Origin of the sequence: Alloacidobacterium sp. (assembly GCF_035631355.1) — a bacterium.
Taxonomy (GTDB): Bacteria; Acidobacteriota; Terriglobia; order Terriglobales; family Acidobacteriaceae; genus Alloacidobacterium.
In genome coordinates, this window is the sequence record NZ_DASQIX010000048.1 from 1 (window position 1) to 57,671 (window position 57,671).

At 55.7% G+C, this 57,671-nt stretch carries 49 protein-coding genes (1 of these 49 running past the window's edge); 28 read left to right on the forward strand and 21 right to left on the reverse strand.

What is annotated here, in order from left to right; genetic code table 11:
- The coding region (locus VEV40_RS08275) for a biotin/lipoyl-binding protein (protein ID WP_324831516.1) at positions 1 to 593 on the reverse strand (593 nt) is incomplete at its 3' end.
- Between the two features lie 5 nt (positions 594 to 598).
- A complete protein-coding gene (locus VEV40_RS08280) occupies positions 599 to 1,948 on the reverse strand; it encodes a TolC family protein (RefSeq protein WP_324831517.1) in 1,350 nt (449 codons plus the stop codon).
- Between the two features lie 168 nt (positions 1,949 to 2,116).
- Here VEV40_RS08280 and VEV40_RS08285 point away from each other — a divergent pair, with 168 nt between their 5' ends.
- The 3 genes from VEV40_RS08285 to VEV40_RS08295 are packed head-to-tail and all read left to right on the forward strand — an operon-like array spanning position 2,117 to position 4,987.
- Positions 2,117 to 3,277: a Re/Si-specific NAD(P)(+) transhydrogenase subunit alpha gene (locus VEV40_RS08285; RefSeq protein ID WP_324831519.1), complete on the forward strand. Its 1,161-nt coding sequence runs from the start codon at positions 2,117 to 2,119 to the stop codon at positions 3,275 to 3,277.
- Positions 3,278 to 3,302: 25 nt separating this feature from the next.
- The gene (locus VEV40_RS08290) at positions 3,303 to 3,599 is read left to right on the forward strand and encodes an NAD(P) transhydrogenase subunit alpha (protein WP_324831521.1); all 297 of its coding nucleotides are present in this window, start codon (positions 3,303 to 3,305) and stop codon (positions 3,597 to 3,599) included.
- Complete coding sequence (locus VEV40_RS08295) at positions 3,596 to 4,987, forward strand: NAD(P)(+) transhydrogenase (Re/Si-specific) subunit beta (RefSeq protein ID WP_324831523.1); 1,392 nt, start codon at positions 3,596 to 3,598, stop codon at positions 4,985 to 4,987. The genes VEV40_RS08290 and VEV40_RS08295 overlap by 4 nt, the downstream gene beginning before the upstream one ends.
- 117 nt (positions 4,988 to 5,104) lie before the next feature.
- Here VEV40_RS08295 and VEV40_RS08300 read toward each other — a convergent pair whose 3' ends face one another.
- The 3 genes from VEV40_RS08300 to VEV40_RS08310 form a co-directional block, all read right to left on the reverse strand.
- Positions 5,105 to 5,410 (reverse strand): GIY-YIG nuclease family protein, encoded by a 306-nt coding sequence (locus tag VEV40_RS08300; protein ID WP_324831525.1) that lies wholly within the window; start codon positions 5,408 to 5,410, stop codon positions 5,105 to 5,107.
- A 216-nt stretch (positions 5,411 to 5,626) separates the two neighbouring features.
- Complete coding sequence (locus tag VEV40_RS08305; RefSeq protein WP_324831527.1) at positions 5,627 to 6,589, reverse strand: sugar phosphate isomerase/epimerase family protein; 963 nt, start codon at positions 6,587 to 6,589, stop codon at positions 5,627 to 5,629.
- A 214-nt stretch (positions 6,590 to 6,803) separates the two neighbouring features.
- Entirely contained in the window at positions 6,804 to 10,301 is a 3,498-nt protein-coding gene (locus tag VEV40_RS08310) for a TonB-dependent receptor (protein ID WP_324831529.1), read from the reverse strand.
- Positions 10,302 to 10,575: 274 nt separating this feature from the next.
- Here VEV40_RS08310 and VEV40_RS08315 point away from each other — a divergent pair, with 274 nt between their 5' ends.
- From VEV40_RS08315 to VEV40_RS08330, 4 genes are all read left to right on the forward strand, one after another.
- Entirely contained in the window at positions 10,576 to 11,331 is a 756-nt protein-coding gene (locus VEV40_RS08315) for a FadR/GntR family transcriptional regulator (RefSeq protein ID WP_324831531.1), read from the forward strand.
- A gap of 205 nt (positions 11,332 to 11,536) precedes the next feature.
- Positions 11,537 to 13,414 (forward strand): glycoside hydrolase family 88 protein, encoded by a 1,878-nt coding sequence (locus tag VEV40_RS08320; RefSeq protein ID WP_324831533.1) that lies wholly within the window; start codon positions 11,537 to 11,539, stop codon positions 13,412 to 13,414.
- 40 nt (positions 13,415 to 13,454) lie between these two features.
- Positions 13,455 to 14,285 carry a 5-dehydro-4-deoxy-D-glucuronate isomerase gene (kduI, locus tag VEV40_RS08325; protein ID WP_324831534.1) on the forward strand — a complete coding sequence of 277 codons (831 nt, stop codon included), beginning with the start codon at positions 13,455 to 13,457 and terminating at the stop codon, positions 14,283 to 14,285.
- Positions 14,286 to 14,299: 14 nt separating this feature from the next.
- Positions 14,300 to 14,773, forward strand: a complete 474-nt coding sequence (locus VEV40_RS08330; RefSeq protein ID WP_324831536.1) for a hypothetical protein — start codon at positions 14,300 to 14,302, stop codon at positions 14,771 to 14,773.
- Between the two features lie 165 nt (positions 14,774 to 14,938).
- Here the strand turns inward: VEV40_RS08330 and VEV40_RS08335 are convergent, their stop codons facing one another.
- The 7 genes from VEV40_RS08335 to VEV40_RS08365 form a co-directional block, all read right to left on the reverse strand.
- Entirely contained in the window at positions 14,939 to 16,291 is a 1,353-nt protein-coding gene (locus VEV40_RS08335) for an alpha-L-fucosidase (protein ID WP_324831538.1), read from the reverse strand.
- Positions 16,292 to 16,314: 23 nt separating this feature from the next.
- Positions 16,315 to 17,172 (reverse strand): IclR family transcriptional regulator, encoded by an 858-nt coding sequence (locus tag VEV40_RS08340; RefSeq protein WP_324831540.1) that lies wholly within the window; start codon positions 17,170 to 17,172, stop codon positions 16,315 to 16,317.
- The gene (locus tag VEV40_RS08345) at positions 17,169 to 18,260 is read right to left on the reverse strand and encodes an alginate lyase family protein (RefSeq protein ID WP_324831542.1); all 1,092 of its coding nucleotides are present in this window, start codon (positions 18,258 to 18,260) and stop codon (positions 17,169 to 17,171) included. Before VEV40_RS08345 ends, VEV40_RS08340 begins: the two co-directional genes overlap by 4 nt.
- Positions 18,257 to 18,616 (reverse strand): cupin domain-containing protein, encoded by a 360-nt coding sequence (locus VEV40_RS08350; RefSeq protein ID WP_324831544.1) that lies wholly within the window; start codon positions 18,614 to 18,616, stop codon positions 18,257 to 18,259. Before VEV40_RS08350 ends, VEV40_RS08345 begins: the two co-directional genes overlap by 4 nt.
- Positions 18,617 to 18,625: 9 nt before the next feature.
- Positions 18,626 to 19,390, reverse strand: coding sequence for a 2-dehydro-3-deoxy-D-gluconate 5-dehydrogenase KduD (kduD, locus tag VEV40_RS08355; RefSeq protein ID WP_324831546.1), 765 nt, complete (start codon positions 19,388 to 19,390; stop codon positions 18,626 to 18,628).
- A gap of 148 nt (positions 19,391 to 19,538) precedes the next feature.
- Positions 19,539 to 20,183: a bifunctional 4-hydroxy-2-oxoglutarate aldolase/2-dehydro-3-deoxy-phosphogluconate aldolase gene (locus tag VEV40_RS08360; protein ID WP_324831547.1), complete on the reverse strand. Its 645-nt coding sequence runs from the start codon at positions 20,181 to 20,183 to the stop codon at positions 19,539 to 19,541.
- A 13-nt stretch (positions 20,184 to 20,196) separates the two neighbouring features.
- Positions 20,197 to 21,294, reverse strand: a complete 1,098-nt coding sequence (locus tag VEV40_RS08365; protein ID WP_324831548.1) for a sugar kinase — start codon at positions 21,292 to 21,294, stop codon at positions 20,197 to 20,199.
- Positions 21,295 to 21,545: 251 nt separating this feature from the next.
- On the opposite strand from VEV40_RS08365, the gene VEV40_RS08370 reads away from it, so the two are divergent.
- The 3 genes from VEV40_RS08370 to VEV40_RS08380 are packed head-to-tail and all read left to right on the forward strand — an operon-like array spanning position 21,546 to position 24,395.
- Positions 21,546 to 23,816 carry a hypothetical protein gene (locus VEV40_RS08370; RefSeq protein WP_324831549.1) on the forward strand — a complete coding sequence of 757 codons (2,271 nt, stop codon included), beginning with the start codon at positions 21,546 to 21,548 and terminating at the stop codon, positions 23,814 to 23,816.
- An 8-nt stretch (positions 23,817 to 23,824) separates the two neighbouring features.
- Complete coding sequence (locus VEV40_RS08375) at positions 23,825 to 24,139, forward strand: DUF1360 domain-containing protein (protein ID WP_324831551.1); 315 nt, start codon at positions 23,825 to 23,827, stop codon at positions 24,137 to 24,139.
- A 19-nt stretch (positions 24,140 to 24,158) separates the two neighbouring features.
- On the forward strand, positions 24,159 to 24,395 hold the full coding sequence (locus VEV40_RS08380) for a hypothetical protein (protein ID WP_324831553.1): 237 nt from the start codon (positions 24,159 to 24,161) through the stop codon (positions 24,393 to 24,395).
- 9 nt (positions 24,396 to 24,404) lie between these two features.
- Here VEV40_RS08380 and VEV40_RS08385 read toward each other — a convergent pair whose 3' ends face one another.
- A complete protein-coding gene (locus VEV40_RS08385; protein ID WP_324831555.1) occupies positions 24,405 to 26,498 on the reverse strand; it encodes a patatin-like phospholipase family protein in 2,094 nt (697 codons plus the stop codon).
- Between the two features lie 483 nt (positions 26,499 to 26,981).
- On the opposite strand from VEV40_RS08385, the gene rhaT reads away from it, so the two are divergent.
- Positions 26,982 to 28,181, forward strand: coding sequence for an L-rhamnose/proton symporter RhaT (rhaT, locus tag VEV40_RS08390; protein WP_324831556.1), 1,200 nt, complete (start codon positions 26,982 to 26,984; stop codon positions 28,179 to 28,181).
- Positions 28,178 to 30,697, forward strand: coding sequence for an alpha-L-rhamnosidase C-terminal domain-containing protein (locus tag VEV40_RS08395; protein WP_324831557.1), 2,520 nt, complete (start codon positions 28,178 to 28,180; stop codon positions 30,695 to 30,697). Before rhaT ends, VEV40_RS08395 begins: the two co-directional genes overlap by 4 nt.
- Positions 30,698 to 30,780: 83 nt before the next feature.
- Here the strand turns inward: VEV40_RS08395 and VEV40_RS08400 are convergent, their stop codons facing one another.
- Positions 30,781 to 31,968 (reverse strand): glycoside hydrolase family 18 protein, encoded by a 1,188-nt coding sequence (locus tag VEV40_RS08400; RefSeq protein WP_324831558.1) that lies wholly within the window; start codon positions 31,966 to 31,968, stop codon positions 30,781 to 30,783.
- Positions 31,969 to 32,085: 117 nt separating this feature from the next.
- On the opposite strand from VEV40_RS08400, the gene VEV40_RS20700 reads away from it, so the two are divergent.
- Entirely contained in the window at positions 32,086 to 32,280 is a 195-nt protein-coding gene (locus VEV40_RS20700) for a cellulase N-terminal Ig-like domain-containing protein (protein WP_414637831.1), read from the forward strand.
- A gap of 2 nt (positions 32,281 to 32,282) precedes the next feature.
- Positions 32,283 to 33,617, forward strand: coding sequence for an amidohydrolase family protein (locus VEV40_RS08405; RefSeq protein WP_324831560.1), 1,335 nt, complete (start codon positions 32,283 to 32,285; stop codon positions 33,615 to 33,617).
- A 60-nt stretch (positions 33,618 to 33,677) separates the two neighbouring features.
- On the opposite strand, the gene VEV40_RS08410 is transcribed toward VEV40_RS08405, so the two are convergent.
- On the reverse strand, positions 33,678 to 36,458 hold the full coding sequence (locus VEV40_RS08410; protein WP_324831561.1) for a pitrilysin family protein: 2,781 nt from the start codon (positions 36,456 to 36,458) through the stop codon (positions 33,678 to 33,680).
- 230 nt (positions 36,459 to 36,688) lie between these two features.
- On the opposite strand from VEV40_RS08410, the gene VEV40_RS08415 reads away from it, so the two are divergent.
- Both VEV40_RS08415 and VEV40_RS08420 read left to right on the forward strand, forming a co-directional pair.
- Complete coding sequence (locus tag VEV40_RS08415) at positions 36,689 to 37,969, forward strand: ectonucleotide pyrophosphatase/phosphodiesterase (protein WP_324831563.1); 1,281 nt, start codon at positions 36,689 to 36,691, stop codon at positions 37,967 to 37,969.
- Between the two features lie 16 nt (positions 37,970 to 37,985).
- Positions 37,986 to 38,900 (forward strand): N-acetylglucosamine kinase, encoded by a 915-nt coding sequence (locus VEV40_RS08420; protein WP_324831565.1) that lies wholly within the window; start codon positions 37,986 to 37,988, stop codon positions 38,898 to 38,900.
- On the opposite strand, the gene VEV40_RS08425 is transcribed toward VEV40_RS08420, so the two are convergent.
- Entirely contained in the window at positions 38,901 to 39,923 is a 1,023-nt protein-coding gene (locus tag VEV40_RS08425) for a hypothetical protein (RefSeq protein WP_324831566.1), read from the reverse strand.
- 58 nt (positions 39,924 to 39,981) lie between these two features.
- On the reverse strand, positions 39,982 to 41,139 hold the full coding sequence (nagA, locus tag VEV40_RS08430) for an N-acetylglucosamine-6-phosphate deacetylase (RefSeq protein ID WP_324831568.1): 1,158 nt from the start codon (positions 41,137 to 41,139) through the stop codon (positions 39,982 to 39,984).
- Between the two features lie 72 nt (positions 41,140 to 41,211).
- On the opposite strand from nagA, the gene VEV40_RS08435 reads away from it, so the two are divergent.
- From VEV40_RS08435 to guaA, 4 genes are read left to right on the forward strand one after another with little or no spacing between them, the layout of a single operon-like run.
- Complete coding sequence (locus VEV40_RS08435) at positions 41,212 to 42,099, forward strand: deoxyribonuclease IV (protein WP_324831570.1); 888 nt, start codon at positions 41,212 to 41,214, stop codon at positions 42,097 to 42,099.
- Between the two features lie 7 nt (positions 42,100 to 42,106).
- Positions 42,107 to 44,758 (forward strand): leucine--tRNA ligase, encoded by a 2,652-nt coding sequence (gene leuS, locus VEV40_RS08440; protein WP_324831572.1) that lies wholly within the window; start codon positions 42,107 to 42,109, stop codon positions 44,756 to 44,758.
- Positions 44,758 to 45,687, forward strand: coding sequence for a hypothetical protein (locus tag VEV40_RS08445; protein WP_324831573.1), 930 nt, complete (start codon positions 44,758 to 44,760; stop codon positions 45,685 to 45,687). The genes leuS and VEV40_RS08445 overlap by 1 nt, the downstream gene beginning before the upstream one ends.
- 8 nt (positions 45,688 to 45,695) lie before the next feature.
- On the forward strand, positions 45,696 to 47,246 hold the full coding sequence (gene guaA / locus VEV40_RS08450; RefSeq protein ID WP_324831574.1) for a glutamine-hydrolyzing GMP synthase: 1,551 nt from the start codon (positions 45,696 to 45,698) through the stop codon (positions 47,244 to 47,246).
- Positions 47,247 to 47,402: 156 nt separating this feature from the next.
- Here the strand turns inward: guaA and VEV40_RS08455 are convergent, their stop codons facing one another.
- Positions 47,403 to 48,764, reverse strand: a complete 1,362-nt coding sequence (locus tag VEV40_RS08455; protein ID WP_324831576.1) for a glycoside hydrolase family 27 protein — start codon at positions 48,762 to 48,764, stop codon at positions 47,403 to 47,405.
- Between the two features lie 114 nt (positions 48,765 to 48,878).
- On the opposite strand from VEV40_RS08455, the gene ispD reads away from it, so the two are divergent.
- The 4 genes from ispD (at position 48,879) to gltX (ending at position 52,164) form a co-directional block, all read left to right on the forward strand.
- Positions 48,879 to 49,604 carry a 2-C-methyl-D-erythritol 4-phosphate cytidylyltransferase gene (ispD, locus tag VEV40_RS08460; protein WP_324831578.1) on the forward strand — a complete coding sequence of 242 codons (726 nt, stop codon included), beginning with the start codon at positions 48,879 to 48,881 and terminating at the stop codon, positions 49,602 to 49,604.
- 20 nt (positions 49,605 to 49,624) lie between these two features.
- Complete coding sequence (ispF, locus tag VEV40_RS08465) at positions 49,625 to 50,236, forward strand: 2-C-methyl-D-erythritol 2,4-cyclodiphosphate synthase (RefSeq protein WP_324831580.1); 612 nt, start codon at positions 49,625 to 49,627, stop codon at positions 50,234 to 50,236.
- 188 nt (positions 50,237 to 50,424) lie between these two features.
- On the forward strand, positions 50,425 to 50,682 hold the full coding sequence (locus tag VEV40_RS08470; RefSeq protein WP_324831581.1) for a hypothetical protein: 258 nt from the start codon (positions 50,425 to 50,427) through the stop codon (positions 50,680 to 50,682).
- Between the two features lie 69 nt (positions 50,683 to 50,751).
- Entirely contained in the window at positions 50,752 to 52,164 is a 1,413-nt protein-coding gene (gltX, locus tag VEV40_RS08475; protein WP_324831583.1) for a glutamate--tRNA ligase, read from the forward strand.
- A 112-nt stretch (positions 52,165 to 52,276) separates the two neighbouring features.
- On the opposite strand, the gene VEV40_RS08480 is transcribed toward gltX, so the two are convergent.
- Together VEV40_RS08480 and VEV40_RS08485 are read right to left on the reverse strand one after the other, a co-directional pair.
- Complete coding sequence (locus tag VEV40_RS08480; protein WP_324831585.1) at positions 52,277 to 52,777, reverse strand: protein-disulfide reductase DsbD domain-containing protein; 501 nt, start codon at positions 52,775 to 52,777, stop codon at positions 52,277 to 52,279.
- Positions 52,777 to 53,430: a TlpA family protein disulfide reductase gene (locus VEV40_RS08485; protein WP_324831586.1), complete on the reverse strand. Its 654-nt coding sequence runs from the start codon at positions 53,428 to 53,430 to the stop codon at positions 52,777 to 52,779. Before VEV40_RS08485 ends, VEV40_RS08480 begins: the two co-directional genes overlap by 1 nt.
- A 121-nt stretch (positions 53,431 to 53,551) precedes the next feature.
- Between VEV40_RS08485 and VEV40_RS08490 the strand changes: the two genes are divergently transcribed.
- The 4 genes from VEV40_RS08490 to VEV40_RS08505 all read left to right on the forward strand — a co-directional run bounded on the left by VEV40_RS08490 (position 53,552) and on the right by VEV40_RS08505 (position 56,764).
- Positions 53,552 to 54,526: a KpsF/GutQ family sugar-phosphate isomerase gene (locus VEV40_RS08490; protein WP_324831588.1), complete on the forward strand. Its 975-nt coding sequence runs from the start codon at positions 53,552 to 53,554 to the stop codon at positions 54,524 to 54,526.
- Positions 54,527 to 54,529: 3 nt separating this feature from the next.
- Positions 54,530 to 55,081 (forward strand): peptide deformylase, encoded by a 552-nt coding sequence (gene def, locus VEV40_RS08495; RefSeq protein ID WP_324831589.1) that lies wholly within the window; start codon positions 54,530 to 54,532, stop codon positions 55,079 to 55,081.
- 47 nt (positions 55,082 to 55,128) lie between these two features.
- A complete protein-coding gene (locus tag VEV40_RS08500; RefSeq protein ID WP_324831591.1) occupies positions 55,129 to 55,692 on the forward strand; it encodes a hypothetical protein in 564 nt (187 codons plus the stop codon).
- Positions 55,693 to 55,987: 295 nt separating this feature from the next.
- Positions 55,988 to 56,764 (forward strand): GvpL/GvpF family gas vesicle protein, encoded by a 777-nt coding sequence (locus tag VEV40_RS08505; RefSeq protein WP_324831592.1) that lies wholly within the window; start codon positions 55,988 to 55,990, stop codon positions 56,762 to 56,764.
- A gap of 243 nt (positions 56,765 to 57,007) precedes the next feature.
- On the opposite strand, the gene VEV40_RS08510 is transcribed toward VEV40_RS08505, so the two are convergent.
- Positions 57,008 to 57,671, reverse strand: partial view of a GH39 family glycosyl hydrolase gene (locus tag VEV40_RS08510; RefSeq protein ID WP_324831594.1) — the end only. The gene runs 812 nt beyond the window's last position; 664 of the gene's 1,476 nt are visible here — the last part of the coding sequence; its start codon lies off the right edge, out of view — the gene reads right to left on this strand; its stop codon occupies positions 57,008 to 57,010.

The following is a 57,671-nucleotide window of genomic DNA, read 5'->3' on the forward strand; positions in this document are numbered from 1 at the left end:
TCTTTGAGCGCAGCCTCGTGGCTGACGGCCTTCATGGATTCGAGGTGCTTATTTGCCGTATCGAACGCGGCCTGGGCCTGCACCAATGCAGCCATCGCCGTATCGAGATCGCGGCCTGGGATCGCACCTTCCGCAAAAAGCTGCTTGCGGCTGTTTACAATGCTCTGATTGAGATCGAGGTTCGCTTTGGCCTGCGCGAAATCAAGCTCGGCCTTCTGATAATCTTCCGGGACTTGCGCGCGGGTTGATGTTTCGTAAGCCGCCTTTGCTGCTGTGTAGCTGCCTTCATTGTCGAGGGCGGCTGCGGCAAGGTCGCGGTTTTCGAGTGTTGCCAGCAATTCGCCAGCCTTTACATGCGCGCCGCGCTGCACATAGAACTTCGTGACCGGCGCAGTGATTTTCGGCGCGATGGCGGCCTGTGCCAGTGGAGACAGCACAGCATCAGCGGTGATGTGGGCGGCGATCGGCCCCTGCGTGGGATGCGCAGCCTGGACTTCGACCTGCACTTCGGGCGCGTTCTCTTTCTTTGAGCAGCCCATCGTGAGAACAAGCAATGCGATGGCGGCTCCGGTTCGATACTTTCTTTCCGTCATAGGTCTCACAATGTTCCCGTCAATGTCTGAAGATTGGCAAGCGCGGTTGCATAGCGCACGGCCCCGTCTTCGCGCGCGTTTTCTGCAAGAGTGAGGGAGTTCTGTGCATCCACCACTTCGAGCACGGTGGCCTCGCCGCCGGTGTATCGCAGCTTGGTGAGGCGCAGACTCTCGGCGGCTATCTGGGTGCTCTGGTCAAGCGATGCCAGTTGATCGTGCGCCGTTGTTGCCTCGCTATATGCTTCTTCAAGGTTGGCGATGAGCCTTCTCTGCGCAGCGGTAAGGGCCACGCGGATGGCGTCGCGGCGAATCTCGCTCTGCTTGACTTTGTGCTGGGTTGAGAGCCAGTCCCAGACAGGGATATCGAGCGTAACGCTCGCGGAGTAGCCCAGGTTCTTTACTCCGTCCGGCCCGTTCACCGCGAATTGCGGGGCGTCGATGCCGTAGGTGACATTCAGCCCCAGGTCGGGCAGATATGCGGCGCGCGCGGCGAGCACTTCGGCGTCGCTCTGCTTGAGGGCAGCGAGGGCGCTTCTCAGGTCAGGGTTGTTGCTGTTTGCGGCTGCTTCGACTGCGGTGCGCGTGGGAACTTCCGGAATGGTCTGGCTTGTCTGCAAAGTGTATGGAGTACGCGGATCGGGAAAGAGGAGCACAGCGAGTTCGAGCTTTGCTCTTTCAGCGGCGATAGTTGCGTCGCCCAGATCGCGATGGCGCTGCTGCTGCTCAAGCTGGGCTTTGATGACATCGGCATGCGCGGCTTCGCGGGCGGTTTCCCGCTTTTGCGTCAGATCGACGAATGCGTCGGCCTCCGCAGCGGCTCGTTTGGCAACGGCGAGTTTCCGGTCCGCCGCCAGTGCGCCATAGTAAAGATTGACGATGGTCTCGACCAGCCCCCTGCGCGCCACTTCAAGCTGGGCTTCAGCGAAGGCCGCAGCCGCGTCAGCGTGCTTTATTTCAGCGGCTCCGGCGAGGCCGAGGGTTTCATTCACCAGTGCCTGGCTGGCGTATTCGCGCACGGCATTGTTTGCGATGAAGCGTGGGGAGGGCTGCGATCCGACGCCCTGACCTGCCTGGTTTTGCTCGCCATTCGGCTGCGTATACAGGTACTGATTGTGATAGACGGCGTTCGGCAGCAAGGCGGCGCGCGCGATGGAGCGGTCGATACCGGCTGCCCTGCTTTCAGCCACGCTTGCGGCGAATGCGGGTTCATTGGCCTGCGCGCGGTGAATGGCTTCGTCCAAAGTGATATTGACGATACCTGCCGGCTGCTGTGTCTGCGCATGCATTTTAGAGAGTGCGGCCACCATTGCCAATAGGCAGAGGCTGGCGCGTATCTTTGTGGTTCGAGAGGACATTACACCTCCAGCGTAGGAAGTAAACCTTAATTGGGGATGAATGGGGTTTTTTCCTGCATAGCCTCTTCAGCCCATGTTTAATGCCTGAAAGTTTGATGATGCAGCACTTCAAAATCGCTTGCCAATAACTGCTGAAATGAATAGCTTGGACTGCCAGAGGAGGTGGGATTGCCTGGGACCCTCGGAACTCTGCTGGAAACCTTTCCTCAAGAACGGCGCGTCGCCCTTATTCCCCGCCAATGTGAGGCGCTGAAAAAAGCTGGTCTTGAGGTCATTATTGAACAATCGGCGGGCGCTGCCTCTGGTTTTCCTGATGAGATGTATGTCGCGCGCGGGGCGCGCATCGGCAGCCGCGAAGATGTATTCCGTGAAGCCGACATCATAGCGCAGGTGCGCTGTCTGGGCGCGAACCCCGAAGCTGGGCGCTCTGACCTCGATTTGCTGCGTCCGGGACAGATATTGATTGGCTTCTGCGAACCTCTTACATCCTTACAGGAGTGTTCGCAACTGGCGGCGGCTGGCGCCTCGTTGCTTGCGCTGGAGTTAATCCCCCGTATTACGCGTGCGCAGAGCATGGACGCGCTTTCATCGATGGCGACCATTTCAGGGTATCGCGCCGTTCTGATGGGCGCGAGCCAACTGCCTAAAATGTTTCCGCTGCTGATGACGGCGGCTGGCACGCTGACCCCGGCCAGAGTCTTTGTGCTGGGCGCGGGCGTTGCCGGCTTGCAGGTGATTGCGACGGCGCGGCGTCTGGGGGCGGTGGTCTGCGCTTATGATGTGCGTCCGGCGGTGAAGGAGCAGGTGGAGAGCGTTGGCGCAAAGTTCGTCATGCTCGACGTAGATGCAAAGTCTTCAGAAGACAAGGGCGGCTATGCCAAGGCGATGGATGAGGAGTTCTACTGCCGCCAGCGCGAACTGCTGACCGAAGTGCTGCGCGAACAGGATGTGGTAATTACCACGGCTGCGGTGCCGGGACGCAAGTCGCCGATTCTAATTACTGCGGAAATGGTTTCTGCCATGCCCGCCGGTTCGGTGATTGTTGACATTGCCGCGGAGCGCGGCGGCAACTGCGAGCTTACCCGAGCCGGCGAGACTGTCGTGCATCAAGGCGTGACCATTCTAGGCCCGGTCAATATTCCTTCCCTGGTTCCGCATCATGCCAGCCAGATGCTTTCGGCGAATATAACTGCTGTCGCAAAACTGCTGTTGCGGGATGGAAATATCACAGTGAATCTTGAGGATGAGATCATCCGTGAGTCGCTGGTCACACACCAGGGCAAAGTGGTGCATCCGCGTGTTGCCGAGTTGGCGGCTGTGGCGGGTTAAGCGGTCCAGAACTTAGGAGAAAAGAATGCCGGCGGATTTTATTTCGAATCTTTATGTGTTCATACTGGCGGGGTTTGTCGGGTTTGAGCTCATCAAGCGAGTATCGCCCCTTTTGCATACGCCGCTGATGTCGCTGACCAACGCCCTCGACGCCATCGTGGTGGTAGCGGCGATCATCATCACGGGAAGGCATGAAACGGCGCTGAGCACTACGCTGGGTGCGATTGCGGTAGCTGCTTCCTTCAGCAACATGGTGGGCGGATTTTTCATCACCGACCGCATGATCCGCATGTTCAAAACCGGCAGGGCCAAGAAATCATGAACCCAGCGGCCCTTCAGCAGTATCTCGACTTCGCTTACATCGTAGCGGTTGTGCTATTCATACTGGCGCTCAAGTGGTTGAGCTCACCGGTGAGCGCGCGGAGAGGCGTGCTGGCCGGAGAGATCGCGGCTGCCCTGGCGGTCATAGCGACGCTCAACAACCCGGAACTGGTCGCTTACAAGTGGATTGTCATCGCGCTCATTATCGGCGCAGGAATCGGCATTCCACTTGGCATGGTGAAGATTACGGCGGTCCCGCAACGGACAGCTTTAAGTCACGCGTTTGGCGCTCTGTCGGCGGCAATGATCGGCATTGCGGAATATTATGTGGGGCTTGGGCATATAAGCCGGTTTGAGATGGGCGAGATCGGGATGGAAGTAATCATCGGCTCGCTGACATTCACCGGCAGCCTGATCGCTGCAGGCAAGTTGCAGGAACTTTTGCCACAGCGTCCGATTGTTTATAAGGGACAAAATATTGTCAGCCTTTCGGTGCTTGGCGCGGCCGTTGTATTGGCGGTCGCGCTGGTGGTCCATCCCCAACATGCGGTGTTGTTCCCGGTCATGGTGATTGTGGCGCTGGTGTTTGGCGTGATGCTGGTGACGCCGATTGGCGGCGCGGACATGCCGACCGTGATCTCGCTATTGAACTCTTATGCGGGATTTTCGGCGGCGCTGCTGGGATTTGTGCTGAACAGCAAAGTGTTGATCGTGGCCGGCGCGCTTGACGGCTCTTCCGGATTCATTCTGTCCGTCATCATGTGCCGCGCCATGAACCGGTCCTTTACGAATGTGCTCTTCGGCGCGTTCGGCACAGTGCAGGTCAGCGTGAAAGAGAGTGTGGCGCGCCCTGTGCGGTCTGCGTCCGCTGAGGAGGCGGCGGAGATTCTCGACGCCGCGCGCAAGGTGGTCATCGTTCCCGGATACGGCATGGCCGTTGCCCAGGCGCAGCACAAGCTGCGTGAACTACATGACATCCTGACAAAACGCGGCATTGAGGTTAGTTTCGCCATTCATCCAGTCGCGGGGCGTATGCCCGGACATATGAATGTCCTGCTGGCGGAAGCTGATGTCCCGTATGACAAGCTGATCGAGATGGATGAAATCAATCCGGAATTTCCGCGGACAGATGTTGCGCTGGTCATCGGTGCAAACGATGTCGTCAATCCGGCGGCCCGTGAGAAGGACAGCCCGATATCGGGCATGCCGATCCTGAACGTCTATGAGGCGCAGACGATCATGGTCATCAAGCGCAGCATGAACCCGGGTTTCGCCGGTATTGATAACGATCTTTATTATCTGGACAAGACTTTGATGCTCTTTGGTGATGCGAAGAGTTTTGTCTCGGGGATTGTTAAGGAGTTGAATGCGGTTACGGCTGGAGGGTGAAGGCACCTGGCGTGAGTCTGTGAACCGCAGGTCCCTCCACTACGTCATTGCTATGCAATGACTTCGGTCGGGATGACCCTTCTTCGAATCAGGCCAAGTATGAGTTTGCTATAACATCTACGTTTTGCATAGCTCGATGTCATCCTGAGCGGTGCGCAGCGGAGTCGAAGGACCTGCGTTTTCTTTTACGAAGCTTTTGCCCCAGCCTTCGCTCAAATCGATCCATGTCGGGTTTTCGCGCTCGATCAAAGAGAGCTTCTTCGCCCGTCTCCACCCTTTCAGTTGCTTTTCGCGAGCAATGGCGCTGCCTGCGGAAACATATCGTTCGAAGCACACCAAACGATTGCAGTGGTAATGGGCAGCGAAGCTCGGAGTCTTGCCCTCCCTATGCTCGAATACACGCCGCTCCAAGTCATTTGTCACCCCGATGTAAAGCGCATGGGGTGCGGCTGGCCATTATGTAGGTGTAGTAGAAGATTTCGTGCATTGGTCAGAGGATATTTCCCATAGCCCGTTATTAGCTTTCAGGTTGACCTTTACCAAATGAAGTTGCTGACGAAAGTAACCGCAGGTCCTTCGACTTCCACTTCACTGCGTTCAGGGTTCGCTCAGGATGATGACATCGTTAGATGATGATGATCAACAGTTGATGCCGGCTTTGGTCAATGTGTCTTTCAGGCCTTTCATGCTGATGCGGGTGGAGGCTTCAGGCGTGCCGGCGCCACGCCAGTGCGTTTCAAGGCTTACAGCGTAGTGGTAGCCGTCGCGCTTTAGAGCCTGGAACTGACCTACCCAGTCGACAACACCTGCGCCTACCGGAGCCCATTCGTACTTTCCGCCGGGCTGACGCTTTACGTCTTTGCAGTGGCAGTGGCCGATGCGCTCTTTCGGGAGCAGGTTGTAACCGTTGGGATATGGCGTGATGTCGGGGAAGGTGGCGGCATTGCCGGGGTCCCAATTCAGCATGAAGTTTTTATTGGGGACCGCCTTGAGTACTTCTACGGCCTCTTCGCCGGTTGCTGTGTTACAGGCCATTTCGTTTTCGAGCAGCAGAATGAGATTGTGCTTGGCGCATTTTTCCGCGGCCTCGCGCAGTTTGTCGTTGATGGCAGCGCGATACGGCTTCTGGTCGTCCAGGCGCCAGAAGTCGAAGCAGCGGATGCGATCGGTTTGAAAGGCTTTTGCCAACTCGATGCAATGGTCAAGCAGCTTGTCCTGTTGCTTGAAGTCGAAGTCGGCGTGAAACTGGTCGTGGCTTGGACTGTGTTTGGAGAGTGGCGCGCCGGGCCAATCGACTTTGAAGAGCGGGCTGGCGATATCGGTGACGTGGAGCTTGTATTTCGCGAGGATTTGCTGCGCGTCGGCGATCTGTTTCGCATCCAGATCGGTGATGTTCTTGTTCCACATGCCGCGCAGTTCGATCCAGCTCAGGCCGAAGTCCTGAGAGGCGATCTGGCAGGCACGGTCGAAGTCCTGCGTGATCTCGTCGTTGATAACGGACAAACGAAATGGGCAACTGTTACCCGCTGCGAATGACGGAAGACTTGCTGTCATGCCTGCGGCTGCCATTCCCAGCAGAAATTCACGTCGCGATGCGGACATCCAACATACCTCCAGGAATTGTGAAAATCCATCATAGTTGAAGATCATACGGCCTTGTTCTGGTCCCTCCGGTGGAGGGACTTTTTTTCATCGCAGAGGACACAGAGGTGTCTATGAACTGCTCTTGGTCGGAAGCCTCTTTTTATTCTCGATCTGGTGCGCGGGTTGAAGACTTTACTTCAGCCTCTAAACCCGCGCTTATACCGCAGGCACTTCAGAATCGAAGGGTTCCTGATAACTGCAGTGCGCGCCCGCCGCCGATGGCATTGACTGCACCTGCACCGCTGCCAAGAGTACTGGTTACCTGCCCGAAAGTGGTGCTTGTGATTGAATTGCTGGGATTAGAGAACTGCGGTGTGTTGCTCAATTGGAAAGCATCGCAGCGGGTTTCAAGGCTGACCGTTTCCCGGATACGGAATGACTTAAAGGCGGAGAAGTTGTCCTGGATATAACCGGGACCATAGAACTGGTTGCGTCCCGTATTGCCCATGGTTACGCCATATTGGATTGGGCATGGCGTACCGGTGCAACCGATGGGCTGGGAGAAGCTTGTTGGATCAAACCAATTGTGCCCAGAGCCTATTCCGTGGAGGACATGGAAAGGTTTCGACAGGTTGGCTGTCTGCTGTTGTCCGGAGGTGTTGATGGAATTGCCATTCGCAGTGATCGTGAAAGGCGAACCTGACACCACGGAGATGAGACCGGAGAGCTTCCATCCACCCAGAACACTCGACACAACGCCGTGCTGGAGCCAGGGTTTGCCGGGACCAAACGGCAATTCATACGTAAAGGTCTGCTCGTAATTCAATCTGCGGTCGAAGTCGTTCGGAGCATAGTTGTGGCGCTGGTCGAGCCAGAAGGTGAGACCGCCATCATCGTCGTTCTGATAGCCAAGTCCCTTACCCCAGGTGAAGGCTGAAGTCAGTGCGAGACCGTTGGTAAAGCGCCGGGTCAACTGCGCTTGCAAGGACTGATAGTTGGAGGAAAATCCGAGGAAGAATTGATTTGTGGCCGCTGTCCGTTTGAACGCGATATTTTCGGGTAATCCTGCAGCTCCCAAACCTAGTGCCGGCGCAAGATTAATATTCTGCTGCGCTGCAATGTCTACTCCATGGTTTGCCACATAGCTCATCTGTAACGACAACTGAGCAGGCAGAGCTTGTTGAATGGCCAAGTTCCAGGATTCGACATAGGGGTTTTTAAAGTTCTTGGGGATGACGGTATAGACCTGATTGAGGAGCACGGGGGTGCTGGCGCTGATGATTCCGTTCGATGGGATGTCGATGGGAACGGGCGCCGGAAAGCCAGCCTGAAAGGTTGCTGTCTGGCCATTGCCGAGCACTGCCGGAGTAAATGAACTGGCGACACCGGTAGGCTGATAGCTGTTGTTAGCGCGCACCGGATAGTTATACGCATAAGTGTTGTCGGGGAAGGGCGTGTAGCTGATGCCGAATCCGCCACGCAGCACGGTCATGTCACTGACACGATAGGCAAAGCCGGTACGTGGAGCGAAATAGGTATACCGGGTTTCCATTCCGAGGTTCGATGGGTTCCCACCGACTCCGGCAATGACAAGGTTGTTCGTCGTCGGATCGTAGTTGGAGAATCCGCCTGAATTTTTCGGCACCGCTGGTGGATAGAACTCCCAGCGCAAGCCTAGGTCGACTGTCAGTTTGGGTGAAACCTGCCACTTGTCTCCACCAAAGGCGAAGAACCACCACTGGCGATAAGCCGGAAAATAAGTGTTCAGATCACGGCCCACCTGGCTGGGCAGATCGAGCAAGAAGCTCGCCATTTCATTGGCGATGTTGGTCTGCGCCCCTGTCTGAGAGGTTTGGCCTTCGCTGAATGTGATTGCTCCACGGGGACTGAACGTCTGGTCCTGGAGAAGATCGTCGCGAATGCGACGCAGATCGGCACCAAATTTGAACGTGTGATTGCCGACGATCTTCGTCCAATGATTCACAAAGTCGATGTTGGCTTCTCCGCGTATCCACGGCACTGAGGCGGAATACCCGATCAATGGATTGCTGCTGAAATCGCCCAGGAAGATTCCGACCTGGCCGCTGGTGAACTGGCTGATGTTGACGCCGGGGATGCCAATCTCTTCGGCATCGTTCGAGCCGTAGTCGCTGGGTTGAGCATCGCTGCGGTAGTGGGCAACGCCTAAGCGCGCTTCGGTCAGGAGTGTGGACGAAAAGGCGCGGTCATAATTTCCACCGATACTGTATGCATTCTGCTTACCTGTTCCCTGGAACCCGCCCTGCGCGGGGCCACCGCCCTTTGATCCGAAGACTGGCGCCTGGAACGTAGTAGTGCTCTGGTAGCTGTAGCGGCCACTCAGATGGTCTTTCTGTGTAATTTGCCAATCAATCTTGGCATCGTAGGTGTTCGCGGATTTCTGGAAGGGCAGGGCAGCGAAATAGTTATTCGAAGGTGAAGAGACGCTGGTCAGATTCTGGTTCGGCGCGGGTAGCAACCCCATCAAGGCGGTTGATACAGGATTTACGCGATTCGCGGGAATCTGGTTGTTGGGGAAAGGCGTGCGTGTAACAACTGTTTTGCCGTTCACCGTGGTGATGACCGTGGTGTCGGGATCGTAAATCTGCCCCGTACCGTTGCTCTTGAGCAATGGGCTGAGGTCGATATTTCCAGCTGCGTTCGGCGTGTAGTACTGCTGAAAAGGAATCGTCAGAGTGTTGGAATTCGCTTCGTGATCGGAAGTATGGAAATAATCTCCGTAGAAGAACAGCCTGTTCCTGATGATGGGCCCACTGAAATTGCCGCCGAAGTAGTTGTATGCGACGTGGCCGACACTCTTGTTGAAGTAGGAGCGCGCATCGAAGGCGCTATTCTGCAAATACTCCTCGACCGAGCCGTGGAAACCATTCGATCCGGATTTCAAAGTCACGTTGGTCACCGCTCCGGTTGCGCGTCCCAGTTCAGCTTCAAAGTTGTTGGTCGAGACATCGACCGTTTGGATTGCATCGGCTGGAGGGATCATGATCTGCAACAAGCCGGTGCGCTCGTCGTCGTCGATGCCTTCAATCTGGTAGCTGTTGCCCTGGCGTGGGAGGCCGTTCACCTGGGTTTGCAGCGAGCTTTGCGCGTTGAAGAACTGCGAGTGCTGGAAGGTTGCGGGCGACGTGCCGGGCACCAGATTGAGCAGGCCTTGGAAGTTGCGGTTCACTGTCAGGGGCATGTCTTCAATGTGCTGGGCTTCGAGCTTCGTACTCACATCGGCGCGGTCGGTCTGGAGAATCGGAGTTACGTCAGTGACCGTGATTGTTTCGGTTGCGCTTCCAGGCTCAAGATCCAAGTCAACGCGCGTTGACGTGTTCACGATGACGTCAACAGTGGGGCGGCTCTCTTTCTTGAAACCAGAAGCTTCTGCGGTGACGGAGTAGGCTCCCGGCGTCAGATCGGGAAAGGTGTAGTTGCCGCTTTCATTCGTGATCGTCTGATGGGTCGATCCGGTTGCCAGTTCCACGATGGTGACTTTTGAGTTCGGGAGGCTGGCGCCGGTTTTATCGCTCACGTTGCCAAGCAGCGTTGCGGAAACGGCCTGCGCGCGGCCTGTCAGCCATGTTCCACCAGCCAGACAGGCGAAGAGTATTGCCAGACTGAGAATTCTGATTGATTTTAGGGATGTTTTCGCGTGACGGTCGATAGCGACACGTATCCGTCGTTGGTGGTGACGCTTCCAGAGCATCCTGTCCTCCTCACAAATGTTGAACCATCGTTTTCCCGGAATCCGATGAGCATCTCCCCAACTTTGTCCGGACAGAACGGAAAAATCATTTTTTTTAAGGCAGGGCGAACAGTATTATCTTGATGCAATACTTGTCAAGCTGTAAGGCAGATTCTTGAGAACTGTTCTCCCGGATTTACGTCTATAGTTCTTAACTTTGCAATTAGTGTCCGTAAACCTGTCAGGTAGCTAGAGGGTAACCTGACTTCATTTTGCCGCAGATGGGAGAGCAAGAGTGGCTTTTGGCAACGGAGAGTTGAAAATGGACGGCACGATGCTGGATCCAATCATTAACAAGCGCCTTTATCAGCAGGTGGCGGAACGCATCCGGCGGCAGATTGAAAACGGGAAGCTCACAGCTGGAGATCGCCTGCCGGCGGAAAAAGACCTGGCGCACCAGCTTGGAGTAAGCCGGCCGACGGTCCGGGAGGCGCTGGTTGCTCTGGAAATTGCCGGGTTTGTGGAAATTCGCACCGGATCCGGGACGTACATCTGCCATCGCGGCAAACTTCTGCCGCCAATGCTCGATGCGGGGCCGGGGCCGTTTGAGCTTCTGCATGCGCGACTGTTGATTGAAGGCGAGGTTGCGTCAGAAGCAGCCATGCGGGTTACGCCGGACGGCCTGGCCGCAGTCGAGGCGACTGTCCAGGAAATGGAAGCGATGGTACTGGCGGGAGAGCACAGCCGCGCCGCCGACCAGAAATTTCATGTGCTGATTGCGAACATGTCGGGAAACAGCGTGCTTGCCGAGCTGGTTTCCAACTTGTGGCAAGGCATGTTCTCGCCCATGTTTTACAAGATGAGTGAGCTTACCGGGCTGATTGCCAATCAGGAACTGGCGCTGGCTGAGCATAAGGCGATCTTTGCCGCGCTGGCCACGCACGATCCCGTAGGCGCGCGCGCCGCGATGCGCCGCCATCTTAAAAGTGTCGAGACGGTTCTGACGAAGAATAGTGTCGCTGTTATCTCCGGCAAAGCGCCCCAGATATAGCAATTCGTGCAACAGTATGCGAATGTCCCCGACAGCGGGACAGAATTGCAGAGGATTGCAGACACAAGCTATTCGCATTTGATACATCATTCTTGTGGCTGCACCATTTCTGCTGCTAAAGCACTCTAATTCGGTTCTCCTGCGCTTCAGGAACAAGGATCGTTTACACTGCGCGTTTTTGTGCCTGTTTCTGCTTCTTTGCGGCGTGACGCTTCGCGCAAAGGCGGACGATCTGCCGTGGTCGCAGCGCATGGCTGATTCGACCGTCAAGCGCTGGCCGAAGGGCAACTTTCTCTCAGGCGAAAAGCCATGGGCGTGGAACTATGAGCTTGGCGTCCTTCTGCAGGGCATGAATGACACGTGGTATCACACAGGAAACGGCACCTATTACAGCTATATCAAGGCCTCCCTCGACCCTTTTATCAACGAAGATGGCTCTATTCCGACTTACAAAGCAGAAGACAACCGGTTGGATGATCTGGCGCTGGGGCGCGAGGTACTTCTGCTTTATGGAGTGACTCAGGACGCGAAGTACTACAAGGCGGCGACTCTGCTTCGGCAGCAACTGGCGATGCACCTGCGCACTTCAGACGGGGGCTTCTGGCACAAGCAGCGCTATCCGCAGCAGATGTGGCTCGATGGCCTCTATATGGCCGAGCCTTTTTATGCGCAATATGCTGTTACATTCCATGAGCCGCAGGATTTTGCAGACATTACGAAGCAGTTTGTGCTGATGGAGCAGCATTCGCGCGATCCGAAGACGGGACTTCTATATCACGGCTGGGACGAGTCAAAGAAGCAGATCTGGGCGAACAAGACGACGGGGATGTCACCGAACTTCTGGGCGCGGGGTATGGGCTGGTACATGATGGCCCTCGTAGATACACTGCCTTATTACAGCGCAGATGATCCAGGACGGGAGAAGCTTCTGGGCATCCTGCAGAGGCTTGCTGCAGCGGTTGCAAAGTATCAGGACAAGGACAGCGGACTCTGGTATGAGGTGGTGGACAAGCCGGGCGCGAAGGGCAATTACTTTGAGTCGTCGGCAGCCTGCATGTTTACTTATGCGTTTGCTAAAGGTGTACGGCTTGGCTATCTTCCTGCGACTTACTCTACAAATGCGTCGCGTTCCTATCAAGGGATTCTGAAGCACTTCGTCAAAGTAGATCCGGACGGCGAGGTTACGCTTACGGGCACGGTGCAGGCTGTTGGGCTTGGCACTGATGCAGTCCATGACGGGAGCTATTCCTACTATGTAAGCCAGCCGGTCGTAGACAACGATCCTAAAGGCGTGGGCGCTTTTCTGATGGCGAGCACGGAGATGGAAGCCGCGCAGACTGCTACGCTGGGGCGCGGGAAGACGATCCTGCTCGACGCCTGGTTCAACAGCCAGACGCGCAAGAATGCCGCTGGGCAGATGGTTTCCTATCATTACAAATGGGACGATTACAGCAACAGCGGCTATTCACTCTTCGGCCATTTACTGCGTGAATATGGGTTGAAAACAGACACCCTCTACGAAGCGCCGACTGTGCAGAACCTCAGCAAGACGCAGATTTATCTCATTGTTTCTCCGGACAATCCGAACTGGAACAAGAACCCGCATTACATGGATGAGGATTCGGCGGCGAAGATTGCGGGATGGGTGAAGCAGGGCGGCATGCTCGTCATCATGGAAAATGACCCCAGCCACGCGGACATCGAGCACCTCAACATCCTGGCGGAGAAGTTTGGCACGCACTTTAACAGCGTGCTGCGCAATGCGGTCGAGGGGAACAAATTTGATATGGGGCGCATCGACGTGAATAGCAATATCCCTGTCTTCCACTCCCCTCATGTCCTTTACATGAAAGAAATTTGCACAATCACGCCGAAAGAACCTGCAAAAGCTATATGGATGAATAAGGGCGACGTTCTGCTCGCTGAAGCGCAGTACGGCAAAGGCAAGGTGGTCGGCTTCGTCGATCCCTGGCTTTACAACGAGTACACAGACGGAAGAAAGCTACCTGCGCCGTATAACAATCTCGCTGGCGGCAGCGAATATGTCCGCTGGCTGCTGGAACAACTTCCGGCGAAACATTGATTTCCCTTTGCACGGCCCTGAAGGAACTTAAAACACATTTATGAAAACGCGTTTGCTCGCCGACCCGATCCGATATTCACGCATGACAACATCAGAGCTGCGGGAGTCGTTCCTGATTGCTTCCTTGCACCAGCCCGGCGGAATTCAGATGGAGTATGTCGATCTTGATCGCGCGATTGTCGGGATGGCTGCGCCGCTGGCCCAGCCGTTGACTCTGCAAAGCGATGAAGTACTGAGGGCGGCTTATTTTACCGAGCGACGTGAACTCGGCGTATTAAACATTGGGGGGAAAGGCAGCATCACGGTCGGAGACAGCCCCCATACGTTGAACAATCTTGACTGTCTTTACATTGGGCGCGGCAATCCGAAGATCACATTTGCTTCGGAAGACCCTAGTCGGCCTGCGATTTTTTATCTGTTGAGTTATCTGGCCCACGCGAGCCATCCAACAACTCTCGTCCGAAAAGAAGATGCGAAACCCGCAGAACTTGGATCGATTGAGACGGCAAACAAGCGAACGATCTACAAGTACATATTCCTTGATGGCACGAAAAGCTGCCAACTGGTGATGGGTGTCACGCATTTGCATTCGGGCTGCGTGTGGAACACGATGCCGCCCCATACTCACATGCGGCGCTCGGAGATTTACATGTACTTCAACCTCGCGCCGGAGGCGCGTGTTTTTCACCTGATGGGGCCAGGCGATGCAACGCGGCACATTGTGATGCGGAACCATGATGTGGCGGTGTCGCCGGGATGGTCGATCCACGCCGGCGCTGGAACCTCGGCATACAGTTTCTGCTGGGGCATGGGGGGTGAGAACCAGGACTACGCTGACATGGATGCGGTTCCGATTGAGGGATTGCAATAGTGAAGGAGATGGTCATGCAAAAAATACTTCTTGTGTTTTGTGCCTTATCGTTTTTCAGCATTGCGGCTTATTCGCAAACCAGTGGCAAAAGGGCCGACTATTTTCCGGCGCAGGATGTCCAAAAGCAATTAACCGATCTCGTCTCGAAATCCCAAGCCTCCGGCAGCGGTGGAGCGACGCTGGGCGATTACGGCAGCCACAAAATACAGCTATCTGTTCGCACGACCAGCGGCGGCGCTGAAATTCACGGGCATTATGACGATATCTTTGTTGTCAAGCAGGGTCATGCAACGCTGACGACTGGTGGAAGTATTATCGACGCGAAGACGAGTCCGGATGGAGAGACCAAAGGCTCAGGTATTCAGGACGGGCATGTGCAGGAAATTGCCGCTGGAGATGTCGTGAATATTCCAGCCGGAACTCCGCATCAACTCAAGATTCCTGAAGGCGTGCTGTTCAGTACGATTGTGGTAAAGGTAAGGGAATAATTCTCCTTCAGACTGAATTATTTGGCCAAATTTTTGGACAGTTAAATAAGTCTCATCCTGAAGCATGGAAAACATTTTTGACCGCTGAGGACGCGGAGAACGCAGAAGTCTCGCAGAGGGAAAGGCGACCATCTTTCCCTGAATCACCAAAGATACACTCGCAACCTACACGCCATCGCGCGGTTTGTTTTTCCGTACAAAATCTGTGTCCTGTGTCGGCTCGGAATCGCATTCGATGGCAATCGTTGTTACTGGATAATCAGGCGCTTTCTCGGGCAGGCCGGTGAACTTTGTTTGAAACTCATCCTGCGTGAATTTGACCTCTGTACCTATCTTCAGCAGGCGGGCTGAATTGACCTTGGCTTTAAGTCCACTGATAGCCATATACTCGCCGGGCCAGAAGTGGACGTGCATGTAAAGTGTGTTCCCTGTTCGCGTGAAGCTTGCGTAGTTTGAGCGGCGAACCTGGCAGAGATCAGACTTGTAGATCGAGTCGCCATTAACGTCCATCCAGCGGCCAACTTCGGTCAGGACCTTCACTGATTCTTCTGGAATAGAGCCATCGGGTTTGGGCCCGATGTTCAGAAGATAATTGCCGCCATCGCGCGCGCATTGAATCAGGTTGCGAACAATCGTCTTGGACGACTTCCAGTTGTCGTCAGCGCGCTGGTAGCCCCAACTGTCGTTCAACGTCATGCATGCTTCCCACGCGCGTCCGTTTGCCTCGGCGACGATATGCTGTTCGGGAGTGGAGAAATCGCCTTGCAGTTTGTTGCGGTTGTTCACGATGATCTCGGGCTGCAACTGGAAGACCATCTGGTTCATCTTTTCCGATTCCCAGCCAGCGGCGTCGAGGGGCCATGCCACGTCGTACCAGAGAACGTCGATCTTGCCGTAGTTGGTCAGAATCTCGCGGATCAGTCGGTGGGTGTAGTCCACGAACCTGCGGCGCGCTGTTTCGTCGGTTGCGCAGCGCGCACCATCAGGATGGTGCCAGTCCATCAGTGAGTAGTAGAAGCCCACATGCATCCCTTCGGCACGGGCTGCTTCGACGTATTCGTGAACAATGTCACGTCCTGGTCCTTGCTTTGGCGCACAGTAGCTCGTCAGTTTCGTATCAAAGTTGCAGAAGCCTTCATGATGTTTGGTGGTAAGCACCATGTATTTCATGCCAGCTTGCTTCGCCAGCTTCGCCCAAGCGCGAGGGCAATTGAGAGCAGGCTTGAAAATAGCTGCGTGCTGCGTGTAAGGGCCGATGGGCCAGGCTTCGTTTTCCATAACCCACTCATGTCGTTCGATAGTGCTATAGACGCCGAAGTGTATAAACATGCCGAATTTGGCAGCGTGCCACCATTGCATGCGTTGCGCGCGAGTGGCTTCCTGAGTTTTATCAGTGGCTTCGGTGGAGGTGGTTTCCTGTGCAATAGTGGGATGAACCATTGCGTTGTCGATGCCTAACGCGGCCAGCGATGCCCCTGTGCCTTTCAACATGTCGCGGCGTGAAATCGAATGAGCCATTCTTTAGTCCCTCACGGATGTTGTTAGTTGCCGTAATGATGGAATAGCGGCGAACTGTATCTTGAACGCCGTCTGTCATGAATGCCCAGCGTGCGGGAGATCTCGTTGCAGCAGCGAATCAATTTTTCAGCGATGCCGGGAACGCTTTGCACGGTGATTCGCGAGGCCGGTCCGGAGACGCTGACGGCGGCAATGGGATAGCGGTTCTCATCAAAGATGGGCGCGCCAACGCAACGGACGCCCACTTCGATCTCTTCGTCGTCGATAGCGAATCCGCGCTTCCTTACGCGGTCCAGCGATTTCATCAGGGCCTCACGCGAACACAGTGTCTTTGGAGTGAACCGGGTGAACTTGACTTTGCTGATGACCTCTTCGCGCAGATCCTCTGGTAGAAAAGCCAGCATGGCTTTGCCCATAGAGGTGCAATAGACGGGATTCGATGTGCCGGATTTTGAAGTCATGCAAACCCGGCGGTTCGGTTCGACTTTGTCGAGGTAGACAACCTTCGTCCGCTGCAGAACACTGAGATGTACGGTTTCGCCCACTTCCATCGCAAGGCGGCGGAAGAAAGGCTGCACGCGGTCGCGCAGGTCGATCTGCTCGACGGCTCTGTTGCCCAGTTCGTAGAGTTTTAAGCCGAGCCGGAATCGGCCTTCCGAAGTGCGCTCAATCATCGATGTGCGTTCGAGCACGATGAGCGACCTGTGCGCTGTGCTTTTATGCAGGCCCATGCGCGCGCAGATGTCGGCGAGGCTAAGCGGGACGTCACTCTCACTCAGCATGTCGAGTAGCGCAACGACTCTATCGATGCTTTGCAACTGGTAGGGGTCGGAGTGTTTACCGGATTCCATTTCATGTTGCGGGACAATTACGGTATTCATAACGCTCCTCCATTGGCGATATGTCCGCCATGCGAGAGATTGGGCGGCAGTCCACCCAAATACATGTAGCTCATCGACTTCGCCTGCTCCAGAAGCTTTTCGAGTTGTGGATTGGGGAAACGGGCGAGATAAATCTTTGCCCAACTGATCTGCTCGGCGGCCGGCGGGCCGTTCGGCGTGTCCTGCGGCATGCCCGTAGCCTTTACTAAGAATCTGTTACCATCGAGTCCTTCGATACAAAGGTCGGCCAGCTTCTTGATGGCGTAGTCGTGTTCAGCCCAGGAATGCAATCCATTCTCTTCGCCGAATTCCGCCAGATATACGAGAGGAGCCAGTGCATATAGGTGGTAGTGCAAGGCCCGCTGGCCACGGCGCATTTCCTGCGGCAGCGAGCCATCGGGCTGTATCTGTGATATGCCGGCTTTATAGGTCTCGAGACCCCAATCGAAAAGTTTATGGTCGTCTGCGATGCCGGCGGCTGCTACTTCGACGCCAGCCCAGTAAAGGTGATTGTTCTGCGCGTCGCCTGCGGACTTCGCTTTGTGCGCTTCAAAATAGTCCTGGCTTTGCGAGACTACTTCTTCGATCCATGGAAGAATCTCCTTTTTCTGGGCGGCTGGGACTAATCCACTGTCGCGCACTTTGAGATATGCGATGGCGACCGCGCCTATGACCCATCCCTGAACGTAGTAGGCCTGGTTCGATGACATTTTTCCGGTGAAGACGCCATCTTTCGCGGCTACATCCATGTGCTGCAGAGCGCATTCTACGGCGGCGCGGCTGCCGGTCGTTTGATAGGCGTCCGCGGCATCTACGACTCGGTTTCCGAGGTCTTTGTATGGACCGGAGGTTGCTGCATAAGCTTTCCATTTTTCGGGGTCGATGATGGACGACTTGCTGTCGGAATAGAAGCCGCTTGTGGTCAGGTCTGGGGAGAGGTGAACAATCGCGGGACATGCGTAGGGCGCATCAGTGAGCTTTACGGTATGGCCATCCCAGGGAGAACGCAGTTTGTTTTCGGCATGAAGAGGAAGCACAGATACCAGACAAAGTGCCGAAATCATCGAAGGGATTGCTGCGAGCCTCATGGCCTGCGCTCCTGACTCTGTGCGTGCACATAGTCCTCGCGATAGGGATTGAAGACATCGAGGACTTCGGAGTCTTCGAGGGCGGATGCCTGATGCTCGATGCCGCCGGGGACTATGAAGCTGTCCCCGGTTTTCGCTTCGAAGGTATTCTGGCCGCCTGTGAACCGAAGAAGCCCTTTGATGATGTAGACCAACTGGTCGTGTGGATGGCTATGCCGGGCGCCCTGCCATCCTTTCTGCATCAAGTGACGGACAAGCATCAGGTTTTTGTTATAGGTCAGCACCTGACGTTTCAGCCCAGGTTCGGGGTTAATCGGTGTCACGTCCTCAAGACGCGCCTCTGTAATTTCGCTCATCTCGGTTCCTCAACGCGCCATCCAGCCGCCATCGACGACGAGGATTTCACCATTCACATAATCGCTAGCCGATGAAGAAAGAAAGACCGCGGCTCCGGTTAAATCTTCAGGCTCGCCCCAGCGTTGTGCCGGGATTCGTTCAAGGATTTGTCGATTGCGTGTTTCATCCTTTTGGAGCGCGGATGTATTCTCAGTTCGGAAATATCCTGGCGCGATGGCATTGACCTGCACTCCGCGTCCCGCCCATTCATTCGCCAGGGCTTTTGTAAGCTGTGCGACTCCGCCCTTGGAGGCAGCGTAGGCAGGCACGCGAATGCCTCCTTGAAACGAAAGCAGAGACGCGATGTTGATGATCTTTCCGCGTCTGCATTTGAGCATTTCTGTTCCGGCAAGCTGCGAGAGAAGGAAGACGCTGGTCAGGTTCACCTGCAGCACAGTAGCCCATGCGTCGGACTCATATGCTTCAGCAGAGTTGCGGTAGATCATTCCGGCGTTGTTGACCAGAATGTCAGGGGCGCCCATGGCCTCAGTGACGGCGCGGAAAAGCTTCTCCGGCCCCTCGGCATGGCTTAGATCGGCCGCAAAACTTTGTGAACGCTTTCCTGTTGCTCTAATTTTTTCCGCTGTTGCGTCAGCGGGGCGGCGATTGCCATGACAAGCTACGGCGGCTCCGGCCTCGGCGATGGCTATAGCGATGGCTGCACCCAATCCGGTGGCTGCGCCTGTTACCAGTGCTGTTTTTCCTTCGAGACTGAAGCGGTCCAGGATTCCCATTGAAAATTTATCTGTTCGCTGTGCGGTACGCCGTTCTGTTCAGCGCACCTTCAGTTACGCATTGTTTTTGCCGGGAGAAACAGTTGTCAATTAGCTGAACCTCGACCCGGGCGATTTTTCGGGATATCGTACCGTTCTCCGGTACGAGCTAACTACGGGCCTGGCGAATGATTTCCAGATAGGCCCGCGCAGCATTTGTGACTACTTCCGGCTTACCATCCGCGATGGCCTTCGCATTAACAAGATCTGAGCCAACACCAAGCGCGCGTGCGCCTGCCTTTAAAAAGTCGGAAGCGGTCTGCTGCGTGACCCCGCCAGTGGGAATCAATTGCAGTTCAGGAAACGGGGCGAGCAGTGCTTTGAGATAGCTCGCGCCGCCAACGGCTGAACACGGAAATACTTTGACGTAGTCTGCTCCGGCATTCCACGCAGTGATGACTTCTGTCGGGGTGAGCGCGCCGGGAATGGAGACTTTGCCCAACTCTTTCGTTTTGGCGATGACTTCAGGATGCAGGCTCGGGCTGACAACAAACTCAGCTCCTGCTTCAATCGTTGCTGTCGCCTGAGCAGCAGTCGTGACGGTGCCGGAACCCAGCAGCAATTGTTTGCCGTATTTCTGCTTTAGTGCACGCAGCAGATCGATCGCGCCGGGAACGGTCATGGTGACTTCTACGACGGTCACACCTCCCGCGATCATTGCTTCTACGAGGGCATGCCCTAATTTCTCTGATGGCGCCCGCAAAACAGGCACCAGTCCAACACGCTCCAACTCTGCTTTGATTTCTGCTGACATTTCTCTCCTGTTCTTACCGCGCGATGCGCGCCGATCCGCCCTTCATGACGCGTTCTACTTCCGCGAGTGTGGCCATGCTGGTATCGCCGGGGGTGGTCATGGCGAGTGCTCCGTGAGCCACGCCGCAGCGGACAGCCCAGTCTATCGGTTTACCGGCGAGGATTCCGTAGATCAACCCGGACGCAAATGAGTCGCCGCCGCCCACGCGGTCCAGAATGTCGATCTCGATTTGAGGAACGTGGACAATTTCGTCCTGGTAGAGTGCGATCGCTCCCCAGGCGTTGCGGCTTGCCGTGTGCGCGGTGCGTAAAGTGGTGGCGATCATCTTCAGGTTGGGATAAGCCCTGGCTACATCGCGCAGCATCTTTTCATAGCTGGGAATGGGCAACTCGTCGAAGTCTTCGGTAACGCCTTCGAGCTCGATCCCCAACATCGCGGAGAAATCTTCTTCATTGCCGAGGAGCAGATCGACTTTGCGGACGAGTTCCTGATTTACTCCCTGCGCTTCGGCCTTGCCGCCGATGGCCCTCCATAACGATTCGCGGTAGTTGAGGTCGTAGGAAATGATGGTCCCGAACCTCCGCGCTGTATCCATCGCTTTGATGGCAACCTCGGGTGTTGTCTCCGAGAGCGCGGCGAAGATTCCACCCGTATGAAACCATCGTGATCCGTTCTGCGGACCGAAGATCTCACCCCAGTTGAAGTCTCCGCGTTTGACTTGCGAGATGGCTGTATGGCCGCGGTCTGAGCAGCCGACAGCGGCGCGTACTCCGTAGCCGCGCTCAGTAAAATTCAGCCCATTGCGGACTGTGCGTCCTACACCGTCGTACTTGACCCAGCGAATAAGAGACGTGTCCACACCGCCCTGCAGGATGAAGTCCTCGACGAGACGGCCAACTGGGTTGTCTGCAAACGCAGTCACGACTGCGGTCCGCAGTCCAAAGCAGCGGCGCAGGCCGCGGGCGACATTGTATTCGCCGCCGCCTTCCCATGCGGTGAACTGCCTCGCCGTATGGATGCGTCCCTCGCCTGGGTCGAGGCGCAGCATAATCTCGCCCAGGCTCACGCTGTCCCATCGACAGGTTTCTGCCTTTAAAGCTATTGGCTGCATTGAGTTTCCTTATGAACAGGGTAATACCGCATAGCGGTACGTAGTTCCTCGAATTATTTTGCGAAGAAATAACTGGCGGTATGGGCGGCTGTCAACTAGCATCCCAAAACCGGCCAGTTCTGGTTCGCTTCACGCCGCTTCCGGGCCCCTCGCAACTTTCCTGTAACGGCCATGCAGGGCCCGCCACTATGGGGTGAACTGCAGCGGGCGTTCTCCTTCAAACGACGCATGCACGAAAGGAGCCGGTCCCCATGTCTGACATCAAAGATCCTACCCTTGCGCAAAATCAGGACTTCCAAGCTGTCCTCAACACTTTTCTTGCCGCCTACCGCCCCATTCTCGAAAGAGAACTGGGGCTAGCCTCGTCTGCCGCGACGCTGATCAAAGAAGCGCAGGCGCATCCACCAACCTGCAATGACGAAATCGACACTGCTGTCGCATTATTCGAGCGTTTCTTTACGCCGGACGTGGCCATGCGCGTACTGCCGGAGGAAGGCCGTCAGGTCCTCGGCAATCCTGATCAATGGCAGTGGTGTTACCGGCGCATCCTGTGCTGCCTGATTTTCGGCTGGCTGGTTTGCCGTGGTCCGCGCACGTTCCGCGGATTTGCCTATTACCTGTATCAATACTGGCGCTGCGTGCGGCAGGCGCTGGGAGAGCCCGTAAATACGCCGCCGACCATTGATGAGCAGCGCGACTTCAGCACTCTGGTCAAGATTCTTGCCGTCGTCTACGCACCAACGATCAAAGATCAAGTAAAAGACCTTGAGTATCCGATCGATATTCCCAAGGAAATTATTGCCGGGCAGATCGACTGCACTGTGGACAACAATGCCGCGGCTTCAGTTTTTCAACGACTCTGCACACCGGAAGTCTCGCGCGCTTTGTTTGGCAAGAGCTTTGAGCAGGTCGGCGTGGGTGCGCTTGCGCGCAACTGCTGCTGCTATTGCGTGGCGGCGCTCGAGTTTGGCTGCTGCTTGGGACGCGCGAAGACGCTTATTGAAGCCCTCCGCTGCCTGGAGGAATTCTTCCTGCAGCTGCGACGCTGCTTTGAGCCGCTGATCGCCATTATCGACACGCCTCCTGCCTGCTCATCTCTGACGTTCGTTGCGGTTTGCAGCCTTGCCGGCATTGAGATCGACGGAACGGCCGCGGGTGGCGCTTTCACGAACTACACACTCAGCTACAGCGTCGGCGGCCCCATCATCAATACTGCGGTTGTATATCCGGACTGCTCGCGTCCGCCGATAAATCCTTCTTCGAGCACGCCCGTCAACAGTGGAGTGCTTGGGTATCTCGATGTTGATCTGCTGCCTCCGGCCACGACGACAGTCACCGTTTATCTCGACGTGTATGGCAGCGGTGGACTGCATCTTCCGGTCAGCGCCGTCTTCAATCTGGCGATCAATGCGATCCAGATAACGGCTGTTGCGACGGTCGCTGCAACAGTTGGTCAGGACCCATTCAACGGCAGCCCTTCGATCATCAAAATGGTGCAGAATGTCTCCAATCCTGCATTCGAGCAGTCTGTTGGCGGCAGCATCAGCATCACCGGCAGCGCCTATGCTTTCGGCTGCGGCAATGAGATGACGCAGTATCAACTGGCAGAGTTCGGCCCAGCCCCTGGGGCAATTCCTTTGCCTTCGCCGACGCCAAGCCCGACGGCGCTCGGCGGCAATCCTCTGATTGCTCCGGTAATCTACGACAATACTCCGGCACATCCGTGGTCTTCGGGATGCTTTCCTGGCCCGGTAACACCCAACATCATTCTTAATGGCGATATTGTTGCCCAATGGACGGCGGAACCGTGCCTCTTCCCACCACACTCCTCGGTGCCGAAAATCAGCTCGAACTTGAAGTGGGCAAGCGGTGCGAGCGGACGGTATGTGATCTTTCTTGAAGTGGATGAAGGACCTCTTCCATTGCTTACTCCTGTTTCGGCAGCCGGCGAGGACCAGATTGCCGTCTGGATCGACAACTATCCCACCGTCGGCGCTATCACGCAGATCGGCAATGTAGTGGGCTGCGGCGATTTGCATCTGAAAGACTACGTCGGGACTACCGCACAAGTTCTTGGCATTGCGTGGGATTATCCCATCGACGTCACGGCGACGCAGCAGCTTCCGAACGATAACTTCGGATCGTATTCGTTGAGCTACCAGAAGAACGGCGGATCGATGCGGTCCTTCCTTGCCTCGGACTACACACCCAACGGCGCGCCTGCGGGCACGGCACCAACGGTGCGTGTGCCGAATCTGTGGCAGGCAGCCCCTCCAACCTTGGCGCAGGCTGCACTGCTGGCGTCGTGGGATATTGTCACAGCGCTGGACGGCGGACCACCGCCTGATCCGAACAATCCCTGTGTGGCGACTAACCCGTGGCAGTTGCCACGCGGATGCCGCTGCGCTTATGTAATTGAGTTGGTCGTTGGCGATACAACATGGGTGGGCGACGGTGGTGACAACCACAGCACGGGCCCGATTCTGTTCGCCATTAACATCATCAACGACATTGGGACATAACTATCGAAATGAAGGCCGATTTGTGGTTTCGGTTTGTGATGGCAGCGCTCGCCGTATGGCGGTTATCGCATCTGCTCGCTGCTGATGATGGCCCCTGGGATGTGATTGTGAAAGTGCGCCGTAAACTCGGAACCACTAAATGGGGTAAGCTGATGGACTGTTTTTATTGCCTCAGCGTCTGGATCAGCATTCCGTTTACGTTCTATGTGGTGAACGGAATGCTGGACAGATTTGTCGTCTGGCTGGCGCTGTCGGGAGCGGCGTCTTTGGCGAATAAGTTTGTCAAGGAGCCTTTGATTTTTGAGCCTCCAGGGGACGTGTAGAAATCGACAGGAGTTTTTCATGGCATGTTGTGGTCAACAGCGGGCGGCCCTTGTTCAGGGTAAAGCTACGGGCGAGCCATCTGCGCATTACCAAGATTCATCCGTGAATGTCCGCTTCAAGCACGCATCGGCAATACTGGTGCGCGGGCCAGTAACGGGCAGACACTATCAGTTCAATGGCACGGCAAGCACGCTGCGGGTCGACGGCCGCGATGCTGCGGCTCTGATTAAGAGCGGATACTTTCAACAGGTCTGACTCTGCGATTTAGAAATATGCACGCCCGATCTCAAAGTAGAACTTATAGTGACCTGCATCGCCGATAGCGCCGCCCACAACAACCGGGCCGAGCAGCGTATTGATAATCAGCCCAGCCGAACCATCTGAAGGCAGATGCGAAACGTTTTGCAGGTAGTAGGCTTTGCTTATGTCCGCGCCGGCAAAAAACAGGATTTTGCCTCCGGCGAGAGGTGACAGTGCTCCCAGCTTGCGAATGTATCCTCCCTGGAACAGGAAGTATTGATTGGTGAGAAGCTCATTGGTGTTGTAAGCAGGCAGGCGAAAAGAACCGCCGAGTGAGAATGGCGGCAGTCCCCCCGGGTTTTCCCAGAGAGTGCTGCCGCCAGAAGCTCCGAGATATGCCGATGACTTGCCTGTCAGCGGCTTGAATCCAATCATCGAAAGTTCAGCCAAAGGAAACATAGTGCCAGCAGCAGGCTTTGCGTCCCACCATTCTGTTCTCGACTCCAGATGGAAACCTGACATCGGAGTAATCGGGTTATCCAGTCGATCCAGAGTTATCCGGATGTGTGTATCTCCCTCGCGGCCACTTACGCGCGGGTAAAGATTGGGATCGCCCACGTCCGGATAAAGGTGCTGTTCACCAGCTTCGTAGCCAAGACGAAACTCGAACGAGCGCGGCGACATATACCCAAAATCACCTCTACCGCCGACAATTCTGTTCCGATATTCGGCTATCAGCCCCTGGCTCGAATAAAAATCCAAGGGTGCGTTATCAGCCATGAATGCAGGCGCAACAAACCAGCTGCGCGACTCGGAAAGGGGGCGGAAGTACTCAGAGCTAAGCCGATACTCGGCCCCCAGAAGGACGTCGTTGCGCAGTTCCGCGCCGTACCTGCCCAAGTCAAGCATAGTCAATCGCGCACCGACACTCAGCGTCACATTTTTGTAGTCCCATCCATCCACGACAATCAGCGGACGGATAATGTTTCTTCCGAAAGCGTCCGGCGTGCCATTAATCGCCAATCCGGGGACATTGGACAAATTGGTGGTTAATCCATAGTTGAGATTGGAGACGCGTTGGTCTCCGGAGATCGTGGTTAGCTGGCGCGTCAGGAGATCAGGTTGAATCGGCTTTCCAATATTCGCCGCGAGTTGCTTTTTGATCTGTGCAGCATCCTTTGCAGGAACGCCATTGACTTCAACATATTCCGGAATTGGAAGAGACTTTATGCGGCTTGTACGCTGCGCCAGATACTGCTGCCAAGTTGCGTCATCGACAGAGAGCTTTTCGAGGATAGCCGCTTTGCTCTGGGCGGCTTCATAGCCTTTCTGAATCATGGCTTTGGACTTGCTGTAGTCCATGGGAGTGAAGTCCTGCAGCGGGACGCTGACCAGAATGTCGGCCTGCTGCATGCTTCTTAACTCATTGGCGGCGATCATGACGCTGATGCCGCGGCCGAGTACCCCTACTGAGGACAATCGTTCCGTAGCCTTGAGCGGCGCTGTCTGCAGATAAATGGCCAGGGTGATATCGGCGCCCATCTGCTTCGCAACATCGACAGGAAGGTTGTCGAGAAGTCCGCCATCGGCGTAGATCGCGTCCGGTGTCCTCACCGGAGAGAAGACTCCCGGCAGCGACATGGTGGCGCGCATGGCCAGCCCGAGGGAGCCGGAGCGAAACACATGCGGCCTGCCAGAGACAAGGTCCGTAGCGACACAGCCGAACGGAATGGGCAGGTCATCAAAGTCCTTGAGATTGGAATATGGGAGAGCTATTTTGTCGAGCAAGAGCTGCACCTGCTGGCCAGCTTTGTATCCTCCCTGGGTCACGAGTCCTTTGTTCCAGCCAAGCAGAATCGACAGCGGGTATTGTGCCGCGTCTTCTTTTCTCCTGACCGACAGGTCGCGATATGGCACACCATCGCTAAGTATCTGATCCCAGTCGATGCCTTCAACCAATTCGCGCACCTGCTCCGGAGATTTGCCAGTGGCGTAGACCCCTCCTACCAAACCGCCCATGCTTGTGCCAGCCACCACGTCTACTGGTATGTGGTGCTCTTCCAGCCACTGCAAAACGCCGATATGCGCCAATCCAAGCGCGCCGCCGCCATTCAGCACTAAGCCTATTTTTGGTCGGGTGGCTAAGGGTGGAGGGTCCGCGGCCTGCATTGAGCCTGCGAAAGAGAAGCTGATTGTTAACGCACCAATGATCAACTTGAAAACTCGTCTGACCATAGCACCAGCTAATATCTCACAGAAAATGATGCAACCCATTGGCAAATACTATGGGAACGCGCCTAAAGTATCGCGAAAGACACGTCCTGAAAGCTGAGGCAAACGCGAAACAACTCAAGCTAAGTGCGATATTGTCATCGGACAATCGGGTGGGTTGGATGCTGCTTCATGTACTTGGACCGAGTACCAAAAGCTATGTGGATAAAGGATTGATTTTCGATTGAGAGATGGATAATTTTGCTTGTTTCAAATGGTAAAAAGATTACACTGCAAAAACTGAGAGCATGTTGAATGACGCTGTGAGGACGCCAAAAAGATGGCGTATTTTCCACGTCTGGAAAACTGCTTGATTTAAGGAGATGATTCGTGGGGGCAAACCCAATACTGGGAGTTTTTCTGCACTGGCTCGGAGGGCTTGCGTCGGCCAGCTTTTACGTTCCGTATCGCGGAGTGAAACGCTGGGCATGGGAAACCTACTGGCTCGTGGGCGGCATCTTCAGTTGGATTATCGTTCCCTGGTTCCTTGCAGGACTGATGACGCGCGATCTGCTGGCTGTGCTGCATGAAGCGCCTCTGAGCAGTCTTGCGTGGACATACATTTTCGGTGTTCTGTGGGGGTTGGGCGGCCTGACATTCGGCCTCACCATGCGCTACCTCGGCATGTCTTTGGGCATGGCAGTCGCGCTGGGCTACACTGCCGTCTTCGGCACACTCATGCCGCCAATTTTTCGCGGGGTATTCGTGTCGGAAGTGCTGGGCACACGCTCGGGGATCATCATCTTGATCGGAGTCGCTGTCTGTGTTGCGGGAATCATCTTTGCTGGAGCTGCCGGCATTTCCAAAGAACGCGAAATGTCGGATGAGGAGAAGCGGGCCGCGATCGCGGAATTTGACCTCAAGCGCGGCCTGCTGGTAGCGACATTCTGCGGAATCATGAGCGCCTGCTTTGCGTATGGATTGGCTGCGGGCGACCCGATCAAGCAAATCACTGTGCAGCACGGCACTTCTCCGCTCTGGCAGGGGCTGCCGGTATTGGTGGTGTTGCTCGCCGGAGGATTCACCACAAACTTCATCTGGTGCCTGATTCTGAATGTACGTAATCGTACTGGTTACCAATATCTTGCGCTGAAAACGCGAGGGCACATTCCGTCGATCAGCGAAGAGCCGATTCTCGAAACCGCAACTGACGCTCCCGGCATGCAAATGGTGCTCGAGCGCATAGAGCAGGCTGAGGAGAACGGGCGCGTGCCCATCGTCGCCAATTATCTTTTTTCCGCACTTGCGGGAACGACGTGGTACATGCAGTTCTTCTTCTACACCATGGGTGAAACCCAGATGGGGCGCTTCAAATTCTCAAGCTGGACACTGCACATGGCCAGCATCATCATCTTCAGCACGCTCTGGGGTATTGCGCTTAAGGAGTGGCGGGGAGCCAGCAGGCGAACAAGCTGGCTGGTGGCATGCACGCTGATTGTTCTGGTCGGCTCGACTGTAATTGTTGGATATGGGAATTACCTCGGAGTGGCGGCAACTGCCAGTGCATCTGTGCATGGAGGAATTCGTTGAAAAACAAATTCTGGCTCGGAATCGGTGCAGCCGCAGTTTTATCGTCACTCGGGATGGCGCAGGCGCTGAAGCCAACTGAGATCCCGATTGACCAGCTTGATCCAACGCGGAACCTCGCCCAGTTTCAACTTGAATCGGCTACTCATAAACCGCTGCCGGAGGAATATATCTGGACGCAGCAGGACGCAGTGAAAAGTGATGCCATCTCTTATGAGGGTCTTGAGCAGAACGATGATATACAGCCGCATTATTTCCGGCACACTTTTGACCTGCGTTCCGTCCCGCAATCGGCTACGTTGTACATCGCCGGGCCGCGGTCGCTGCGCGCTTACTTGAACGGACAGCTTGTAAACCAGGTGCAGCAAAACCTTGATGCGCCGATTGGCATTAAGGTTTATACCGCCGATGTGAGCCACGCGCTGCGGGCGGGACAGAACGTTATCGCCATTGAGGCAGTACGCGGAAGCGGAGTTCCGGCATTCAATAACAGCAGAATCACGGCGCAGCTGACATCCGGCAGGATCCTCGCCGTCAAGCTGATTGGCGCAGAGCGCGGTGTTGACGGGCCTGCGCTGCTGATCAGCAATAAAGAATGGAAAGCGTCGCTGCATGCAGACGAGGGCTGGCAGAATGCAGGGTTCGATGATGCGTCATGGCCCGCTGCTGATAGTCTGGGGCCGATTGAAAGCTCGATTGATTTGCTGCAATGGAATGCCGACGCCGGCATGTATGACTGGCCGGGCTACGATGGCATTTCGCCATTTCTTGCGCAGGCACCTCTTCTGCCCGCGACCGTTGAACATGTTTACGGTGGTGTGGGAACGATCCGGAATGCTGACGCGCTTAAAGCGGGCTCCAGTTCAGGTGGTGAGTTCACTGTCGATCTGCCAGCACCTCAAGTAGAAAATACCAACTCACCGCAGATCATGCTCGACTTTGGCCGCAACGCGAACGGACGCCTGCACTTCGTCTCTGACTCTGATTCTCCGGCTACGGTCACCGTGCAGTATGGCGAATCCGAAGCGGAGGCGTTGAAGCAGCCATATCTCGGGGAGAATGCGCTGTACATTCCAGCGCATGGCTCCGCATATGCCCCCAAGAGCACGTTTCGATATGCCATTGTGCGCTTTATTGGCGGCCAGAAGCTTCGCTTTAAATCGATTGAAGATGACCTTATCTACTATCCGGTTAAGTATCAGGGCTTCTTTGAATCTTCCGACCCGAAGCTCAACCTGATGTGGGCTATTGGCGCATATACGGCGCATCTCTGCATGCAGGACGATATCTGGGATGCGCCGAAGCGCGATCGTGGGCGCTGGATGGGCGATCTTGATGTAAGTGGGCGCACCATCAACGACGTCTTCGGCGACCGCTTTCTAATGGAAGACACGCTTGAGCGGCTCATGGGTCCGGCGCCGGTGCGGCAGCATGTGAACGGCATTGCCGGCTATTCGGCGTTCTGGATTACGGGCGAGACCGAATACTACCGCCACATGGGTTCGAAACAACAGCTCATGTCCTTCCATGAACGCCTTGTGCAACTCATGCACTACATGGAAACAGAGTTGGACAGCCGTAATCTTTATGCGAACAACCACAAGTCCTGGCCCTTCGTTGACTGGTCTCCGGAACTGAATGGCGACACGCCGGAAGCGCGGCGCGGAACGCAACTGGAGTTCATCGCGGCCTTCGCGCAAGGCGTATATCTGCTGAATGAGATGGGAGATAAGGAGAATGCGCAGGTCTTTGCGAAGAAGCTAGATGATCTGAAGACAGCGGCGCGGGAATATCTGCTGGACAAGCAGTCTGATTCATACGGCGACCGTTGGCAGGTGAACGCGATGGCTGTATTGTCAGGCGCGGCCGATCCTTCACAGTACGGAGAAATCTGGAAGGCGGCCCTCTCAACGGTAGGCAAGATCAAGTACAACGCGCTCATCATTACCCCCTATTACAACTACTACGTGATCAGCGCTATGGCTGAAATGGGCCATCGCGCGGAAGCGCTGGACTGGATACGACAATACTGGGGCGGAATGGTGGACGAAGGCGCCACGAGTTTCTGGGAAGGTTACGATCCATCATGGTACAAGGACGATGCTCACGGCTCGCTTCAGGCGGACAATATGTCGGGCTATCGTGTGAGCCTCGCGCACGGGTGGTCAAGCGGAGTGACGTCGTGGCTCATGGAAGAAGTGCTCGGCATCCACGCGACAGGGGCGGGCTTCTCGACAGTGGACATCCGACCCGACCTTATCGATTTGGCCTGGGCGAAAGGCGGGGAGCCAACTCCGCGGGGACTGCTGAACGTCTCATTAAAAAAAGAGGGTCAGAACACGGCAATCAGCCTAGATTTGCCGCCTGGAACTGAGGCCCATGTCTCTGTACCTGTGCCCAGCGCGAATGCACAGGTCGCCGTCAACGGGCAACGAACGCAAAGTGAAGCTGCCGAGAACGGCAGTCGCGCGATTGTAACAATCCGCCAGGCCGGACATTACGAGATTGCCGCGCAGTAATAAAAATGCTTAGGCATTGCGCGATTGAAATTTACAGTCTCCCACCCTATCGCACAACATAGGCGCGATAGGATGGATCACAGCTATTTGTTCTCTGAATGAAGACTTGTGTCGATGGTGTCGAGAAGCTTTCCCGATGGATCGCTGTTGTACTCCCAGAACATGATGCCGGCGAGCCGATGGTCGAGCACATACCTGCATTTCAACGCGAGCGATTCCGGGTCCTCGTAGGAGATGAATTTTTTTTGCGCTGCACTGTAGAGATATGGGGCTGAGGCAGCGGCGTCCCAGTAGCGAGTGAACCCTGTGTTCAACATGCCGGTTGAGATGTTCGTATAACCGGCATATGCATTTGGCACAGGCTTGCCAGGCTGAAAAAGTCCGTGGTTTGTGTCTTCAACCTGCCCCCAGACATGCCCATAAAAAGGCACGCCCAGCACAATCTTCGCGGCAGGCACGCCAGCTTGCTCATATTCCCGGACTGATTTGTCGGCGGATATTTTCTTTGGGTCGGCAGGATCGGTAAATAGCGGCGCATGATTTCCGGTGATGGGATCGGAGCCGGGCTCGTAATAGTCATAGGCCATCAGGTTCACAGTATCGACATACTTTTGCGCGTTGCCCATCTCGGTATGTTCCAGAAACTGGCTCGAGGCGCCGGTCGCAATCGTGAGAAAAAGCCGCCGATGAAGCTTCTTTGCTTCGCGATTGAACTGCTTGCGCAGTTCAGCCAGAAGCAGCGTGTAGTCGTGCTTGTCTTCCGGGCGGAACTTGTTTCCTGAGCCGACCTGACCCGGGTACTCCCAGTCAATATCGAGACCGTCGAGCTGATGTTGCTTGATGAACTCGATCACACTCTGAATGAAAATTGCGCGGCTCTCTCGCGTGAGCGCCACGTCGGAAAAATTCCCGGAGCCGAGCCAGCCTCCCACTGAAACCAGGATCGTGAGCGAGGGATTGTTTTTTTTGAAAGCGACCAGTGTGGCCATATTGGCGTCATCGGATGGGTCTTCTGTGATAATTTTTCCATTCTGAATGAGAGCAAAGGCAAAGTTGATGCGCGTCAGTTTGTTGGCGGTTATATCTCTAGGCTGGAGCAGCGCGTGCCGAGGAAAGATGTATGCAACGATTACCAGATGCGCTGACGGTTTCGATGCTCCGGCAAATAGAGCTGGCGCAATTAAGAATGCAAAAATCAGCAAAGCGGCGGCGCGCCTGCGAAGGCGAGAAGAGACATTCTGGCTTAACTGCGAAAGAACATACTCGTTCAAATCTGTCTCCTCTAAATCTGGACGCATGCGACGCGGAATGTTTATATTCGCAAATGTTCTGAAAGGACTGGGAAAATCATACACAGTTCCAAGTTCGTCCTGGTTGCATATCTCTCAGTGTTTGTTACCTCATCCACTGCTGCGCAAGTACACCTGCTTATCGATCAAGTAGGTTATGAAACCAGCGCGCCGAAGCAGACAGTAATCGAAGGCACCAAGGCAGACCGTCCACGACAGTTTGCGTTGATAAACGCTGATACCCGCAAGACAGTTTTTCATGCGGACCCGATTCCGGAAGAAGCGAGACGTTAGCGATGAAAGGCGGAGCGCTTGCCTGCGCGGTTCTTTTCTTGCTCACCGGCGCATGTTGCGGTCAGCAAGTACCGGAAGCACTGCCTACTTCTTCCGCCGTGTATCAGCAGACATATGACCGCCTGCTTAAACAAATCGATGCCATCCGTATCTTCGATAACCACGGACATCCCGGATTTGCTGATGACCCGAATGTTGATGCAATGGTCTCGCCACCCGGCGCCAGCGCAGCGTTTCGCCTGCGCGACGGCAATCCTGAACTTATCGCCGCATCAAAGGCCCTGTTCGGCTACCCCTATGACGACAATTCGCCTGAGCATCTGCAATGGCTGGTGAAGAAAAAGGCGGGGCTTAAGCAGCAGGAAAGGGGCTATCAGTACTTCGACACAATTCTCGACCAACTGAACATTGAACGGGCTGTCGCCAACCGCGTCGAATTGGGGCCATATCTCTCGCCTAAGCGTTTTCTCTGGGTCTTCTTCGTTGATTCTCTGCTCTTTCCGTTTAAAAATCAGACTTTCATTTCACGCAATGGCGACCTCGCTGTTTATGTTCCCTTGCAGGAAAAAAAGCTGCGACGTGAGCTGGCGCAGGAGGGCCTGCAAGAGCTTCCACCAACATTTGATGACTATTTGAAATTCGCGGCTCGTCTGCTTGAAGACAACAAACAACATGACGGCGTCGGCATTAAGTTTGAGATTGCCTACTTCCGCTCGCTCCATTTCGACGATCCGCCAAAGCAGACGGCGGAAGCTGTCTATGCAAAATACCGGAATGGCGGAGCTCCATCAGACGCGGAATACAAGGACTTTCAGGACTACCTCTTTCGCTATCTCATCAGCGAGGCCGGACGCCTTCACCTTCCGGTGCAGATACACACCGCGGTCGGCATCGGCGACTACTATAGCGTCAGTAACGGCACGGCGCTTCAGCTTGAAAATGTGCTTCGCGATCCCCGCTACAGGGATACAACGTTCGTGTTGCTGCATGGCGGATATCCATTTCAGGAGCAGGCCATCTGGCTAACGGCACGCAGAAATGTCTACCTAGATTCATCGCTGATGGGAATTTATCTCTATCCGGCTGATCTGAAGAACGTGCTGCGGCACTGGCTGCTGCTTTTTCCAGACAAGGTAATGTTCGGCTCTGACGCATTTCCTTTCAGCGATGCTGTTGGCGCCGAAGAGAGCTATTGGATGGCGGTGCGCTCGGCCCGCGTAGCGCTTGCCGCTGCGCTCACAGAGATGATTCTGAACCACGAAGTCACCGAACAGCAGGCAATGGTCTTCGCGCGCGGCTACCTGCACGACAATGCTGCGAAGCTTTATGGCAAATAATTTGGTGCGCTCGCCAGCAGGACAAGAGGCCCGCACTAGTAGCGGGCCTTATCGATTCATCTACTTCTTGACCGGCTCGATATCGGTGTTCCATTCCTCAACCGGGCCGAGATTCAGTTTCTCAATCTCTGGTTGGATCTTTGCCTTGTCGCCTACAGCGACAAGGACCATGTTCTCGGGGTGAATGTATTTGAGCGCCGCACTCGCGGCCTCGTTAGATGTGACCGCATCGATCTTCGCTGGATAGGCGCGGTAGTAATCGAGCGGCAACTGGTACGTGAAGATTTCCGACATTCTGCCTGTCGTTTCTTCAACGGTCTCAAAGTCACCAGGCAATGAGCGCATCAGGTAGTCTTTTGACATCTTCAGCTCTTCCGGTGTCAGCGGGTTGGTGCGGATGCGGTCCAGCTCATAGAAGAGCTGCTGCACCGCTGGTCCCGTGACATCGGCACGCACAGACGCTCCCGCGAAGAATGGCCCGCTGCCGCGCCAGAACTGGAAGCGACTGAATGCGCCGTAAGTATACCCGTGCTGCTCGCGCAGGTTCATATTGATGCGGCTAGAGAAAAGCCCGCCCAACATGGTGTTATCCACGTTTAGGGGAGCGAAGTCCAGATTCGATCGCGGCACGCCGATGCCTGCGGCGAATATCGCGGTTTGCGGCGCTCCCGGCATGTTCACCAGAATGACACGGCGCGTTGGTGGCGCTGGCGCAGCGGGCGGCTGCGAAGCCGTTCCCTTTGACGACCAGCTTCCAAAATACTTTTCCGCCAGATCTCGGGCCTGCTTCTCCGTCAGGTCTCCGGCAAAAACCAACGCAGAATTTGCCGGCGTGTAGCGCTCGCGCCAGAAGTTGACCAGATCTTCGCGTGTGGTCGCCTTGATTGCATTCTCCGTGCCGATACTGAGGTATCCATATGGATTGTCTGCGCCATAAATAGCGCGTGCAGCAACCTGAAACGCGACCTGCACCGGCTGGTCTTTCATCTGTACGAGCGAGGTCAAGCGCTGCCTGCGAATGCGCTCGATTTCAGCATCGCTGAAGGCAGGATGCAGGCTTACATCGGACAACAAATCCAGCGCCTGATCGCTTACATTGCTCAACGCGCTGATGCGCACAAATGCGTTGTCATTGCCTGCGCCCTTCGTCAACGACGCGCCAATCTGGTCAGTGTCGTCGGCAATCTGGGGAGCAGTGCGTTTGGCCGTTCCCTCAGTCAGCATGGCAGCGGTGAATCCGGCCACGCCCGGCTCTTTTGGCGAATCGCCCTCGCTGCCTCCCAGCGCAACGAGTGAAGCGCTCACCACCGGCAGGCTGTGCGATTCGACGAGATACACCTTAAGCCCGTTCGCCAGGGTAAACGTCACCGGCTCAGGCAGAGACAACTTTGGTTGCGGCCCGGCCTGAGGCGGAGTTTTGCGCCATGCCTGCGACTGATCGAACTTGGCAGAATACTCAGGCTGAATTCTTACATTGGCGTCCGTGTCGGCAGGACTGCGCGGCACATCATCCACTACTTTTTTGCCGGGAATGCCATAGACGGTTACGCGCTGGCTCTGAGTCAGGCTCGCCTGCGCGAATTTCTGCACACCTGCAACCGTCAGTGCGTTGTAGCGGGCAATATCCTTAGGCAGATAGCCGGGGTCACCGGTGTACTGGTTGTAATAGTTCAGCGTGTCGGCCACGCCGCCAAATCCGCCCACGCGCTGCAGTCCACGAATCTTTCGCGACTCGGTTGTGTTGCGTGCGCGGTCGATTTCTTCCTGTGTTGGTCCGGACTGCAGAAACTCATCGATGACGCCATTGGCGGCTTTTTCCAACTGCTCGGCGGTTACGCCCGGTCGGGCCATCAACTCACAAGTCGTCCATGAGCGCAGTGCCTCTGACTGGTTGTAGCAGGTTGTCGATTGTGCGATCTGCTGCTCGTAAACGAGCTTCCTATAAAGGTGGCTTGATTTGCCTCCGCCGAGAACATATGCTGCAGCATCCGCTTCAGCATCGCCGGGCGCAAAGGCCGGTGGAGTAAGCCAGCCAAACTCTACTTTGGGTAGTTGGACCGTGTCCGTGACGGTGACGCGCTTTTCTGAAGTAATGTCCGGCGTGGACACGTCCACCTTCGGCACGTCCGGGCCTTTGGGAATCGGCCCGAAATATTTTTCAAGCAGCGCCTTGGTTTTTGCCTTGTCAATGTCCCCCGCGATGGCAATGGTGCCATTGTTGGGTGCATAGTACTGCTTGAAGAACTGCCGGACGTCTTCCAGCCTTGCGGCCTCAACGTCGGCATGCGATCCAATCACGTCAGCGTGATAAGGATGGTCTTTAGGAAAGAGCTCGTGGACCAGTGCCTCGTCCACCAAACCATAGGGCTGGTTCTCGACGCTCTGCCGGCGCTCATTGCGGACCACGTCCCGCTGATTGGTCAGCTTGGTGCGGTCCAGCGTGTCCAGCAGAAAACCCATCCGGTCGCTTTCCAGCCACAGCGCCAGTTCGAGTTGGTTGGAGGGTAGCGTCTCGAAATAGTTGGTGCGGTCGAAGTCGGTAGTTCCATTAATATCCGACGCGCCTGCCGCTTCCAGGTATTTGAAGTGGGCCTTTTCGCCCACATGCTTCGATCCTTCGAACATCATGTGCTCAAAGAGGTGTGCGAAGCCCGTGCGTCCCGCGCGCTCTTTGACCGGACCGACGTGATACCAGAGATCGACCCCAACAATGGGCAGCCGATGGTCCTCAGTCAGCATGACCTGAAGGCCATTCGGCATCGTGTAAGTCTCGTATTTGATCTCTGGTACTTTCAGCTTCGATGGGGTTTCAGCAGAAGCGGTAAATGTCAGCAGAGCCATGGCAAGGGTTCCTAAACAGACGATCCGGCGTTGATGCATGTTCTCGTTTTGCGCCTCCAAAAAGTTGTCCGCGGTGTGGCGCGATAATACCAGACCGTATTCATCGTAAAACAGAGGCGGCGCTTTATGCTTTCACCTACTGATAAAGCCGCCATGGCCCATTTATAAATGGAGCAACGATTATAAACACGCCGGACGAACGGTCAGGTAATCTGTTCGAGGAAACAACCATGCTCAACCGGCTCCGTCTTTTGGTTACAGCTCTGCTGCTTTGCAGCGCTCTTGCGCTGGCGCAGACGCCGCAAGCCACACCGGTCATTACCGTTGACAATGGGCCAAACGCTTTCGTTCAAGAGCAGAAGCACTACGTAGTACTCGTCTCGCTTGACGGCTTCCGCTACGACTATGCGAAGAAGTACGGCGCGACGCACCTGTTGACCCTGGCGAAGCAGGGCGCCAGCGCGCCGGACGGCATGATTCCGTCCTATCCATCCATTACGTTTCCAAACCACTACACGATGGTCACGGGACTCTATCCGGAACATCATGGCATTGTCGCCATGAGCTTCTATGATGAGGACCGCAAAGAGCGATACTCCTATAACGATCCGAAGACGAGCAGCGACGGCAGTTGGTATGGCGGCACTCCGTTATGGGTGCTGGCCGAGAAGCAGGGGATGCGCTCAGCCTGCTTCTTCTGGCCGGGATCGGAGGCTGCGATTCAAAATGTCCGGCCCAGCTATTATCTGCATTTCGATGACAAATTCCCTGACGAGCAGCGCATCAGCCAGATCGTGGCCTGGCTCAAGATGCCGGAAGACAGGCGCCCGCACTTCATTACCCTGTACTTCTCCAATGTTGATCACGCAGGGCATCAATATGGTCCTGGCAGCCAGCAGGTTGCTCAGGCCGTAAAGCATATTGATGTGCTGATCGGAAAATTGCACGCCGATCTCGACGCGCTTCATATGCCCATTGACCTTATCGTAGTCAGCGACCACGGAATGGCGCGCGAAGAAGGTCCGTGGATCAATCTCGATCAATATGCCGACCTTTCTAACTTCACAACTGTCGGAGCGCTTCTCTATGGAAAGTCAGAGGCCGACACGGAAAGGGCCTACCAGAAACTTAAAGCGGCAGACAGCGCGTTTGTTGTCTATCGCCTTGCCAAAATGCCTTCATGGCTGCACTACAACAGCAATCCGCGAGCCGGGGACCCCATCATCGTCGCCAAAGGGCCTTATGCGATTCGTGCCCATAGTCCGCCTGCAGGCGAGCAGGACCATGCACCAAATACTGGCGTACACGGCTATGATCCTCGCGAGATGCCCGAGATGAAGGCAATCTTCTTTGCCGCCGGACCAGATATACGTCCGGGCACGATTCTAAAGCCTTTTGAAAATGTGAATGTCTATCCGTTCATTGCGAAAATCCTTCAGTTGCAGGCCCCGCCGACTGACGGCAATCTCAACATTCTCTCCAGCGCGCTGACCGATGCTGCTCGTGAGTAAATCAGAAAGTAGGACGATGGCCCTTTATCTTGGATTTGACGCGGGAGGCACGAAAACCGACTGCGCCCTTGCCGACGAAAACAGCATTCTCGCCCGCGCGCAGAACAGCAGCATAAAGCCGCTGCGCGTATCAACCGCACAGGCCGAAGCCAACATGCGCGCGTTGCTTGAAGAAATCACGCGCCAGAGCGGCGCAGACCTCAAACAAGTCGCCGTCTCCTGCGTGGGAACCGCAGGCTTACGATTTCCGCAGACGAAGGAATGGATGCAGCAGATCATTTCGCGTCACTCAGGCGGCGAGATTCTCGTTTGCGGAGATGAAGCGACTGCTCTCGACGCAGCCTTTCCAGGACAGGCAGGCGTGCTGGTGATCGGCGGCACCGGCTCCAACATTCTGGGCCGAACCAGCGCTGGTGAGACTTTCAACGTTGGTGGATGGGGCTCCGCCCTGGGCGATGAAGGCTCCGGTTACTGGATTGGCCACGAAGGTTTGAAGAACGCATTGCGCGCACATGATTTCCAGCAGCCGACGATGATTGTCGAAAAGGTCATGCGGTTCTGGTCTGCCCCTACCTTGGGAGACTTGGCCGAAATTGGCAACCAGACACCGTTCCCGGATTTTTCCCTGCTTGCGCCGATTATTGTGGAATGCGCTGAAGCCGGCGATGCTGTCGCGCTTGAAGTTCTGCAGCTTGGAGGCCAGATGCTGGGCGAGAATGCTGTGCATGCTGTCCGACGTCTGCGTGCGCTGGAGCCGGATGCTCCTCTCCCCGGAATTGCTTATGTTGGCGGCATTCTGAAGAGCGTGGGATTTGTGCGCGAGAGCATGATTGAGACCATCCACCGTGGGCTGCCGATGGTGAAGGTGCTGCCAGAGGCGGTCGATCCGGTTATCGGAGCGCTATGGAGAGCCCGCAACCGCGTCCGCTAATTACTTGACGAACAAGCGATATTGGATCGTCCAGCTTTGCGTTTGTCCCGCCGCGATATCGAGATGGATATATGCTTCCGGCGAGATTGTCGTCCGAATCGACCAGAGATAGAGCTTCGCAATCGGCGAATCGGATGTCTGCTGAATTCCAACGCCTGCGGTCTGATCTTCAACGGTGATGTCATAATCGGCTGTCTTGTCCGAATATCCGGTGACATAACCCGCTACCGTCTGATTAGGCTGCAATTCCTGCAAATACGAGATCGTATTGCCCTCAATTTTTGCCATCGATGCGTCGAAGTGCGTATCAGGTGAATCCTGAATTTTAGGATTAAATGGAAAATGAACGGTCATTCCCGGCCCGGTTGGCCGTCCATCGAACATGAAAAAGTCGTGATCGTAAACATCGGTCTGTATGGCCTTCGTTCCAATGTTTTTTAGCTGATGCTTGAGCGCAATGACTGCGCCGGTTTTGTCCAGTTCGAGCGTCTTCTTATAAATGTAAGCAAAGCCTATGGGCGATTGCAGCTTCTGCTCAAACGTAATCGACCGCGTGCTGGTGTGCACGGTCCACTTTCCTGCATCGACGATCGGATAGAAGGTACCGAACTTATAGGGCGTGTCATCGATTTTGCGAAGAACCCCCACTCCTACTTTCACGAAAGGATCGCCCGGCTTAGCATCGCCGTAGCCCAAAGCTCCGTCCTGAGAGCGAAACTCCTCGACTGGCCCGGTAATGGAATCGTTAATGAGCGGATCGTATTTCGAAAACCAATTGCCCCAGAACGCATGCCCTTTGTATGAAGCACACCCTATCACCCCTGACCAGTCGAAGCGGGTCGAGCGATAGTAGCCGCGCTCCGGATCAGGCAGAAAAACAACCGCCTCCACATCATCGTTTGAGAGCAGTGCTTTCGGATGATCCGCATGCGGGATGTTGCTGCACGCATTAGTTGATGCGGCGTGAGCAACGTGAATCAATGAAAAGACCAGAATCGGCAGGAATGATTTGGAATTTGTCATAAACTCAGCCAGACGGAATCAAACTAGCATGAAGCATACTGCAGAGCTTGAGAAATTGTTATGCCACGGTTACTGCTTGCCCGCGCAGAATCGTCTCGATCACTTCACCTTTTGGCGAGAGCACAGTCAGGTCGGCCGCGCGTCCAGCCTCGAGCGCCCCCACCTGCGAATCGAGTCCGATCATACGCGCCGGATTCCGCGTTGCCAGGGCCGTAACGGCGCCAAATTCCACGCCAGTAAATGCAGCGAAATTCCGCACTGCACGGTCCATGGTCAGCGTGCTGCCAGCTAAGGTGTCTTCGCCGATAACGCATTTGCCGTTCACAACGCGGACATCCAGTTCGCCCAGTCTGTAGTTGCCGTCAGGCATGCCGGTAGCGCTCATTGCGTCCGTCACCAGAATCGCCCGCTCGCTTCCCTTTTCTTTCCAGAACATGCGGACGGCTGTCGGATTCACATGCAGGCCATCACAGATAATCTCGGCAAAAAGATCTGCCCGATCCAGCACTACTCCCAGAATGCCCGGATCGCGATGATCAAAGCGCCGCATGGCGTTAAAGGTATGCGTAGCTGAAGTCGCGCCAGCCCTGATGCCGCGCAGAGTGTCTTCCATTCCCGCATTGCTGTGGCCCAGGCTGATGCGAACGCCGAGTTCGATAGCCCGAGCGATTACTTCCTCGGCTCCCGGAAGCTCCGGTGCTATTGTCATCAAACGAATATGCCCTTCAGCCGCTTCCCACATGCGGTTGAAGAGGGCCGCGGTCGGCTGCAGCAGATCGCGCTCGGCATGAGCTCCCCGCTTGGCGTGAGAGATGAACGGCCCTTCCAGATGAATGCCCAGCGGCCGCGCGCCGTCAATGTCAGAGCCAATCAGCTTTGCCAGTCCGCACAGCGAGTGCAGCGTTGTATCCATAGGGGCCGAGACGGTGGTGGCCAGATACGAGCCGACGCCGTGCCGGGCAAGAAACTGTCCTACAGTAGTAAGTGAGTCACGCGTGGCATCCATCACATCCGCGCCGCCGCTGCCATGTATGTGCACGTCAAAGAAAGTCGGAACTATTGTCGCGCCAGGATAATCCTCGACATCGCCGCGAGGCGTAGCTTCTTCAGCGCGCGACGTGATGCGAGCAATCACGCCGTCTTCGATGACAACAATCGGCTGGGAAATGACTTGGTCCGGAGTCAGCAGCTTTTCTGCTGTAATCACTCTGCGCATACAAACTCGTTCTCGTCCGACAATATACCTGTATAGCTGTATAGTCTACAACTGACTCTACACTGGAACAGCATGAAGCAACGACGCATTGGCATACACCTGTCCACTGCAGGCGGGGTGTGCAAGGCAGCCGAACGCGCCCACGAAATTGGCGCCAATGCCTTTCAAATCTTCTCATCCAGCCCGCGCATGTGGCGATCCTCAACTCTGAAAGCGGTAGATTGCGAGCGCATGAGCGAGTTACGAAAGAAATACGATTGCTCGCCGCTTGTTATCCATACGAGCTATCTCGTCAACCTCTGCAGCCAGTCGGAAATCGTCCGCTCTCAATCCATCGTGGCCTCTCGCGGTGAGGTAAAACGCGCCCTGACCCTCGGAGCCGAATATCTTGTCCTTCATCCCGGCTCATGGCGCGGTCTGACACGCGAGGAGGGCTTACGATTGGCTGCCGAATCTATTGAACGATCTCTGGACGGCCTCAATACACAAGACTGCAATTTCCGAATCCTGATCGAAAACACCGCCGGAGCCGAATTCTCCCTCGGAAGCAACTTCGAGCAGGTCGCAAAGCTTATTCATTGTCTGCGCGGCATCGCACGCGTCGGCGCATGTCTCGACACCTGCCATGTCCATGTCGCTGGATACGATATTGTCAGCGAAGAAGGCTACGCCGAAACTGTACGCCTGATAGACGCGACCATCGAAGCAAAAAATATTCGCGTCTGGCATACAAATGACGCGAAAGCGCCACGCGGCTCCAAGCTGGACCGCCATGAACAAATCGGCCAGGGAACAATCGGCCTCGAAACATTCCGCCGTCTGCTCAATGACAGGCGGTTTGCGCATTGCGCCTTCATCGCGGAAGTCCCTATTGAGCAGCCCAATGACGACCGGAAGAACGTCACCTTGCTCAAGTCTCTGGTTACAAATACGGCGATTTCCGGGCTATCGGTAAAATAAAACCAGTATGTCTTCAACCAAGCCCACAGAAACCGCTGCAACGGCAGCGACAGGCGGAGCTTCTCCCGAAATCCGTTACAACCCGGCGGAGATTGAACCGTGCTGGCAGCAGCGCTGGGCCGAGCAGCCGGACCTCTACGCCGCCGAGCCGGCATCAAGCGGTAAGCCCAAGTACTACGTTCTGGAGATGCTGCCCTACCCTTCGGGTCAACTGCATATGGGCCATGTACGCAACTACTCCATCGGCGACGCGCTCGCCCGCTATATGTGGATGCAGGGCTACAACGTGCTTCACCCGATGGGCTGGGACGCTTTCGGGCTTCCGGCGGAAAATGCGGCGCTCAAAAACAACACGCCGCCTCGCCAGTGGACGCTCTCCAACATCTCTGCCATGAAGCGGCAGATGAATCGCGTTGGCTTCAGCTATGACTGGGCCAATGAAGTCACGACCTGCCTGCCAGACTACTACCGCTGGAACCAGTGGTTCTTCATTCGCATGTTCGAGCGCGGCCTTGCCTACCGCAAAAAGAGCAAGGTGAACTGGTGCCCAGAGTGCGCCACTGTGCTGGCAAACGAGCAAGTCATCAATGGACGCTGCTGGCGGCATGAAGACACCATCGTTGAGCAGCGCGATCTGGAACAGTGGTTCCTGCGCATTACCAATTACGCGCAGGAACTGCTCGACTGCCTGGACAAACTCGACGGCTGGCCGGATAAAGTCCGCACCATGCAGCGCAATTGGATTGGCCGCAGCGAAGGCGCGGAAGTTGACTTTGCCGTTGAAGACGCCAGGGGTGCACCGGATGACGAGCATCAGCACATGCGTCATAAAGGTACGGCTGTTCTGCCTGCTGTTGAAAATGTAGAGACAACCGGCAGCAAGATCACCGTCTTCACCACACGTATAGATACGATATACGGCGCAACCAGCATCCAGCTTGCGCCTGAACATGCGCTGGTGAAGGAATTCGCAGCAGCAAATTCCGACTTGGCCGAACAGGTCGGCGCGCTTTTAGACCAGCAGAGGCAAGCACGAGAATCCGGCGACATCGGCGAGATCGAAAAGCACGGTGTCTTCACCGGGCATTACGCTATCAATCCGTTCAACGGTGAACGGCTGCCCATCTGGGTGGCCAACTATATCGTGGCCGAATACGGTACGGGTGCAATCATGTCAGTTCCGGCGCATGACGAGCGCGATTACGAATTTGCCAAAAAGTACGGGCTGGAAATTCGCATTGTTATCCTGCCGCGCCGCACGGATGAGACGGAAGGCAACGCTGAACCGGAATCGATGCTGCCTTACACCGAAGAAGACAGCCTGCTGATTAATTCCGGCGCATTCAACACACTCGGCAATAAGGAAGCGCAGCAGAAAATGGCTGCTTTTGCTGAGGAAAAGGGCTTCGGCAAGCCGACCATCACTTTTCGTCTACGCGACTGGGGTGTAAGCCGCCAGCGCTACTGGGGCACGCCCATCCCCATGCTTTATTGCGAAAAGGACGGCATCGTTCCTGTTCCGGATGACCAGTTGCCTGTGCTGCTGCCGGATCATGTCGAGATCACGCAGGAGGGCGGCTCGCCGCTGGGTAAACTGCCGGAATTCGTGAACGCGACTTGTCCCAAATGTGGACGCCCCGCGCGTCGCGAAACGGACACCATGGACACCTTCGTCGATTCATCCTGGTACTTCTATCGCTACACCAGCGCGAAGAATGACAAGGATCCGTTCGATTCGGCCGCGATCCAATACTGGTTCCCTATCGACCAGTACATTGGCGGCGTTGAACACGCCATTCTTCACCTCATCTATTCGCGCTTTTGGACGAAGGTGATGCGCGACCTCGGCCTCATCCAAAACGACGAACCCGCCGAGCGCCTCTTTACGCAGGGCATGGTCATCAAGAACGGCGCGAAGATGTCAAAGTCAAAGGGTAACGTCGTTTCGCCGGACGATATGATCGCCCGCTACGGCGCTGACGCCACGCGCATGTACTCGCTATTCGCCGCGCCGCCTGATCGCGATCTAGATTGGCAGGAGGACGGTGTGGCCGGTGTGAGCCGGTTCCTTGGGCGCGTCTATAGGTTCGTAATGAAAGCAGCACCGGCAATGTGCCAGCCAATCTCTGCCGGCAGCCAGTTGCCTTCTGACGTCGCGCAGATTCTGGAACGCAAGCTCCATCAGACGATCTACAAAATCACACAGGACTTCGCCGGCCGCTGGCATTTCAATACTTCGATTGCCGCGATCATGGAGTTGTCCAACCTGTTCGCCGAACACGAGGAGGCAATCGCCGCAGCCGTTGCATCAGATGCTAGGGCACGAGACCTGATTTCAAATCTGGTGCTGTTGCTTGCTCCCTTCGGGCCTTATCTTGCTGCGGAATTGTGGGACCAGATTGGCGGAGTTTCGGCAATCAACAAAGCGCCCTGGCCGAAAGCTGATCCCGGCAAAATGGCTGAACTGACCATTGAAATTCCGGTGCAGGTCAACGGGAAGCTGCGCGCCGTTGTGCAGGCCCCGAAGGATGCCGATCAGGAGACACTGCGCGAGATCGTCAAAGCTGACGCAAAAGTACGCGCCTCCCTTGCCGGTAAGGAAATCGTCAAGGCCATTGTCGTTCCCGGCAAGCTGGTCAACATCGTTGTGAAGGGCTGATGACGACCAAGCCTGCAGTCCGTGGTACCCAGTCTCTCGTTCATACATTTGGGGAGTGCTGGTCGCGTCCTTCTCTACTTGCTCGAGAGCTTGCATGGCGCTGGCTCTTCGGTGTACCGGCACTTCTACTGCTTTTCTACGAGGGCGCTCAGATCTACACCACTACAAGCAGCCAGCTTGAAGCTGCGGGGATTGAGCAGTTCTCGCTGCAGGACCCGATGCGTGCCGCTGTCATAATCGCTGACGCCTTTACTGTGCTCAAAGCTCCGGTACTGCACGCAGTGATGTGGTTGCTGCCAATGCTCGCGATTGTATGGGCAATCGCATCTGGCATTGGCCGCAACCTGGTTCTGCGACGTTATGACAGTGCATTGCCGATGAAACCGCTATCGCTCATTGTTCTGCAACTGCTGCGCATTGCCGCCCTCGGCGGCAGTTTTGCCGGATGGTTTCTTGCCATCCACTGGGCCGCAGGTTACTCGCTCTCCGGGGCCGAGCCGAATCTCGTTCTCTATTGCGCACTGGTCATCTTTCTGTCGCTGGGCATCTTTACGATCTGGGCATTGCTGAGCTGGATTTTTTCTGCCGCTCCGCTGCTTGTTCTACTTGAGGACCGCGGTGTCGCTGCCAGCCTTTATCGCAGCCTGCGTCTCGGTTCGCTTACGGCCAAGCTGGTCGAAGTCAATCTTGTCATGGGCATCGTCAAGCTCGCGCTTATTGTGCTGGCGATGGTCTTCTCGGCAACGCCGCTTCCATTTGCAACTGTCATGCAAGGCTCGCCGCTTTACATTTGGTGGGCCGTAGTTACGCTGCTCTATATGGTGGCGTCGGACTTTTTCCAGGTGACCCGGCTGGTGGCGTTTATCCAGTTCTGGCGGCTATCGAGAGAACCGCAGACGCCATCGCCAACGCTGGCAACTTCAAAGTAGACTAATACATGGACACATCCTCGATCGTCATCCTCGACTTTGGCTCCCAGTACACACAACTGATCGCGCGCCGCATTCGAGAGCAGAACGTGTTTTCCGTAGTCCTGCCATGCACGGCAAAGCTCACAGAAATTGAAAGCTATAAGCCTTTGGGCATCATTCTTTCTGGTGGCCCCAGTTCGGTCTATGATGCCGACGCGCCTAAAGCAGACCCCGCCATGCTCAATCTCGGCAAGCCTGTGCTCGGCATCTGCTATGGACTGCAGTTCATTACGCACCACCTCGGCGGCAAGATTCGCTCCGCCAGCAAGCGCGAATACGGACACGCCGAAGTCTCGATTGTCGATCCGTCCATTCCGCTTTTTGCTGGCTTGCCCGCTACTCTTCAGGTATGGATGTCGCATGGAGATGAAGCGCTCGATCTTCCGCCCGGCTTTCATCTGACCGCGAAGACATCGAATGCCGTCGCCGGAATCGCCAACCCTGAGTGCAATATCTGGGCAGTACAGTTCCATCCGGAAGTGCATCACACTCCTCGGGGAACAGAGCTGCTGCGCAATTTCCTCTTCAACATCTGCAAGGCCAAGCCGGACTGGACGCCCGAGCACTTTATTCAGTCCACCGTCGCGGCTATTCGCGAAAAAGTGGGCGACGGTCACGCCATCTGTGCGCTTTCGGGCGGCGTTGATTCCTCTGTGGCCGCGGTGCTGGTGCATCGGGCCATTGGAGATCACTTGACCTGCGTCTTTGTCGACAACGGCGTGCTGCGCAAGAATGAGTTCTTCAAAGTCCAGGAAAACCTGCGCGAAAAGCTTGGCCTGAACCTCGTTGCTGTTGACGCCAGTGGACGGTTTCTATCGCGGCTAGCCGGCGTTACCGATCCCGAGACCAAGCGCAAGATCATCGGAAACGAATTCATCAGCGTCTTCGATGACGAAGCGCACCGCATCGCGCAGCAAACCGGAGGGGTCGACTGGCTGGTGCAGGGCACGCTCTATCCCGACGTCATCGAATCATCTTCTGTAAAAGGGCCGTCGCAGACGATCAAGAGCCACCACAACGTTGGCGGTCTGCCCGATACGATGAAGCTCAAACTCATCGAACCGCTGCGCGACCTCTTCAAGGACGAAGTCCGCCGCATCGGACGCGACCTGCAGATGCCGGAAGACATTCTGCAGCGCCAGCCCTTCCCGGGGCCTGGGCTTGCTGTCCGCATCCTTGGTGAGATCACTCCGGAGCGAGTGGCGCTGCTGCAGGAAGCCGACGACATCGTCGTAACGGAAATCAAGGCTGCCGGACTGTATCAACAAATATGGCAGTCGTTCGCCGTTCTGCTTCCGGTAAAGAGTGTCGGCGTTATGGGGGACCAGCGCACCTACGCCTACACCTGCGCCATCCGCGCCGTGCATTCAGAAGACGGCATGACCGCCGACTGGGTGCCCCTGCCTTACGACGTGTTGAAAAAAATCTCCAGCCGCATCGTGAACGAAGTTCGCGGCATCAACCGTGTCGTTTACGACATTACGTCAAAGCCGCCGGGCACCATTGAGTGGGAATAAAAAACCCCCCCCCGGATTTTTGTAAGTTCCTCCAATAAAACCTACTTACGATACATCGAACGCTGTACCAAAAAGGGAAAGCCCGCCATGCTCCGGCGGGCTTCCTCTGTTTTTAGTATACGGGTGCTGTCAAGAGCCTGATGTCGACCGCTTCCGTTATCGCAAGGAATAAAGCGCGGAAGCGTGCGGCGGAAGCGTGACTTTCAGCGCAGATTGCTGGCCCAAATCCTTCATCTGCCACAAATCGCGGACCGCATAGCCAGTTTCGCTCAAACCAAGATCTTTCCAGCTATAGGAAGGTGTCTGCTCGCTATCGCCGAGATTGAAGACGGCGACATACTGCTTCCCATTCTCCCCTTTCGCTGTCCAAACAACGGTAGAAGCAGTCTGAATCACTGGCTTGTTCGCACTCGATTGCTGATTAACAGTAATCACTTCAGGATTGGTCAACAATGATTCAGTAAAGTCATCCATCTGGGTGAGGTTCGCGCCAAGAATCAGCGGCGAGCGTGCAATCGACCACAAAGTAATCAGCGTGCGTGCCTCATCTTCCGTAAAACGGGAATGCCGCGGTTCCCCCCATCCCGGTTTCGGCCCCAGGTAACCCAGCGGCAGCATATCGGCGTCCGGCCAATGTCCCGGCTCGACATGGGGCGACCACTGCTCCAGCTTTGTGAACTGCCCTGTCAATGACTGCGGAAAAGCGCTCGTATCGCCGGTTGGCTTTTTCCAGACGTCCCAAAAATCGTCCGAAATTCGCCACAATTGAGCATATTTCCGCACATCATTTGCTTGCTCAATCGGAGTTGGCCCCGGTGAAAGGCTCAGCACAATCGGCCTCCCGCTTTTCTTCAGCGCGGCGCTCATCATGTGGATTTCAGGAGCGTCGTAAGGCTGCGAGATGCAATCGACTTTGATGAAATCCAGTCCCCAGCTCGCATAGAGTTTCGCGAGCGAATCGTAATAAGCCTGGCCTGCCGCATTTGCCTTCAATCCATAATTGTCGGGATTCCAGCGGCACAGGTCTGTGGTATTCGCTGCATCTGCCGCATGGAATGACGATCCGGCGATGGGCAGGTTCTTCTCCACCGCCTCTTTTGGAATGCCGCGAATGATATGGATGCCAAACTTCAGCCCCAGCGAATGAACATAATCGCCAATTGGCTTCAGTCCGGCATTTCCGGCAGATGGGAAACGGTTTGCAGCAGGCAGATATCTGCCACTGGCGTCCATCGTGTAGCCCTGGTCTGCGCCCTTTGTTCCTGCATTTTCCGGATGCTGCAGATACCACCCTTCATCGATAACGACATACTGCCAGCCAAACTGCTTCAGGTGCGTGTTAACCCAATCCACATTCGCCTTGAACTGGTCTTCGGTAATCGTAAGACCGTAGGAATCCCAGCTATTCCAGCCCATCGGCGGGGTGGGAGCCAGCAGAGTGGCGCTCTTCTGCGCGAGAAGCGCAGGCGCCGCGAATATTGTGAATATTAACGCACAGCAGTGAAGCAGACGTGTCATACCAAACCCTCGGTGAGAACGTTTCCAAGAAGCCGTCCCAGTGTACTTCAAAGCCGGGCAGCTTCGGCTGCGTCCAGCCAATGCTCGATAGCTTTCCTGTATACTCCAATGTTTATGCGGGTTTTCGTCATTCTTCCAGCAGCAGGGCTGGGCACGCGCATGGCTGTGGGCCATCACGCTTCGTCCGCACCCAAACAATTTCTTGAACTGGCGGGCGTGCCTATCCTTATCCATAGCCTGCGCGTCTTTGCACAAGTGCCGCAGGTCGCAGCGATGTACGTTTCTGTTCGCGATAATGAACGCGAGCGCGTCGAATCCCAGGTCGCGGAGCACGGCTTCTCCGGCAAAGTCAGCATCGTCACTGGCGGCGATACGCGACAAGAGAGCGTCGCCAACGCGCTCAACGCGCTGCCCTGCGCGGATGACGATATTGTTCTCGTCCACGATGCGGTGCGCCCGCTAATTGATCCCGCCACCATCACGCGCACCATCGAAGCAGTGGAAAAGCACAGCGCCGCCATTGTCGGCCTGCCTGCCGTGGACACCATCAAGCAGGTGGAACGCACTGCCGATGGGGCCATTATCACCGCCACCATTCCGCGGGAGTACATTGTGCAAGCGCAGACGCCACAGGGCTTCTGCTGTGGTCTGCTCAAGCGCGCTTTTGCCGAGGCCACGGCTGACGGCTTCGTTGGGACAGATGAAGCCAGTATCGTAGAACGCGCCGGCGTGCTGGTTGCCGTTGTGCCGGGATCTCCGACGAACCTGAAAATTACGCAGCCGGGCGATCTCGATTTGGCGGAGTTTTACCTGAATCACCTGACCGCCTCGCATCGTTAGTACAGTAGAAAGAGACCACCATGAACATGCGCATTGGATTTGGCTGGGATTCACATGCCTTTAAACCCGGCGTGCCGCTGAAAATCGGCGGACTCGCCATCAAGCATCCTGAGGGCCTCGCCGGCCACTCCGATGGCGACGTGCTGCTGCACGCCATTACCGACGCACTGCTGGGCGCGGTTTCCGCCGGAGACATCGGCAGCTTTTTCCCGCCGGGAGATCCGCGCTGGAAGAACGCCGACTCCTCGATCTTCCTGAATCTGGCCCTCGAAGAAATTCAGAATGCGGGCTATCGGATTGTCAACGTGGATACGACGCTCATTCTCGCCGCCCCCAAAATCTCGCCCATTGCCGGCGACCTTCGTGAGCGCGTGGCTGAGTTGCTCGACGTAAAACCGGGCGCTGTGGGGGTCAAGGCAAAAACACCCGAAGGGCTAGGCGCGGACCATGTGGCCCAGGCCCATGCCGTGGTGCTGCTGGAACAGGTCGAGGATCCGACCGAGCTGAAAAGCATGACTGCGGTCATTGAAAACCAGAAGCAACTGGAAGACGTGGTGAGAGACCTGGTGAGCCAGGTGCATGGCGCTCCCGCCGTCCACAAAACGCCCTTCGATACCGAAGATATTACTTAGAAAGGCTCTGACTAAGCTCAAAAGCGTTACCTAAGGGGCTAAAGCCCAACTGATTTTTGAGCAATTTGCGCGGCACGGCTGAAGCCGTGCCCTTACGGGACAATGCACTTAAATCAGAGACTCGTAGAAATACAAATGAGGAAATATGCTGTACGCTGAAGCGCATTCTACTCTGCGAGGCTGCTCCAATGGACCAGAATCAGATGCATGCGCTTCAGGTCATGATGGTCTTCCTGCCGATCCTTATTCTTATCGGTTCACTCATCGTCATCATCCCTTACTGGATGATCTTCAAGAAGGCCGCTTTCCCTGCTTTTCTCGGCATTCTTATGGTCGTTCCGCTGGTCAACATTGTGCTGCTTTATGTCCTTGTGTTCGCGCAATGGAAGGTGACTCCGCAGTATGTAAACGTATGGCAGGCGCCTGGCTATCCACCGCAGTCTTAAGCATAAGCAGAGCCATTTGGCGAACTGTCGCGGAGTCCCGTAGCATCAGAGTGAAAACCTTCACTTTAGATGCCAGATACAGCAAGCAAACCTCGCGTCCGTTTTGCGCCTTCTCCCACCGGCTATCTCCATGTTGGCGGCGCCCGCACTGCGCTTTTCAACTGGCTCTTCGCGCGCCACTTCGGCGGAACCTTCGTCCTGCGCATTGAAGACACTGACTTCGAACGCTCTTCTGAAGAAATGGTTGAAGGCATTCTCGAAGGGATGCGCTGGATCGGCCTGAACTGGGATGAAGGCCCGTTTTACCAGTCGAAGCGGCTTGACCTTTACCGCGCGACGGCGCAAAAACTGCTTGCCGGTGGCCATGCCTATTACTGCTTCTGCACTAAAGAAGAGCTGGAGCGTCCGCCGATGTATGATCGCCGCTGCCGCCAGATCGACGCAGCCGTCGCCGCCACGCGCAAAGCTGCGGGAGAAGCCTGCGCCGTGCGTTTTGCCGTCCCCGAAGGCGGCGCGACCAGCTTCAATGACGCGGTCTTCGGCGAGGTGGAATTCTCAAACGCTGAGATCGAAGACTTCGTGCTGCTCCGCTCCGACGGGATTCCGACTTATCACCTCAGCGTGGTTGCCGACGACATCGATATGCGTCTCACGCACATCATTCGCGGCGCGGACCATATTTCGAACACGCCCAAGCAGGTGCTCCAATATCGCGCCCTTGGGGTGGACATGCCTGTCTTCGCGCATGTGCCGCTCATCCTCGGACCGGACAAATCGCGGCTCTCCAAGCGCCACGGCGCTACCAGCGTCATCGCCTATAAGGAAATGGGTATTGTTCCCGAGGCATTCCGGAATTTTCTTGCCCTGCTTGGCTGGACGCCAGGAGCGACAAAGAAAGACCGCGAGATTTTCAGCTCTGACGAACTGATCAGCCTTTTTTCGCTCAATGGCATCTCGAAATCAAATGCGGTCTTTGATAACGACAAGCTGGCCTGGTTCAACGCCGAATATATCCGCGCCTATGACCCAGCAAAACTGCTCCCGCTGATTGAAGAAGAGTGGGCAAAGGCACAACTTAAATCAGATCGCACGAAAGATGAAGTGCTGGCGACCATCGATCTTGTCAAGCCCCGCGCGCGCAAGCTAAAAGACTTCGCCACAGCCTTTCGAGCTTACTTCAGCGACGACTTTGACTACGATCCGGCTGCCGTTACTAAATTTCTGAAAGTGGATGCGGTGCGCGCCCTGCTTGTCGAACTGGCAGCGCGCTACGAAACTTTGGCGAAGTTTACCGAGGTGTCCACCGAGCAAGTTCTCCGCGCCTTTGCTGAAGAAAAGGTTGTGAAGGCAGGAGCGCTCATCAACGGCGCGCGCGTCGCGCTTACCGGGCAGGCCGTAGCGCCGAGTTTGTTTGCCGTGATGGTGAATTTGGGAAAAGAGCGTGTGGTGAAGCGCCTGGCGGCTGCTCAGGGTATTCAGTAAACCTGGGTTGCTGAATGCGGGCAAATTCCAATCAAGAGCTAATTGTTGTGCAGCCCGAAACGAAAAGCAGATCCTTCGCTACACTCAGGATGACATCGCTGAAGGGTGGGTATTACCTGGCAATCACGCTAACCGCAACTGGGGCCGTCTTTGGGGGATAGCAGGAATGGGCGTCGCAAGCCTGATATCGCAACGCAGCCTGCACCAGATGGTCGCCGCGCTGCGCCGTAACATGCGCGCGCAAAATAAATTCGCCGGTATATACGCTTAATTTGTCGCTGGGACTGAACGCCGGCGAATAGTCCGCGCCTGCGGGGAAATCTATGCTGGCCACATTTACTCCGGTTGGTTCTTCAACCATCAACTGCGTTGGGATGAGGCTCTTTTCACGCGGCGTGTGGGAGTTTATATGCAATCCGTCGTTCACGCGGAAATGCAGTTCCACTATGCTAGGTTTGCCAGCCGGGAGCGTGACCTGCTCCGGGTAAAGAAACCGCACCAGCTGATGGTCGTTAGGCTTGGACTCAGTCTGCCATGCCAGCTTCTGCGCGACGGCGCATGACAGGCCCAGGCAGAACACGCCTGCCAGAAAAACACTCCACACGCGACGCATTATGCTCCTCCGCTCGCGAGCGCTTTCTTGATATTGCTCTCAAGCTCGTCGCGATCATGCAGGCCCACGGTGTACGCAATCACCTTGCCGCTGCGGTCGACAAAGAACGACGTCGGCAGCACGTCAACTCCGCCATAGGGATGCGAGATGGAATCGCCGTCAATCAGCACCGGATAGTCGATGTGCATATCGCTGATGAACTTGGCGATGTCGGCCTTGTCTTGCGCATTCTGCTTCTTGTCGTCTTTATCGAGGTCATCGGTCGAGATGCCCAGCACCTCAAAGCCCTGTGGACCGTACTGGTCGCGCAGCTTGATGAGCCAAGGCGTCTCCACTTTGCAGGGAGCGCACCAGGTGGCCATGAAATTCACCAGGACGGCTTTGCCCTTGTAGCTGGCCAGTGACACTTTCTTTCCTTGCAGATTCTCGAGAGTGAAGGCCGGAGCCGCCTTGCCTTCGAGCGGCGACTTCTCCTCTTCCGGAGGAACATCTGTATCAGTGGAAGCAGGTGGGGCAACAGGCGTCAGCACGGCCTGCAGCTCGCGCAGCTTTGCCTCGTCGGCTTTGCGACGGCGGTAGTTGTCCACGCCCGCCCATACCATGAGCACCAGAGCAACGATAACCAGAATCAGGACCAGATGATTGCGTTTCAAACCAAAGCCTTCCTTATGATTCATATTTTATAGGGACACGGGCGCGCGAGCACGGTACAGGAATCTCCTCGTGCGCACTCAGTCAACACGTTTGATACCATCCAAAATGTTTGGTTACACAATGGCACACACACCGGCACAACTCGTCCGCATTGAAGCCGAAGCGTTGCGGCACCTCGCCGCCCGGCTCGAAGGCCCGATGGCGGCTGATTTTGAGAAGGCCGTCGACCTCATCGTCCAGTGCGGACAGTCGCGCGGACGCGTTGTTGTCACCGGCATGGGCAAGAGCGGCATCATTGCGCAGAAGATCGCCGCCACTCTGAGTTCTACCGGAAGTCCAGCACTTTTCCTGCATCCGGCAGAGGCTGTCCACGGCGACCTCGGCATGGTCGCGCGTGGCGACGTGGTCATTGCGCTTTCCGCCAGCGGCGAGACGGAGGAAATTCTTCGGCTTCTGGCTACGATCAAGCGGATTGGCGATGCCCTGATCAGCTTCTGCTGCAACCTGAAATCGATGCTCGCTCTTGCCAGCGATGTGGCGCTCGATTGCAGCGTTCCGCAGGAGGCCTGCGGCATGGGCCTGGCGCCGACCGCGTCTACCACTGCCATGCTGGCGCTGGGGGATGCGCTGGCCATTGCCGTTTCACTGAGCAAAGGCTTCCGCGCTGAAGATTTCGCCGATCTGCATCCGGGCGGCAAGCTAGGGAAGAAGCTGTCGCGCGTCCATCACCTTATGCACTCCGGCGACGCGATTCCGCGTGTCGGGCTTAGTACACCGATGAGCGAAGTCATCTATGAAATGTCGCGCAAGGGTCTCGGCATGACGACGGTGGAAGACGCGGGCAAGCTGGCCGGCATCATCAGCGACGGCGACCTGCGCCGGTTGCTTGAACGCGACGGCTCGCACGTTCTGGAAAAGACCGCGGGCGAGGCCATGAATCTCTCTCCAAAGACGATCGGCGCTGAAGAATTGGCAGTACGCGCGCTGAACGTCATGGAAGAGAAAAAAATCACCTCCCTCGTGGTCATCGACGGTGAGCGGCGAATTCAGGGCGTCGTCCACCTACACGATCTATGGGAAACGGAGCTGATTTAGCAGATGCTTCTGAAAATCGTCAACGTCGGAGATCCTATTTTGCGTAGGAAGGCACGCGCACTTGATCCTGATGAAATCCGCAGCGCCAGAATTCAGGACCTTATCGCATGGATGCGCGACACCATGCATGACGCTCCCGGCGTGGGCCTGGCAGCGCCGCAGGTGGGAGAGTCGCTACAGTTTGCTGTGATCGAAGACCGGGCTGAGTATCACAAGAACGTCAGCGAAGCTGACCTGAAAGAGCGCGAACGCAAGCCAGTCGAGTTTCACGTTATTATCAATCCGCAAATCGAGTTGCTTGCGCCGCCGGACGTGGCCTTCCATGAAGGCTGCCTGAGTCTGCCCGGATTCATGGCCGTCGTTCCGCGGGCGCGGAAAGTCCGCGTCATCTGTCTCGACGAGCGCGGCAAGCCGCGAACGATTGAAGCCAGCGGATGGTACGCGCGTATTCTGCAGCATGAGATTGACCATCTGGACGGACGCATCTATATCGATCGCATGAGGAGCGAAAGCTTTTCGACGCTCGAAAACTACCAGAAGAGCCAGAAGAAATAGCTGCCCGGGAATTGCGCCCGCAGCCCATGTGGTAGAACATGGTGACAATGCCAGACGCCCCAGCACCTCCGAAAGTACCACACGAAATCGCCGGCGACCGCCTCATCGAAATCGCACAGAAAAAAGTGCCCGAGGCGGAACCGAAGCCTCCTGCAGATGAAGTTGCTCTTGTTCCGGCGAAAAAGCCGCGCGCGGGATTTCTGCAGAGTCTTGGAAAACTGAAGCCGCTGCTGCCTATTCTTTCCGGAGGTCTGCGTCTGGTTGACCACGGCGCAGCGCAGGCGGTAGCGCAACTGCTTTATCTGGCAGGCGGCACGGGCAATTCACAAGCTGCGGCTGAGGAAGAGTTACAGGAGGGGTTGGCGGAAATCCAATCCAGCCATCGCGATCTTCATCACCAGGTACTGGATCAGAGCGTTGAACTGCAGCGCGTCCAGGACCAGATCACTCTGCTGCGCGAAACCATGGAGCGCAGCGCAGTCGAACAAACCGGTCTGGCCGATAAAGTTAGGTCTCTCAATCACTTAATCCGCATCGTGGGCACAGCGATCGCCGTTCTATTAGTTATCCTCATTACGCTGGTCATTTATCTGCTTGTAAGCCGTCACTGAAACTTCTGGAATTTGCCCTATCTTTCTGAAAAGACAAGTGAAAACTGCAAATCATAGATTTTGATATTATCCATCAACCTGGAAATTATGTGAAAACCAAATTAGGGAGTATTGCTCACGTTTTTCTGTCACTTTGAGGAAACATTTGCCAGTTCTCACTCCGAGGGACTAGGATACGTGTCAGTTCGGGGTAGTTCGTGGCAAAACGGACACTCCAGAACGAACATGCAGTCGTTTCACAAAGATGCCGATGTAATCCAACGTAAAAAATGCCAGCATTATGGAGTGATTCTCTATGGCATGGTATGCCTACTGCATTGCCGAGAAACAAGCCTTCCCTGAACTGCTTCGCCACCGCAAACCAATTCCGATGGAAACGGTGTCGGGCATAGCCGGAAATCAGGTTTTCCTCTACCCCGCCAGTGATTTAGCCGTTATCGTCAGCGAACACTCCTCCGAAGACAATTTGAATGACCGGGCCGCCGTTGAGCACGCTCGCGTGATTGCCGATTGCTTCAAAAGCTCGACTGTTCTTCCATTCCGTTTTGGAACCGTTTTCACGGACGACGAAAGCCTTCGTCGCTCTGTGCGTTCCAATCAGCGCCAGTTCCTCACCAACATTGACCGCCTGCGCGGCAAGGCCGAGATGCACCTGAAGGTGGTGCTCGACGACTGCTGCCGGGAACAACTACGCGCCTACGGCCTCCATCCCCACGGAAACGCCGAGACGGGCAGAGAATACCTCGCGCAGCTTAGGGAGAACGCGACACGCCAGCGTGAGCGCCAGACCAAGGCCCGCGCCGTCTCCGTCCAGATGCACCGGATGTTCGCGCCGCTGGCCGAGGAAGTCAGCTGCCGCCGCACCGATTCGGGCAAGATGCTGCTCGACATCGCGCATCTGATCGACAACAAATGCGTCGAGCGGTATCAAAATAAATATTCAAGCGCGAGCCAGATGATGAAGGACTGCCAGATGCAACTCTCAGGGCCCTGGCCGCCGTATCATTTCGTTCACCGGCTGACAACACGACATGCTACCACTCATCATGTCGCTCCAATTGCACAGGCGTAGCGACAAATAGTGTCAAAAGCCCCAGCGGACCCACGAACCGCCGGGGCTTTTCTTTTCTGGAGCAAGAGGTACGACGGAGCCAAATCCGCGCAGCCTCTACTCCTAAAGACGCATGAACCACTGGATGGTTTACGAGAAATTGAGCAGCTTTTGCGGAATTTCTCCACTCACCTTCGTGGACAGTGTGACGGGTAGTAGACCTCTGCCAAATCCCACGGCATCGCGACCCGTTGACGACACCATTCATTGACTAAGCGCCAGGGCTACCGTTGAGTACGGAGGCAAATCGATCACCGCGGTCACGCTGTCGACTGATCCTGCATCGAGCGACATCGGCTTTCTGACGAGGATTCCGTTCGCCATTACGTACAATTGACCAGTCACGCCAGCATAAAGGCCTAAGTTCGCCAGATTTACCGGAACGCCTCGGTATGCGCTATTAGTCGGATTCACTAACACGACGTCGTCAGCCGTCGAGGTGTAGAAGGCTGTCGCCAACAACCCGCTTGGTACTATGGGTGTGCCAACCACGTTTGCACCTGTCGCCTCGAGGTTTAAAAAGCTCGGCGACGTAAATAACTGGTAAGCCTGATATTGTGGGTATGGGACAAACGGTTCACCAGCCGCAGGTGCCTTGCAGTCCATCGCATCGTCTCGCGCTCCAAGAAGGCAAAAGTAGTTCGCAGAGTTTGTACTGGCAAAATAAATGATTCGTGTCGGCACTGCCTTCGCGCCATCATTGACCGTATTGAGCCAGTCAACCGCCGCCACCGTATTCCACAGTGCGCCGTAAACATTGTCGTTCTGACAGCAGTTTCCGGAAAATGCATAGTTGGCGTTGTACTCGCTGACATAAATCGGTGTAGTCGCAGCGTTTGGTTGTGACCCAGCGCGCGTATATTTCTCG

Bases quoted from the DNA above. Each gene is read 5' to 3' on its own strand.
- VEV40_RS08280 (WP_324831517.1), bottom strand. From the start codon at position 1,948: ATGTCCTCTCGAACCACAAAGATACGCGCCAGCCTCTGCCTATTGGCA.
- VEV40_RS08290 (WP_324831521.1), top strand. From the start codon at position 3,303: ATGCCGGCGGATTTTATTTCGAATCTTTATGTGTTCATACTGGCGGGG.
- VEV40_RS08295 (WP_324831523.1), top strand. From the start codon at position 3,596: ATGAACCCAGCGGCCCTTCAGCAGTATCTCGACTTCGCTTACATCGTA.
- VEV40_RS08305 (WP_324831527.1), bottom strand. From the start codon at position 6,589: ATGTCCGCATCGCGACGTGAATTTCTGCTGGGAATGGCAGCCGCAGGC.
- VEV40_RS08310 (WP_324831529.1), bottom strand. From the start codon at position 10,301: ATGCTCTGGAAGCGTCACCACCAACGACGGATACGTGTCGCTATCGAC.
- kduI (WP_324831534.1), top strand. From the start codon at position 13,455: ATGAAAACGCGTTTGCTCGCCGACCCGATCCGATATTCACGCATGACA.
- VEV40_RS08330 (WP_324831536.1), top strand. From the start codon at position 14,300: ATGCAAAAAATACTTCTTGTGTTTTGTGCCTTATCGTTTTTCAGCATT.
- VEV40_RS08335 (WP_324831538.1), bottom strand. From the start codon at position 16,291: ATGGCTCATTCGATTTCACGCCGCGACATGTTGAAAGGCACAGGGGCA.
- VEV40_RS08340 (WP_324831540.1), bottom strand. From the start codon at position 17,172: ATGAATACCGTAATTGTCCCGCAACATGAAATGGAATCCGGTAAACAC.
- VEV40_RS08345 (WP_324831542.1), bottom strand. From the start codon at position 18,260: ATGAGGCTCGCAGCAATCCCTTCGATGATTTCGGCACTTTGTCTGGTA.
- VEV40_RS08350 (WP_324831544.1), bottom strand. From the start codon at position 18,616: ATGAGCGAAATTACAGAGGCGCGTCTTGAGGACGTGACACCGATTAAC.
- kduD (WP_324831546.1), bottom strand. From the start codon at position 19,390: ATGGGAATCCTGGACCGCTTCAGTCTCGAAGGAAAAACAGCACTGGTA.
- VEV40_RS08360 (WP_324831547.1), bottom strand. From the start codon at position 20,183: ATGTCAGCAGAAATCAAAGCAGAGTTGGAGCGTGTTGGACTGGTGCCT.
- VEV40_RS08365 (WP_324831548.1), bottom strand. From the start codon at position 21,294: ATGCAGCCAATAGCTTTAAAGGCAGAAACCTGTCGATGGGACAGCGTG.
- VEV40_RS08370 (WP_324831549.1), top strand. From the start codon at position 21,546: ATGTCTGACATCAAAGATCCTACCCTTGCGCAAAATCAGGACTTCCAA.
- VEV40_RS08375 (WP_324831551.1), top strand. From the start codon at position 23,825: ATGAAGGCCGATTTGTGGTTTCGGTTTGTGATGGCAGCGCTCGCCGTA.
- VEV40_RS08380 (WP_324831553.1), top strand. From the start codon at position 24,159: ATGGCATGTTGTGGTCAACAGCGGGCGGCCCTTGTTCAGGGTAAAGCT.
- VEV40_RS08405 (WP_324831560.1), top strand. From the start codon at position 32,283: ATGAAAGGCGGAGCGCTTGCCTGCGCGGTTCTTTTCTTGCTCACCGGC.
- VEV40_RS08410 (WP_324831561.1), bottom strand. From the start codon at position 36,458: ATGGCTCTGCTGACATTTACCGCTTCTGCTGAAACCCCATCGAAGCTG.
- VEV40_RS08415 (WP_324831563.1), top strand. From the start codon at position 36,689: ATGCTCAACCGGCTCCGTCTTTTGGTTACAGCTCTGCTGCTTTGCAGC.
- VEV40_RS08420 (WP_324831565.1), top strand. From the start codon at position 37,986: ATGGCCCTTTATCTTGGATTTGACGCGGGAGGCACGAAAACCGACTGC.
- VEV40_RS08425 (WP_324831566.1), bottom strand. From the start codon at position 39,923: ATGACAAATTCCAAATCATTCCTGCCGATTCTGGTCTTTTCATTGATT.
- nagA (WP_324831568.1), bottom strand. From the start codon at position 41,139: ATGCGCAGAGTGATTACAGCAGAAAAGCTGCTGACTCCGGACCAAGTC.
- VEV40_RS08435 (WP_324831570.1), top strand. From the start codon at position 41,212: ATGAAGCAACGACGCATTGGCATACACCTGTCCACTGCAGGCGGGGTG.
- leuS (WP_324831572.1), top strand. From the start codon at position 42,107: ATGTCTTCAACCAAGCCCACAGAAACCGCTGCAACGGCAGCGACAGGC.
- VEV40_RS08445 (WP_324831573.1), top strand. From the start codon at position 44,758: ATGACGACCAAGCCTGCAGTCCGTGGTACCCAGTCTCTCGTTCATACA.
- guaA (WP_324831574.1), top strand. From the start codon at position 45,696: ATGGACACATCCTCGATCGTCATCCTCGACTTTGGCTCCCAGTACACA.
- VEV40_RS08455 (WP_324831576.1), bottom strand. From the start codon at position 48,764: ATGACACGTCTGCTTCACTGCTGTGCGTTAATATTCACAATATTCGCG.
- ispD (WP_324831578.1), top strand. From the start codon at position 48,879: ATGCGGGTTTTCGTCATTCTTCCAGCAGCAGGGCTGGGCACGCGCATG.
- ispF (WP_324831580.1), top strand. From the start codon at position 49,625: ATGAACATGCGCATTGGATTTGGCTGGGATTCACATGCCTTTAAACCC.
- VEV40_RS08470 (WP_324831581.1), top strand. From the start codon at position 50,425: ATGGACCAGAATCAGATGCATGCGCTTCAGGTCATGATGGTCTTCCTG.
- gltX (WP_324831583.1), top strand. From the start codon at position 50,752: ATGCCAGATACAGCAAGCAAACCTCGCGTCCGTTTTGCGCCTTCTCCC.
- VEV40_RS08480 (WP_324831585.1), bottom strand. From the start codon at position 52,777: ATGCGTCGCGTGTGGAGTGTTTTTCTGGCAGGCGTGTTCTGCCTGGGC.
- VEV40_RS08490 (WP_324831588.1), top strand. From the start codon at position 53,552: ATGGCACACACACCGGCACAACTCGTCCGCATTGAAGCCGAAGCGTTG.
- def (WP_324831589.1), top strand. From the start codon at position 54,530: ATGCTTCTGAAAATCGTCAACGTCGGAGATCCTATTTTGCGTAGGAAG.
- VEV40_RS08500 (WP_324831591.1), top strand. From the start codon at position 55,129: ATGCCAGACGCCCCAGCACCTCCGAAAGTACCACACGAAATCGCCGGC.
- VEV40_RS08505 (WP_324831592.1), top strand. From the start codon at position 55,988: ATGGCATGGTATGCCTACTGCATTGCCGAGAAACAAGCCTTCCCTGAA.